The sequence below is a fragment of the Aureisphaera sp. genome, assembly GCF_059726885.1.
Genome location: NZ_AP041051.1, coordinates 3841493 through 3890200, shown reverse-complemented (window position 1 = coordinate 3890200; position 48708 = coordinate 3841493). Strand labels below are relative to the sequence as shown.

Genomic DNA, 48708 nt, shown 5'->3' with positions numbered 1-48708 from the left:
AAATGAAAAAAAAAATGGTTTCGGTATTGATTTTCTAGTTTTTTTTTCTCATACTAAGTTAAAGTCTTGGGAACAAAAAACTTCCCCCTTTTTAGCCAAAATTTTTGTGAAGAAAAATACTACTAAATTACGCGTTCGCTATGGCGAAACAGACCAAATGGGTGTGGTCTATTATGGAAATTATGCTCAGTTTTTGGAACAGGGAAGAACGGAATGGCTACGTGAATTGGGCTTTTCCTATAAATGGATGGAAGAGAACAATGTGCAACTTCCTGTAACTCATTTAAGTATCGATTTCAAATTTCCGGCCCGATATGACGACCTGATCTATGTTACCACAACGTTAAGGAAAATTCCTACTTTCAAAATTGAGTTTGATTATGAAATTCACAACGAAGAGGGCAGGTTATTGGTTAGTGCTTCGACTACCTTGTGTTTTATAAATTCAGACACAAAAAAACTAATGAAAGCCCCTCACTACCTTCTTGAAAAATTAAGTGGGTAGTGCATCAATTTCATAACCTTTTAATGGTCACTTTGTAGGTATTTTCAAAAAGCTCGAAAATTCGGAGTGCATCTTTCTTACGCACCGAAAGGGTGATTGCACAATCCATTGCCATTTCCTGACTCACAATAGTGAGGTTTTGCTCCTTTATGATTCGCATAACGAGATTCATTTCTGGATAATCGAATTTCAAAAGAAATTCCTCGTCAATTGTCCTTTCAATTATTTCTGAAGCATCCAAAGCCATTTGTGCACTCGCCCTATAGGCTTGTATTAATCCCCCAACACCTAGTTTGGTGCCACCAAAATAGCGCACTACCACTACCAAAGCATTCGTTAGGTCAAAGGCTTGAAGTTGACCGTAAATTGGCATACCGGCACTGTTAGAAGGCTCTCCGTCATCATTGGCCCTGTAACTGCTGTAATCCTTTCCCAATTGCCATGCGTAGCACCAATGACGGGCAGAATGATGTTCCTTTTTCAATTGATCAATACAGGAACGAATGTCCTCTTCGGATTGAACAGGAAAAGCATACCCAAAGAACTTGCTGCCCCTATCTTTAAATAGTACTTCGGCAGAAGGCTTTACAAGGGTTTTATAGGTGTCTTTTATAGCATCCATTACAACTGTCCCAAAGCTACCAAGAAAATACTTAGAATGGCTAAAACGATTCCCAACCAATTTTTTAATCGCAAGCGTTCCTTGAACAATAGGATACCCACAATTGTTGAAAGCATCACGATGCTAACGTTGTTCACGGTAAATATTCCAGAACTCTGAAAAAGACCACTTCGCAGAGCCTTGACCAAGAAGTATATGGAGAAATAGTTAGGAATGCCTAGTGCAATACCCCCAATTAGGTTTTTTAGTTGAAAGGTTATTTTACCCTTGATTTTTAAATAAATCAACGTCACAATGCCAATGGTGGCTGCGGCTCCAAATATGGTAGCGGAAAAGATGGGAACATCGGACTCGGCGACGAATGCATCCTCTAAATATTTTATACTCGTATCTATTACACCGCTTCCCATGAAAACCAAAAGGGGCAACAACCATTCCTTCGCTCCCGTGCCAATGGTCGTTTTGCCTTTGGCAGAGGTAAGGTAGACAGCAACCAAGGCGAGTAAAATGCCCAAAAGTTTGTACATGCCAAGACTTTCCCTATAGTACATAAGGCCAAAAAGAATGGGAATGACAACGCTCATTTTGGTGGCTACGGAAACTACGGACAATCCACTTCTTTGTGTAGTTATGGCCATTAAATTGAATATAATGATGAACAACGCACCAAGTCCGAGGGTATAAATAAACCAAGGAGCCGTTGTAATGGTCCCTACCGATAAATCTCCATCGAAAGCTATAAAACCCGTAATACAAGCCGCTACGTAATTCACAACAATGGCCTGTAAGGTGTGAACCTTAAAATGATCAAAAAGTTTAAAGACCACAAAGATGCATGTGGAAGCGAGAATGCTTAAAATCAATGGGATCACAAGCGGTTGTTTTTATAAATGGTTAATAAATCCCCCTTTATGTTTTGTTCTTCAACAATGCTGCCCTCCAATCCAATCGGAGCCGGGGTTCCCTGACCAAAGACGGTACTTCCTTTAAATATCCAAGCCTCATCCCATAGATTTACTTCAATGAACGTTTGAAGGGTCCGGGCCCCTCCTTCAATTATGACACTTTGTAAGGAATGTTTGTAAAGCACCTCACAAATTTGACTGGCAACATGCTTCCCAAACTCTATTTTTTCATAAAAAAGAAGACCGTCAGTCCCTTCTTTTGTTTCGTTAAGTACAATTGTGGGTACATTCTGGTCGAATACCTTCATGCCCTTTGGGATTCTTAGATTTCTATCCAGAACAACCCTTGTAGGGGAGCTGCCGGCCCATGTTCTTGTGGTTAAGCTGGGATTGTCATCTATTGTTGTTTGGGTGCCCACCAGAATTGCCTGTTCTTCCGAGCGCATTTTATGAACTAATTGCTTGGAATAGTCGTTCGAAATCCAAACGGGTTTTTGCCCATTCCTGTCTACAGGGGCAAGAAATCCGTCAGAAGATTGCGCCCATTTTAAGATAATGTATGGTCTTTTTTTGGCATGAAATGTAAAAAAACGCTTGTTAGTGTCAATACATGATCCTTCCAGGACACCTTGAACTACTTCACATCCTGCATCCCTAAGTTTCTGAATTCCACGCCCAGCGACCTTGGGATTTGGGTCTGTACAACCTATAACCACCTTTTTTAAGCGCTTTTCAACAATGAGGTCTGCACACGGAGGGGTTTTTCCAAAATGACTACACGGTTCTAGGGAAACATATAGGGTAGATTCTCGTAGCAGGGAAGGGTCTGTAACACTTTGTATTGCGTGCACTTCTGCATGGGGTGTCCCAGCTTCTTTGTGCCATCCTTCACCAATAATACGATCCTTGTAAACAATTACGCTTCCTACTAAGGGATTGGGATAGGTTGTACCCAATCCTTTCTTTGCCAATTGAAGGCACCGGGCCATAAAATGTTCCGCAGAAGTCATACGGCAAAAATACAAGTATCTTATAGAAAACTGGGTGGCTATATTCCTTTAATATCTTTAATTTTACTTTTTGAAATTTCACTTGGAACTTTTCTTGTGGGCAGACAAAAATTAAAGAAGAAATTTCTTTTCAACTTAATTAAGAGTAGATGAGCCAACCTTTAATACGACCGATTCAACAAAGTGACAATTCGCAAATTGCCCAAGCCATTCGATCTGTTCTTATCGAATTGGGCGTGCCAAAGGTGGGGACCGCCTACGAAGATGCCTCTTTGGACTGTATGTTTGAAACCTATAAAAAACATGGGTCGTCCTATTTCATTGTTGAAGAGAATGGAACCGTTATTGGCGGTGGCGGAGTAGCGCAATTGGACAATTTTGAAGGCCCCGTTTGCGAACTTCAAAAAATGTACTTCTTACCAGTAGCCAGGGGGCGGGGCTTGGGAACACAAATGATAGATACCTGCCTGAATTCTGCAAAGGAAATGGGCTATGAACAATGTTATCTCGAAACCATGTCCTATATGGAAGCGGCCCAGAAATTATATCATCGCTATGGGTTTCTAAAATTAGATGGCCCCATGGGAGATACAGGGCATTTTGCTTGTGGTGTGCATATGATTAAAAAACTGTAGCGGTGCAATTAGGGAAGCTTAAGGACTATTTTATTACCGAACTTTCGGGTGTATATCCTAAAGAGGAAATACAATCCTTTTTTACGATACTGCTGGATTATTTTTTGAACTATACCCGTTTAGACGCAGTGACCAAGGCAACGGAGAAACTACCCGAAAGGAGGGTCAAGGATTTTCAAGAAGCTATCGCTAGGTTAAAAATGGAAGAGCCCATACAGTACATTACAGGTGAAACAGAATTCTACGGTTTACCATTCGCAGTAAATGAACATACCCTTATTCCCAGACCTGAAACTGAGGAATTGGTAGATTGGGTCCTTGAAGAAATTTCAGAAAGGGGGAAGGTGCAATTACTGGATATTGGAACAGGAACTGGCTGCATAGCTATTAGTTTGGCCAAAAATTTAAAAGATGCTGAGGTGTCTGCCATAGATATTTCTTCGGGGGCGCTCTTGGTAGCTAAAGCCAATGCCCAAAGGAATACTGTAGCGGTTGAATTTATGGAATTGGATGTCCTGATGGACCCCATGCCAAAAGTTGGTTTCGATGCTGTTGTTTCCAATCCGCCATATGTTCGTGAATTGGAAAAGGCTCAAATGAAGCGGAATGTATTGCAATATGAACCTGGGAGTGCGTTGTTCGTTTCAGATAATGATCCACTTATTTTCTACAGGAAGATTGCACGTTTGGCCAAGGATTCCCTCAAGCCCAATGGATTTCTGTTCTTCGAAATTAATGAGTACCTTGGAGAGGAATTGACCAAAATGCTTTCGAATGAAGGTTTCACGAATATTGTTATTCGCAAGGATATGTTCGGAAAGGATAGACTGATAAAATGTACCCCTTATGGCCCAACTAAGTAAAATTTGCGTTTTCTGCGGGAGCAGTTCCGGCAATGATTCCTCAATTACAGATGCTGCATTGCAATTGGCGCACTTGTTTGTAAAAAAGGATATCACCTTGGTATATGGGGCAGCAAAGATTGGAATAATGGGTATAATTGCCGAAGCGATGTTGAAAGAGCATGGCAATGTAATTGGCATCATCCCGCAGTTTTTGAAGAAAAAGGAAGTAGTGCACCTAGGCCTTACAGAACTTATTACCACAGAGAATATGCATGAGCGCAAATTGATTATGCAAGATGTGAGCGATGGTTTTATGGTGCTCCCCGGTGGGTTTGGAACTTTGGAAGAGTGTTTTGAAATTATCACTTGGCTGCAATTGGGTCTACACTCCAAACCTATTGGATTACTGAATACAAATGGATTCTACGACCATTTGCTGAAATTGTTGGAAACCATGGTAAAAAGAGGGTTTCTAAAGATGGAAAATTACGAGCTGTTACTTGTGGACACTACTGCTGATGGGCTACTTCAAAAAATGGAATCCTTTAAGGCGCCTCAAATCCCAAAATGGTTGAAACCCGAAAGGACATAAGACCGATTTATTAACTTTTCCCATTCATTTGTTAACAATTTTACCATCCAATTTATTTAATGGGTAACTTATAAACATTAACCATTAAATTTCACGTAATGAATTCTACTAAAAAGTATGCAGCAGAGGCATTGGGGACCTTTGCACTGGTTTTATTTGGTTGCGGTTCTGCAGTTATTGCAGGAGTGACCGGAGCGGGACCGGAAGGTATTGGATTGTTGGGGATTTCCCTTGCTTTTGGATTAGCCGTGGTGGCCATGGCTTACACTATTGGCCCTATTTCTGGCTGTCACATTAACCCTGCAATTTCGATTGCAATGCTAGCAGCAGGCAAGTTGTCCGCTAAAGATACTGTGGGGTATGTAATTTCGCAATGTATTGGTGCGGTCGCGGGTGCAGGAATCCTTTATTTATTGGCCACTGGTTCGTCAGGGTTTTCTATGAGCGAATGGGCCCTTGGCAGCAATGGCTGGGGCGAGGGTTATGGAGGTGCTTATAGTATGCAATCTGCCCTCATTGCCGAAATCGTATTTACCTTTCTTTTCTTAATGGTCATTTTTGGAACCACAGCCAAAAATGCCTCACCGCAAATGGCTGGATTGGCTATCGGTATTAGTTTGGTGCTTATTCATTTGGTGGTGATTCCCATAACGGGGACCTCGGTAAACCCTGCCAGAAGTTTGGGTCCTGCATTGTTCGCTGGAGGCATGGCACTACAACAACTATGGCTGTTCATTGTGGCTCCCATTGTTGGAGGCCTATTGGCTGCTTTTTTACGAAAAATTTTCATTGAAGATTAATAAGGAACTTCTTAAAAGGCTTCATTTTGAAGCCTTTTTTTTACTGATTGATTATCATGGTTTTACGGCAAAACCATAGATTTTTCATTTTGTACTGTCATTCATCGAAAACGTTTTCGATTTTCTTCATTTTCTCGATTTAATTTGTAGCTTCAATAGCATTAATTTACAAATATAATCACCAATTATTATGAAAAAAATCGTACTTCTAATTGCACTTTTTATCGGATTTGGTGCATCCGTTCATGCACAGGACAATGTCCGTACAAAAGCAAATTATCAGGGAATTGTTTCATCGGTGGAGTATGTCTCGCCTATGACGTCCCGTCCAGATGATTTAGTCCCTTCAGACAATTCAGTAAAAGAGGCCAAGGACAAGCGTTCAAGGGTACCTCAAATTGTGGAAGGACAAGACCCCCAAATTGAAGACGACTACTTTGTGAGAAATCGACACGACAAGGAACAGAGCGTTCGCATGGCTCCTCCTAGCTTGGTGTTCGATGCTTATGCCTCGGGATCGCAACCAACCGATCCATCTTTGGCAGTGGGCCCTAACCATGTAATGGTTGTATTTAACACTGGATTTGCCATTTATGACAAATCGGGAAACCAATTACAAGGGCAAACGGCTCCCAATCCAGCTATCTTTCCTTCGGGTGGATGTTGCGACCTGACTGCATCTTATGATAATGCGGCAGATCGCTGGGTGCTATCCTTTCTAGGGAGTGGTGCTCAAATTGCGGTATCCGATGGCCCAAATCCATTAACTGCTGGATGGTATGTTTATACAATATCTTCCATAAGTGATTATCAGAAACTATCCGTTTGGAGCGATGGATATTATATTACGGACAATACCGGAAGCAATAACAAGGTATGGGCACTCGAAAGGGATGCCATGCTTACGGGAGATCCTGGAGCACAGATTTTGGGCTTCAATCTTCCCGGAATAGTGACCAGTGGCTTCTTTAGTCCACAGGTACTTAACGTTACCAATAATAACCTGCCGGCTGCCGGAGGTGCTACGGTAGTGTATATGCAAGATGATGCATGGGCCGGCGTTTCCAACGACCACATAAAATATTGGACTATTGATGTTGATTGGAACAATGCTTCCAATTCCAGTGTTTCGGCTGCCACCGAAATCCCTGTGACTCCTTTCATTGGTGTGTTCGATAATGGAAGTTTTTCCAATTTAACCCAACCGGGTGGTGGAATCGCGATTGACGCCCTTCAGGCAACCATCATGAACCAGGCGCAGTTCAGGAAGTTTGGCACTCATAATTCGGCCGTATTCAACTTTGTGGTAGATACGGATGCTTCTGGCGGAGAACTGGCCGGAGTACGCTGGGTGGAGTTTCGACAGACCGCCGATAACCAACCATGGACCTTATACCAGGAAGGAACTTATACGGCTCCAGATGGCCGTCACGCTTGGAATGCGAGTTTGGCAATGGATGGACAAGGAAATATTGGTATGGGTTATACATCCATGTCAGGTCCTTCAACACCATCGACCGTTCGTGTGAGCTCTTATTTTACGGGAAGGTCAAGTGGAGATCCGTTAGGGGTAATGACGGCTGCCGAAGAAGTGATTGCCAATGGTACTTCTAACTTTACAGGTCTTCGTTACGGAGATTACAGTAAGATAGATGTGGATCCTAACGATGATTCTACCTTCTGGTTCATTAACGAATATATCAATAGTAGCCGAAGGGGTGTAGTGGGTGTATTTCAAATTCAAGCGGGCCCACCAGATAACGAAGCGCCTACAGATCCAACAAATCTAACTGCTTCAAACATAACTTCTACCGCAGCTACGCTTAATTGGAATGCCTCGACAGATAATGTGGGTGTGACACAGTACAATATTTCTATAGATGGAACCCAAGTGGGTACTTCAAGCACTACTTCGTTTAATGTAACGGGCTTGTCTCCTAACACGACCTATTCCGCATCTGTTACGGCTCAGGATGCCGCTGGAAATGTTTCCGGCAGTGCCACGACCTCATTCACCACGCAAGCTGGTGGAGTAACCTATTGTGCCTCAGCGAGTACAAATGTGAATGATGAGTTTATTAGTCGCGTACAATTGAACACGATCGATAATTCTTCGGGAGCACAATTCTATTCGGATTTCTCGGGTATTTCGACAAATCTATCCGAAGGACAGGGATATACCATAACCATTACCCCAACATGGACGGGTACCATTTATTCCGAAGGATATGCGGTTTGGATTGATTACAACAATAATGGAGATTTTGACGACGCAGGAGAACAGGTGTTTTCAAAAGCACCTTCTACCGATACGCCTAATAGTGGTTCCTTTACTGTGCCCAATGGAACCTCTTTGGCGTCGGTTAGAATGCGCGTTTCCATGAAATATAATGGCATACCAACGTCTTGTGAGACCTTCACTTGGGGTGAGGTAGAAGACTATACCATTAATTTGGAAACTGGCGGCGGCGGCGATACGCAAGCACCCACGGCACCGACAAACCTAACTTCGTCCAATATTACGGACACCACGGTAGACCTATCTTGGAACGCCTCTACCGATAATGTTGGGGTTACGGGATATGAAGTTTTTGAAGGAGGAATTAGCCTAGGTACCGTTACAGGAACTGCGGCTACCGTTACAGGATTAACTGCTTCGACTTCTTACTCATTCACCGTTAGGGCTTTTGATGCTGCAGGTAATAACTCTGGGTTTAGTAATACAGAAAATGTGACTACTACCGGAGGTGGCGGAGGCCCCGGACAGATTGCAGGTTACTTCTTCGAAACCGGATTTGAAGGCTGGAGTGATCCAGGAAGTGACTGTTCACGTATTTTTAATTCTTCCCGTGCTTTTGAAGGAGATTATTCTATCCGTTTGCGCGATAATACAAACACGTCTAACACGGTTTCACCAGTGCTGGATTTAACAGGTAATACCCAAGTGACTTTCGAGTTCCATGTGTTCCCAAATAGTATGGAAAATGGAGAAGATTTCTTTGTAGAATTCTTCAACGGAACTTCTTATCAGGTTATTGGTAATTATGCCAGTGGTACAGACTTTACCAATAATGTATTCTTTACCGATACCATTACATTGGATTCTGGAACCTATAATTTTAATTCAAATAATAGATTCCGATTCCGTTGTGATGCCAGTGGAAATGGTGACCGAGTATATTTTGACCAGGTAATCGTTAGTGGAGATAATGTAGCACCGCTGCAGCAGTCAACACCTACCTTGATAGATCATGGTCAAGCTCTGAAAACGTTTACAAGCGTTACTGTAGAGAATATCAAGTTATATCCAAATCCGGCCCAGTCCCGATTGAATGTTGAGATTTTGGATGGAACGTTCGATGAGATTGTAATCTTCTCATCTACTGGACAGATTGTTCATGAAGCTGATTCGAGCCTCTCCCGATTTACGGTAGATGTGTCCCAGTATGCTTCGGGAATGTATTTTGTTCGATTTGTTTCCAACGGTAAAGCGGTCACCAAGCGTTTTATCAAGGAGTAACCCAAATGATTTTCAATTTAATTATCAAAGATCTGTCCCTTAAGGGGATAGGTCTTTGTTGATTTTATGTTAAAAGTATTTTGTAAATTTTCAATCTATTAATCACACTAAACTATTCAACTATGATTTCAAGAAAACTACTACTGGTTTTACTAGTGGCGGTGTTCTCTATTCCTGTAAGTGGACAGGAGAACAAAAAACAAAAAGCGGTTTATACAGGAACCGTAACCTCCATGGAATATGTAACCTCTCTAGCCTCCAGACCGGGGGATTGGGTTCCATCAGACAATTCGTTTAAAGAAGCGAAAGACAAGCGTTCTATAGCCAATGAGCTTTCAAGGACCAGTGATCCTCAAACCGAGGATGACTATTTCGTAAGAAATCGTCACGAAATGGAACAAAGTGTTCGTATGGCACCACCTAGTGTTGTGTTCGATGGTTATTCATCCAATTCACAGCCTACCGATCCGGCCTTGGCCGTAGGTCCTAATCATGTAATGGTGGTATTCAACACTGGGTTCGCTATTTACGATAAATCGGGTAACCAATTGGTAGGGCAAACAGCTCCAAACCCTGCAATTTTTCCCACTGGTGGATGTTGTGATCTTACGGCTTCTTATGACAATGCCGCAGATCGATGGGTATTGACTTTTCTAGGCAATGGGGCTCAAATCGCAGTTTCTGATGGTCCTAATCCGGTAACCGCTGGATGGTATGTTTATAATATTGCATCTATCAGCGACTACCAGAAGCTTTCCATATGGAGTGATGGATATTATATGACGGACAATACATCATCATCCAATCGTGTTTGGGCACTGGAGAGAGCTGCCATGTTAAATGGAGACCCATCTGCACAAATTGTTGGGTTCGACCTTCCCGGAATAAGAACCAGTGGTTTTTATAGTCCTCAAGCATTAAATGTTACCGATAATAACCTGCCAGCAGCTGGTGGAGCAACCATAGTATACATGCAAGACGATGCATGGAACGGAGTGTCTAATGACCATATTAAATTATGGACCATTGATGTTAACTGGAGTAACGCAGGTAGTTCTACCGTTTCGGCAGCCACAGAATTTCCTACGACCCCATTTATAGGTGTGTTTGATAATGGAAGTTTTTCCAATTTAACGCAACCAGGAAACGGAAGGCCAATAAGAATAGATGCGCTCCAGGCCACTATCATGAATCAGGCTCAGTTCAGAAAATTTGGAACCCATAACTCCGCATTATTTAACTTCGTTGTCGATACCGATGCAAGTTCAGGAGAAAGGGCAGGAGTTCGTTGGTACGAATTTCGTCAAAGTGGCGACAATCAACCATGGTCATTGTATCAGGAAGGAACCTATACTGCACCTGATGGAAGACATGCCTGGAATGCAAGTTTAGCCATGGACGGTCAAGGAAATATAGGGATGGGGTATACTTCCATGTCAGGACCTACTACGTCTTCTACGGTTTATGTAGGTTCTTATTTCACTGGAAGGGGGAGTGGAGATCCACTTGGAACTATGACGGCCATGGAAGAGGTTATTGCGGCCGGTGATGCCAAGATCCCCGGAACGCGCTATGGGGATTATAGTAAAATTGATGTAGATCCTTCCGACGATGCTACTTTTTGGTTTATTAATGAGTATATGAACAATGGACGTAAAGGTGTTGTAGGAGCGTTCCAAATTCAAGTAGGGCCCCCAGATACTGAAGCTCCGACCGATCCAACGAATTTAACAGCAAGTGCCATTACATCGTCAGGAGCTACCCTAAATTGGACGGCTTCGACAGATAATGTAGGAGTGACTCAGTACAATGTATTTATTGATGGAAATCAGGTAGGGACATCAACCACCACTTCATTTAATGTAACGGGATTGTCTCCGTTAACGAATTATTCGGCCTCCGTTAATGCACAGGATGCAGCTGGAAACACCTCCGGAAATGCAAGTACCTCTTTTACTACCTTAGAAGGTGGCGGAAGCAGTGGTGAAATTGCCGCGTACTATTTTGAAACCGGTCTAGATGGTTGGATAGATGGAGGAAATGATTGTGCAAGACAGGCCTCTGCCAATTCTTTCGAAGGCACCTATTCCATTCGTCTACGCGACGATTCTTCCACGTCGAATGCCGTTTCTCCTACTTTGGATCTCTCAGGAAATACGCAAGTATCCATTGAGTTCCATACGTATGCCAATAGTATGGAGAACGGGGAGGATTTCTTTGTAGAATTCTTTAATGGTTCCTCTTACGAAGTAATTGGGAATTATGCGAGTGGTCCGGATTTTAGCAATGGAACATTTTTTACAGATACTATTGTTCTAGATTCTGGAACGTACAACTTTAATGCAAACAACCGTTTTAGAATTCGATGCGATGCGAGTGCAAACAACGATCAGATTTGGTTCGATCAAGTGATCATATCGGGAGACAATGCGCTAACATCGACGGCCTCACAAGATGCCTCTAGAGCCCCTGAAGCGGAGGAAGCACAAAGATTGGCTACAAAAAATAGTATTAAGCTATATCCAAATCCTGCGCAAACTTCCTTAAATATTGAAATATTGGATGGGCAATTTGATGAGGTAATGATCTTCTCTCCAACCGGAAGACTGATCCAAACTTTAGATGGAGGAATGGACAGCATGGTTATAGACGTGTCCCAGTTTGCGACTGGAACGTATTTTGTTCGTTTTGTTACGGGCAAGTTAGCTGTAACCAAGCGCTTTGTGAAACAATAAAATCCTGAAATCAGGAATATTTTAGAGCCACCTTCGGGTGGCTTCTTTTTGTTTATAAGAGGTTGATTATTCAAATTACATAGCTTCTCATTAAGATGTTTATTTTTTAGCTTTGTTTCAATGTTTGAAAAGTGCCTGATACTATTTGTTATTGGTCTTTGTTTTTCATGTAAGAACGAAAGGCAAATCGATACTGTTTTCGAGAAATCTGATGCTAAAATGACTGATAGTATTGTTTATGATAAGGCTTTAAGTTCTGAATCTATCGTCGCTACAAGTGTTCTTTCTACTCAAATAAATGATACCTTGGAATGGGAAGATCTTAAAATCAGAATGAGAAAAATCTACCCTAATGTAAACTACTTGCCTTCAAAGCAAATTTCTCCGAACTATGTTTTTTCGGATTTCACAGGTGATGGATTGAAAGATTATGCCGTATTTACGAGAAACGTAATGGACAAAAAGGGATATCTGTTGGTTTTAAATTATGATGGGAGTCATTATAAATTTGGAGGAGGCGATACCATGGATATAGATAATTTCGATTTGAGTTGGCTTAATGGAATTTCTGTTTTTCAGAAAGGAGAAACCCGAGAAACATTGATAGACAAAGAAACAGGTGATATTTTGGGCGATAGGAAGGTCCTTTTGCATAATACGGCAATATCATTAGAGAACAATGATTATGGAACCGTGGGCCTAATTTATTGGAACGGCAAGAAGTATGTTTATATTCATCAAGTAGATTAGCAAAAATGAACCCAGAGCAAAAACTAAATAGCCTCCGCGATGAACTCCGTGAGCACAATTACAATTACTATGTGCTTGATAATCCTACCATATCCGACTACGAGTTCGATATGAAGTTGAAGGAACTTCAGGAGCTGGAAGCAAAGCATCCAGAATTCTATGATCCAAATTCCCCTACACTTCGAGTAGGAGGCGAAGTAACCAAAAACTTTGAAACCGTTCCGCACACCTATCGTATGTATTCCTTGGACAACAGTTATTCAAAAGAAGATCTTGAAGATTGGGAAAAACGAATCAAAAAATTGGTAGATGGCGATATTCAATACACTTGTGAATTGAAATATGACGGAGCCTCTATGAGCCTAACCTATGAAAATGGGAAATTGGTCAGGGCCGTTACAAGGGGCGATGGGTTTCAGGGCGATAATGTGACCACCAATGTAAAAACCATCAAATCGGTTCCCTTGCAGCTGAAGGGCGACTATCCACCTTTATTTGAAATAAGGGGGGAAATCGTATTGCCATTTAAGGGTTTCAATAAAATGAACGAGGAACGTGTAGCTGCTGGAGAAGAACCCTATCGCAATCCGCGTAACACGGCCTCAGGGAGTTTGAAACTTCAGGATAGTGGCGAAGTGGCCAAGCGTCCGCTGGAATGTCTGTTATATAGTATTAAAGGAGAACGCTTGGGAATCAGCACCCAGTTCGAGAACCTTGAAAAGGCCCGTGCCTGGGGGTTCAAGGTGCCAAATGAAGCACGACTGGCACAAAGTATTGAAGACGTATTGGAATACATCAATTACTGGGATGTACATCGTCATGATTTGCCATACGAGACAGATGGTGTAGTAATTAAAGTGAATAACCTTCAGCAGCAGGAGGAGCTTGGGCATACCTCCAAGGCACCCAGATGGGCTATGGCCTATAAATTTAAGGCCGAACAAGCCAGTACGGTGCTCAATGGAATTACCTATCAGGTGGGAAGAACCGGTGCTATCACTCCGGTGGCCAATCTTGAGCCTGTGGAGTTGGCAGGTACCATTGTAAAAAGGGCTTCCCTTCACAATGCCGATCAAATTGCCAAATTGGATGTAAGGGAAGGAGATACTGTTTTTGTGGAAAAGGGAGGGGAAATCATTCCAAAAATCATGGGGGTGGACCTTTCAAAAAGGAAGGAGAATACTACTGAGACCCAATATATTTCTTCATGTCCCGAATGCCACACCCAACTTGTCCGTAATGAAGGGGAAGCACAACATTACTGTCCTAATGCATCGGGATGTCCTCCCCAAATCGCTGGTAGAATTCAGCATTACATTTCACGAAAGGCTATGGATATAGAAGGTCTAGGAGGTGAAACCGTAGTGCTTTTGGTAGAGAACCAATTAATTGAGAATTATGCCGATCTGTATGAATTAACTGTAGCGCAGGTAATTCCTTTGGAGCGCATGGCCGAAAAAAGTGCCGAAAACTTGGTGCAGGGAATTGAAGCCTCGAAACAAATTCCATTCGAAAGGGTACTCTTCGCTTTGGGAATTCGTTATGTTGGGGAAACGGTAGCCAAGAAGTTGGCACGTCATTATAAAAGTATTGATGCTTTAATGGAGGCTACCGAAGAAGACCTTGTTGCGGTCGATGAAATTGGCGACCGTATTGCTGAAAGTGTAGTTTCTTTTTTCAATGATGAAGAAAATGTTACCATCGTAGATCGTTTAAAAGGTTATGGGGTACAGTTACAGATCTCAGAGGAGGAAATGGCCAATCAAACAGATACGTTGCAGGGGAAAACCTTTGTGGTTTCGGGTGTGTTTGCGAAAGTGTCACGTAATGAACTCAAAAAGCTGATCGAGGATAATGGGGGGAAAGTATCCGGTTCCATCTCTGGGAAAACGAGTTTTGTGGTGGCTGGTGACAATATGGGACCGAGCAAACGTACTAAGGCAGAAAGTCTTGGCGTTCCTATTATATCCGAGGATGATTTTTTAGGAATGATTGCTTAAAATGCTAACGGATTTAACTGGAGATAACGTATTTTTGTGGAGCTAGCTTACTACAATAATGTTTGAAAAATTGAAACGACGGTCGTTGCGTAAATTGATCGAAAGACAATTGGTATTGCGGGATGTTTCCCATGTGAATGCCCCTGCAAAGACCCTTGGTTTTTTGGTAGACGAAATGCTCCTTCCGGATTTTGATAAGCTCTATGATTTTTCGAAGGATTTGGGAATGGTGCCAAAAGATGTAAAAGTCTTTTCATTCATTGAAGTAAGGAAGAAACTGCCATCATCCCTTCGCCAAAATCAGGTGCAATGCAAGGATTTTAATTGGAAAGGGGAGATGCACAATCAAAACGCACAGGAATTCCTGGATACGAGCTTCGATGTGTTGGTGGGCTATTATAAAGGGAAGAACGAGTTTCTGGATATGATGATCTCCCAGAGCAATGCAAAGTTTAAAGTAGGGTTTGCGAATTCGGATGACCGATTGTTCGATTTGATCATTTCGGTAAAACCAGAGGAAACCGACCTATTTAAGAAAGAATTGATAAAGTATTTAACCATATTGAATAAAATAGCATGAGAGAATTAATCGGGACAGGTGTGGCCCTGGTAACTCCTTTTACGGAGCAAGGGTCCGTAGATGTGCCAGCTTTGGAACGTGTGGTAGCCCATCAGATAGCCAATGGAATCGATTACTTGGTGATCCTTGGTACTACTGGTGAAAGTGTGACCTTGACCAAAAGTGAGAAGGATTTGGTTATTGCTACCGTAAAGAAAGCCAATGGAGGTCAATTGCCTATGGTATTGGGTATAGGGGGAAACAATACACAAGCCATTTTAGATGAAATTTCTGAAAGGGACCTTTCAGATTTTACCGCGATTCTCTCAGTGTCGCCCGCCTATAACAAACCTACTCAAGAAGGTATTTACCAACATTTTAAGGCCATAGCTCAAGCTTGTCCTATGCCTATTGTACTTTACAATGTGCCAGGAAGAACGGCAAGTAATATGTTGCCCGAAACGGTTTTGAGATTGGCGATGGATTTCAGCAATATTGTGGCCATTAAGGAGGCTGCCAATGATATTGTACAGGCCATGCAAATGATTGACAGTACACCAGATGATTTCTTGGTCATAAGCGGCGATGATATATTGGCTTTGCCCATGACTTTAGCGGGAGGTGCTGGTGTTATTTCAGTAATTGGACAGGGGTTTCCAGAGGACTTTTCGGGGATGATCCGTTTTGGGTTGAATCGTGAAGTGGATAAGGCCTACCAGCTGCATTATAAGATAGCTCCATGCATAGACTATATTTTTTCAGAAGGAAACCCTGCTGGAATTAAGGCAGTTTTCAAGAAATTGGGAATTTGCGAAGACTATGTAAGACTTCCGTTAGTGGGAATTAGTGAGGCATTGCGATCTAAGATTGACTCTTTTGTGGATGATTTGTAATTGAAAAGCCTAATTCTACGTTAAATTTAAAAATAACCCATAGGATTCACTTACTGTTCCACTATTTTAGTGTCAGAAATAAGTTTTTGTAATCCCTTATAATTCACTACTTTTGCACGATGTTTTTTAAAACCATGAAATCAAGTCTGTTACTGCTCATGATGGCTTTGGCGCTTAGCTCTTGCAGCGAATACCAGAAGCTCTTAAAGTCGGATGATGCTGCCAAGAAATATGCAGCGGCAGATTCATTATACAAACAACAGAAATACAAGAAGTCCCTTCGTTTGATGGAGCAGATTGTACCGGTCTACAGGGGGAAGCCTCAGGCAGAGCCTTTAATGTATCGATATGCGAATACGTTTTATCAATTGGAAGACTATTATCTTTCTGGATATCAGTTTGAGCGATTTGTAACCTCTTATCCTAAAAGTGACAGTTTAGAAGTGGCAGCTTATCGATCCGCTAGGAGTTATTATGAGTTGTCGCCTAAGTTTTCTTTGGATCAGACAGATACGCAAAAGGCCATGGAGAAACTGCAAGGGTTTATCGATCAATTTCCTAATTCGGAATATAAAGAAGAGGCGAATTCATTGGTATTCGAATTGCGAAGGAAGTTAGAGAAGAAGGATTATGAAGTGGCTAGGCAATACCTCCGTATTTCAGACTTTAAAGCTTCGATAGAAGCCTACAACAATTTCATAAGCGACCATCCTGGTTCCATATATAGGCCGAATGCTTTTTATGAGCGAATGGAAGCCGCTTACATGCTTGCCATTAATAGTGTTCCTTCTAAAGTGGAACAACGACTTTTGGCAGCTAAGAAACATCACGAAAGTTTTATAAAATACTATGGTGAATCCGATTTCCGAAGTAAGGCAGACGAATTACTTGAGGATATTGATAAAAGATTACAACCGGACACCGGAGAAACAGCAATTAATTAAGGACTATGAGCGATATTAAAAACAGCGATGCACCTATCAATACAACAACTATTGATAAGAATTTGGTAGATGAGCCTACCAATAACATTTACGAGGCTATCTCTATTATTTCAAAAAGAGCAGGCCAAATCAATAGTGACATTAAAAAGGAGCTATTGGAGAAGCTAGATGAATTTGCTACCTATAACGATAGCTTGGAAGAGATTTTCGAAAATAAGGAACAAATCGAGGTTTCCAAGTTTTACGAAAAATTGCCAAAACCCCACGCACTTGCTGTACAGGAATGGCTAGAGAACAAAATTTACTATCGTAATACGCAGGACGAAGAACTAGAAGGATAGTATATGTCTGTTTTAAGCGGAAAGAAAGTATTACTGGGCGTAACTGCCGGTATAGCCGCTTATAAGAGTGCTTTTTTGGTTCGACTTCTCATTAAGAAGGGAGCAGAGGTAAAAGTGGTGATGACACCTTCGGCAAAAGAGTTCGTCACACCTTTAACGCTTTCCACACTTTCAAAAAACGAAGTTTTTTCTTCATTTACGAATGAAGATGATGATAATGCCCAATGGAATAACCATGTAGAGTTAGGACTTTGGGCAGATTTTTTTGTCATCGCTCCGGCAACGGCCAATACATTATCCAAAATGGCACAAGGGCAAAGCGATAATCTTTTGGTGGCAACCTATCTATCTGCAAAATGTCCCGTCTATGTGGCCCCTGCAATGGATTTAGATATGTACAAACACCCAAGCACATTAGATACCCTGAGTACATTGGAATCCTTCGGAAACGTAATTATACCAGCAGAACATGGCGAATTGGCCAGTGGTTTGGTGGGTAAGGGCCGAATGGCGGAACCCGAACATATTGTATCCTTTTTAGAAAAGGACATAATGGCTCAACTTCCGTTGCACGGAAAAAAGATAGTGATCACAGCTGGGCCAACGTATGAAGCTATAGACCCAGTTCGTTTTATTGGGAACCATTCCAGTGGCAAAATGGGATATGCCATTGCCGAAAAGGCATCTGGTTTGGGAGCTGAGGTTGTGCTGGTTTCCGGTCCGACGAATTTAAAAATGGATGTTGCTAACATTTTGCTTGTACCCGTTACCTCGGCACAAGAAATGTACAATGCGGTTCATGAGCATTACCCAAAGTGCGATGTGGCTATACTCAGTGCGGCGGTGGCCGACTATAGGCCTAAAGAAGTTGCTTCGGAGAAGATAAAGAAGAAGGAAGGTGAGATGACTATTGCCCTAGAGAAGACACAGGATATTTTAGCTTCACTTGGCAAGATAAAGGATAAACAGTACTTGGTCGGATTTGCTTTGGAGACACAAAATGAGTTGGACAATGCAAAAACGAAACTGGAAAAAAAGAATTTAGACTTAATTGTATTAAATTCGCTAAAAGACAAAGGTGCCGGTTTTGGAACCGATACCAATAAAGTTACTTTTATTACCCGTGACAATAAAGTGATCCCTTTTCAAGTTAAGGATAAGAAAGAAGTAGCTTTAGATATATTACAACACATTATAGATCATATAGATGCGTAGAATTTTATTTTTACTAATAGTATTGGTGGCTTGCGGCACTGCAAATGCACAAGAATTAAATGCCACAGTAACCATAGATGCACAGCAGACCGGACAGCCGAATTTTCAGGTATTCCGAACGTTGGAACAACAATTAACGGAATTTTTGAACAATACGAGTTGGACCAATGATGAGTATAAGAACCAAGAACGTATTGATTGTAACTTCACACTGATCATTACAAGTTTCGAATCTACCGCCTTCGAGGGTCAGTTGCAGATACAGGCTTCGAGACCTGTATATGGATCTATTTATGATACCCCTATTTACAATTACAACGATAGACAGTTTAGTTTCGACTATAACGAATTCCAACCATTGGTGTTCAATATAAATACCTTCGACTCTAATTTGGTTTCAGTGCTGGCGTACCATGTGTATACGGTAATAGGATTGGATGCAGATACATTCGAATTGAATGGAGGTGCACAGTATTTTGATATTGCCAAGCAGATAGTGAATACAGCCGCGTCTAGTAATTTCGTGGGTTGGAAAGCTACAGATGGAACGCAATCAAGATTTAGGTATAATGACGCGATCATTTCAAACGTGTATCAAGAATTCCACGATGCTATGTATAACTACCATCGATTGGGATTGGATTTGATGGAGTCGAATCAGCGTGAGGCCAAACTTAAAATCATTGAAGCGGTTGCGAATCTTAAAAACGTGAATGATCGTAGGCCAAACTCCTATCTTCTAAGAACTTTTTTCGATGCAAAAGCAGATGAGATAGAGGCTGTTTTTAGTGGTGGGCCAAGTGTAGATGTGAATGCTTTCATGGAAAACCTAAAGCGAATCGCACCCACCAGAAGAAGTAATTGGAGCCAGATAAAAATATAGAATTCCTTTGTTGCAGGAATCCCAAAACTCCCTTACTTTAGAGGGAGTTTTTTTATAAACTTTTGTTACGATTTGATCAGGTCACTTTCCATAAAAAACTATGCATTAATTGAAGACATTAAGGTGGACTTCAATAAAGGGCTTACCATCATTACAGGTGAGACAGGTGCTGGTAAATCTATTTTATTGGGTGCATTGGGACTGGTGTTGGGTAATAGGGCCGATTTGAAAGTAATGCGCGACATGGGCAGTAAGTGCATTATTGAAGCGCAGTTTTCTATTGGTAATTATGATTTGAAATCCTTATTCATGGATCATGACCTCGATTATGAAGACGAGACCATTGTTAGACGTGAAATTCTACCCAGTGGAAAATCCCGTGCCTTCGTAAACGATACGCCGGTTACACTGCAACAAATGCAAGTATTGGGGGAACGGCTTATAGATATACACAGCCAACACGAAACGCGAACATTGGCAACAGAGGCCTACCAAATGGAAGTGGTAGATGCACTGTCTGGCAATTTGGAGTTACTCAAATCGTATCGAAGTAATCTTCAGGAGTATCGCCATTCTTTACGGCAGCTTTCCCAACTTCAAGAAGAGCGGGAGCAAGCCCTTAAAGACTTAGACTATCATAATTTTCTGTACAATGAATTGGTAGAAGCCAATCTAGCTTCTATTCAACAAGAGGACTTGGAGGAAACCTATGAAAAGTTATATAATGCTGAAGGAATTCAAGAGGCCTTAGCACAAGTTTCACAGGCCCTGTCCAATGAAATGACAGGAGGTATTACCGCATTGCGCACTGCCCTTGGTGAATTAGCAAGGATTAAAGACTTTTCGACGGATTACAATAATTTATGGGATCGGGTAAACAGTACCATCATTGAATTGGAAGATGTGGAAGACGAAGTACACCGGTCTGCCGAATCTTTGGAAGTGAACCCGCAACTGTTGTTGGAAGTTCAGGACAAAATGCAAACACTTTTCCGTTTGCAACAAAAGCACGGGGTTTCGGAGGTTGGCGAATTGTTGGAAATTCAAGAACAACTAGCAATAAAGGTAGAGGTGTCATCGCAAATAGATGATAAGATTGAAGCCCTTGAAACCAAGGTAGATGAATCGAAGAATACCAGCTTGGTCGTTGCCCAGGAGCTTAATAAGCGCAGGAGGGATGCGATTCCTGTATTGAAGAATAAATTGGAGGCGTTTTTGGCAGGATTAGGCTTGCCCAATGCGCAGTTTCAATTTGTATTAGAGGAACAGAATGACTTTAGGGTAGATGGTAATGCACGACTGGAGTTGCTTTTTACCGCAAATAAGGGAAGTGCTTTAGGGCCATTGAACAAAGTAGCTTCCGGGGGTGAAATGAGCAGGATTATGTTGGCTATAAAAGCTGTCTTAACCGAATATAAGGATCTTCCCACATTAATTTTTGATGAAATAGATACAGGGGTTTCGGGTGAAATCGCAAATCGAATGGCCGAAATTATGGGGGTTATGAGTAAGACAATGCAGGTGTTGAGTATCACTCACCTTCCGCAAATTGCTGCTAAAGGTGACTACCACAAGCGCGTTTTCAAAACGGATGATGGTGGGATTACCACCACGCATATCAAGGATCTTTCAACCGATGATCGTATCATAGAAATAGCTCAAATGATAGGGGGTAGTACCCTTAGTGATTCGGCAATAGCGCACGCCAAGCAATTGTTGAATTAATGTATCTTTGCACTTCGACCAATAAATTTTTTAGATAGAAGAAATTAACCATACAGGAACTATGTCATACAACTTACTAAAAGGAAAACGAGGAATTATTTTTGGGGCATTGGATGAAAACTCCATTGCTTGGAAAACGGCTGAACGTGTGCATGAAGAAGGAGGTGCCATTGTGCTTACCAACGCACCTATTGCTATGCGGATGGGTCAAATAAACCAATTGGCAGAAAAGACTAACTCCCAGATTATCCCGGCAGATGCAACCAATGTGCAGGATCTTGAAAATTTGGTGGAACAGGCGATGGAAATTTTAGGAGGGAAGCTTGATTTTGTATTGCATTCTATAGGAATGTCTGTAAATGTTCGTAAGGGAAAACACTATACCGATCAGAAATATGATTGGACCCACAAAGGTTGGGATGTATCTGCGCTTTCTTTTCATAAAACCATGCAGGTGTTGTATAAAAAGGATGCAATGAATGAATGGGGTAGTATTGTGGCCCTAACCTATATGGCGGCACAGCGCGTGTTTCCGGACTATAATGACATGGCAGACAACAAAGCGTATTTAGAATCTATTGCGAGGAGTTTTGGCTACTTTTTTGGTAAGGACAAAAAAGTTAGGGTGAATACTATTTCGCAATCACCAACGCCAACCACTGCAGGACAAGGTGTAAAAGGATTTGACGGGTTCATAGCATATGCCGATAAGATGTCCCCATTGGGTAATGCTACCGCAATGGATTGTGCCAACTATACCGTGTCACTTTTTAGTGATCTAACCAAGCGGGTTACCTTGCAAAATCTGTACAATGATGGAGGCTTCTCGAATGTTGGAGTGAGTAATGAGGTCATGGAAGCTTTTATGAAAGAATAAATAGCAAAACGTTTTAAGAATTGAGCTCGCCAATTGGCGAGCTTTTTTTGTTTTTGGTCGTTAAAAACGGTTTTTGGTCGGTGTTGAGGTTTAAGTTTATTTTTTCTTTTGTAGTTACCTTTTTTTTGGATATTTTTAACGTTATTAACTAATCTATTAATTTAATATCAAATTATGAAAAAATTTACTTTACTAATTGCGATGTTAATTTGCGCAGTTGGCTTTAGTCAAAATGCTGCAGTGCCCGTTGCGGAGGCACCGACAGCTGTTGTAAAGAAAGCCACAAAAAAAGTCGTTAAGTTAACAACTACGCATACCAACCGTTCTACGGCAGATGTTTCTTTAGGAAAGGCTCCAGCGGCTCTGCAGTTTACCCAAACTACAGTAAACCAGGTGGCCAATGCTACTACAGCGGAACTAAGTGACGGTACTATTCCAACTTCTGGACAAGTAACTGTAACTACAGGACGCTATAATGGAGCATCTTATCAAGGTTCAGATAATAGTCTGATGCCTGTATTGGCTTACGAAAGTGGCCCATACTTTTCACAAGCTGGTCCACCAGACTTAAGTATTCTTGAAACTATTACCTTGGGAATGAATACTCTTGGTGGAGGTATGCAAATCGGTGCTGGTAACAGAATGTCTGAGGACATTATTTTGGCGGATGATTATGATGTTACTTCGATAGATTTCTTCGGATACCAAACAGGTGAACCAACTTCTCCAGCTTCCATTAACGAAATCAATGTTCAGATTTGGGATGGAGATCCAAGTGATCCTGCAAGTACGGTTATTTATGGTGACGATGCTACCAATGTTATCACCAATGCTGTTTGGAGTGATGCTTACCGTGTAGCAGAAGATGATTTAGGAGGTACGGCCAGAGCGATTCAGAGAATTACTGTGGAGACTCCTGGACTTTCACTAGCTGCAGGTACTTACTGGGTAGATTGGAGTATGGCAGGTACAGGAGCTTCTGGACCATGGCAACCACCAGTAGTAATCTTAGGACAGAACACAACTGGAAATGCTCAGCAATCTATCGGTGGAACATGGGGACCATGGAATGATACAGGATCAGGAACTCAATTAGGTGCTCCTATCCAAGTATATGGAGACTGTACAAGTTGTGGTGGTTCTGGTGATCCAGAAACTGTATATGCGAATGACCAAAGTAACGCTACTTTCGTAACATTCGATAGAGCAGATCCAGGTGTATTCACTAACGTAGGAGCTAACTCTGGAACTGGTTTCGAAGGTTTAGGAGCAATCGATCCTAATGACCTTGGTACTGCTTACGTAATGGGAGATGATACTTTATTTAGTTTAGACCTAGCTACTGGTACTTATACTAATTTAGGTTTGATTCCTAACCCGAATGGTGAAATCTGGACAGGATTTGCATTCGATGCAGCAGGTACATTATATGCATGTGCAACTGATATTACTGTTTCGTCCTTATGGACAATAGATATAGGTGGTCTTTCTGCTACTTTAGTAGGACCAATGAATAACCCTGCTTCCATTGATATCGCTATCGATAATAGTGGTCAAGGTTGGACTTATGACATCGTAGATGATAACTTCTACTCTTTTGATGTTGCTACAGGTGCTTCTACTTTGGTAGGACCTCTTGGATTCGATGCCAACTTTGGTCAAGGTATGGCTTACAACGCAGCCGATGATATCCTTTACTTAAACTGTTTCAACAATACTGCTGGACAAGGAGAGTGGAGAGAAATGGATGTAACTACTGGTAGTAGTACGCTTATTGGAGCATTCCAAGGTGGTAGTCAAGTGCCATGGGCTTCTTTTGCTGTAACTGCTGGCGGTGGTGGAGATACTTGTGGTGGAACAATTCCAGATTATGAGAACGTTTCTCCTACAGGTAACGGTGTTCCTGCACAGATCTTCCCAGATTTCCCAGATTTCGATGCTGAGGCTGTGGATGATTTCATGATTTCTGGAACTGAGACTGCTGCAATTTGTGAAATTTCTGTAATAGGTACTACAACTGCTAATGGTATTCCATTAGATCCAAGTAACACGGTTGAATTAACTGTTTATACAAACAATGCAGGTCTTCCTGGATCTGTTGTATTCACAGAATCGTTCCTAGGAACAGATGTGGATCCAGATGGTGATGGAGCCTTTACATTATCTCCAACTAACCTTACAGCGCTTAACCCTGGAATTAAATATTGGGTTAGTGTAAGACCAGTTATGGAATTTGGAGTTTCAGGACAGTGGTTCTGGAGTAGTGCTGATGACACTAACGACGATGCTGCCCTTTGGCAAAACCCAGGTGGTGGATTCGCATTGTGTACTACATGGGATACATTCGCTAACTGTACAGTAGGTGGTGGATTAGGTCCTGACCTATTAATGGACATTAGCTTTATCGAAGTAACTGCTCCAACTCCAGATGAGTGTGCTGGTGCAATCCCAGTAGCTTGTGATGACGTTATCTCTGGTGATACTAGTGACAATACTGACCAAGGTGGAAACAACGCATCCGAAGATGAGTGGTATTCTTTCACTGGTACTGGATCGGCTCAATTGGTAACTGTTTCACTTTGTGACCCAGGAACTACATACGATTCAAGATTAACTGTTTATGACGCTTGTGGTGGAACTGAGATTGCAACTAACGACGATTCTTGTGGATTACAGTCTGAGGTTGAATTCCTATCCGATGGTACTACAACGTACTACATCGCTGTTGAAGGATTTGATGTAGGTGATGTTGGACCATTTGTAATGACTATTACTTGTGTAGATCCTCCAGCGAATGATCAGTGTGATGGTGCATTCCCAATTGCTTGTGGTGATTCATTATTAGGTACTACAATCAATGCAACAGACGATTCTGCTGCAGCTCCTGATTGTGATACTGCTACTACTACACCTGGTGTATGGTATGTATATGATGACACAAGTGGATTGGTAACTGATATCCTTGTATCTACTTGTAGTACAAATACAGACTACGATACTAAGATTTCTGTGTACACAGGAGACTGTAGCTCATTGCCACTTACTTGTGTAGCTGGTAACGATGACTCTGGAAACTGTACAGATTTCCAATCTGAGGTAGAATTCCAAAGTGATGGAAATACTACATACTACATCTTTGTTCATGGATTTGGTGGTCAGACAGGTAACTTCGAGTTATCAATGACTTGTACTATTGTACCTCCACCAAACGATGACATCGCTGATGCAATCGACTTGAACCAATTCGACTGTCCTTGGACTGATGAAGATGTTGTTATGCCAGGTGCTACAACAGAGGGTGGAACTCCAACCAACTGTGATATTACAGGTGCTGCTGGTGTATGGTATAGCTTTACTCCTGTAAATGATGGATTCATTAGAGGAACTGTTGCTACTCCTGCTGGAGCAACTTCAGTAACTTTCTACACTGCTCCGGATGAGACTTCTAACGAAGATGAGTTGGTGCTTGTAGACTGGTTCGAAAACCAGTGTTTCCCGAACACTACAGCTAGAATTCCAATTACTGCTGGACAGGCTTACTACTGTTTCGTAGTAAACACTGGAGGTGTTACAGATATCGTATTCGAAGAGTGTGAAGATACTCTTGGAACTAGCGAGTTTGTAATCGAAGGATTCTCTTACTATCCTAACCCAGCTGTTGATGTTGTAAATCTTGCTGCTGCTCAATCTATTGAGAGAGTAGAAGTATACAACATGCTTGGACAGAGAGTAATTGACCAAACTGTAAATGCAAATAGAGGTCAATTGAACGTAGCTCAATTAACTCAAGGTACATACTTAATGAAAGTATATGCTGACGGTGAAATTGGTGCATACCACATTATTAAGCAATAAATTATAGCTTATTATATACTAAGCCGCCTCGGGATAACCGAGGCGGCTTTTTTATTATGTATTTTTGCTAAGCATGGAATTGAGCTATTCGTTTATTATACCCGTTTATAATCGACCACAGGAAATAAGGGAACTACTGGAAAGTTTTCTTACACTGAATTTCAATGAGCCTTTTGAAATTGTGATTGTGGAAGATGGTTCCTCCCTTTCTTCAGAAGATATTGTAAAAGAATTTTCTAGCCGTCTTACCATCTCCTATTATTTTAAACCAAATTCTGGACCGGGGGATTCGAGAAATTTTGGCATGAAGAAAGCGAAAGGAAATTACTTTATTATTCTTGACTCCGATTGCCTGCTTCCACCTCACTATTTGGCAACCGTCAATTCTTTTTTAGAGAATACATATGTAGATTGTTATGGAGGTGCCGACGCGGCCCATGACAGTTTTACCCCTTTACAAAAGGCAATTAACTATGTAATGACTTCATTTCTTACTACTGGAGGCATACGAGGTAGCAAAAAAAGTGTGTCAAAGTTCGAACCAAGAAGCTTTAATATGGGAATATCCCAGAGGGCGTTTCAAGAAACAAATGGTTTTGCAAAAATTCATCCAGGGGAAGACCCAGATCTCTCTCAGAGAATCCTGAAGGCAGGATTTACGACCTCCTATGTTCCCAATGCTTATGTATTTCACAAAAGAAGGATTTCATGGAGTAAATTCCATACCCAAGTAAAGAAGTTCGGAATGGTTCGCCCCATTCTAAATGTATGGCATCCCAATGCAGCTAAAATTACATTTTGGCTACCTACGCTATTTGTGTTTTTTACGGTACTCTCTATCATTGGAGCCCTATTTATTTCCTGGCTACTACTGTTGCCTTTATTGGTTTACGTATTACTCATATTTGTGGACGCCACGATACAAAATAAGAATATGGGCATCGGTTTTCTTGCTGTGATTGCTTTGTTCGTTCAGTTCTTTGGATATGGTCTGGCGTTTTTGAAATCATCATTTCTAATAGGCTTGCTTAAGAAAGACCCAGAAAAACAATTCCCTCATTTATTTTTTAAGTAATTTTAATCTATGGCCGATAACAAAGGAACATATAGAGCTTCAAAAGTGAAGTCGTTTTTATTTTTCCTATTACTGGCCCTTATCTTTTGGATATTGGCAAAATTTTCGACCGAAACAACTGCATTGGTCTATGCCAATATCTCTTATGAGAATATACCGGAAAATGTTTCAGTCGCATCGGAAAGTACGGACAAGCTGTCTTTTGATGTACTCACCAATGGCTTTCAAGCCCTTTCTTATAAATTCCAAGAACCTTCAATCGCAGTTGATATTTCCCGTTATTTTCAAGAGGGAGACTCAATTATAGTCCTAGAAAACGCTGATTTGGTTAAGCTCATAGCCAACCAATTGGATAATGGAACGGGAATAAACAACCTCTCATCCAACTCCCTTAGGGTCGTCTTAGATCGTTTGGAAAGTAGCAAGGTTCCAATAAAGCTGGCAGGAGAAATTAATTATAAAGAAGGATATCGAAATGTAGGGGCTATTCAGATTGTACCGGATTCGGTGTTACTAATGGGCCCAATATTGAAGCTACAACAAATATCCTATATTCAAACTGAAACCTTTGACTTGAATAATATTGCAGATCGTATTGAACAGAAAATTAAATTGAAGCTTCCCGAAGACAATGAATTATCATTAGGAACACATGAAGTGGATCTCCAAGTAGAAGTGGAAGAGTTTACACAAAAGCAATTTGCTATACCAGTGGAATTGATCAATGCACCTGCAGACATAGAAATAAGACTGTTGCCTTCGGAGATTGTAGTATCGTTCAATGTAGCCATGAGTCAATTTAATTCAGTTTCAGCCAATGATTTTAGGATTCTCTGCGATTATAAAAATAGAAATGAGGAAGAAAGTGTCTTGGTGCCCAAATTGGAATCATTCCCTATGGATCTAAATGATATAGATCTTGCTACAAAAAAGGTAGAATACTTAATCTTCAAATAAATTGATAGTTGTAGGACTTACAGGAGGAATAGGAAGCGGTAAGACCACTGTCGCTCAAATGTTTGCCGATTTAGGGGTTCCAGTCTATATAGCCGATGTCGAAGCTAAACTATTGACCAATAGATCTAAGGTTATCAGGAGAAAATTAATAGCATTGCTCGGGGAAAAGTCATATAACAAAGAAGGTCTTAATCGCCCTTTTGTAGCCCAAAAAATATTCAATGACAAAGAACTCTTAGATCAGGTTAATGCCATAATTCACCCCAAAGTTGGGCAACATTTCAATCGTTGGCTTAAAAAGCAAAATACTCCTTATTGCATTAAGGAGGCGGCCATTCTTTTTGAAAATGGTGGATACAAGGATTGCGATTATATCGTATTGGTTACCGCTCCCAAAGACATGCGAATTAAAAGAGTGATGAAAAGAGACGCAACAAGTCAAGAGGCGATCGAAAGCCGAATGGCCCATCAGTGGGAGGATGAAAGAAAGATTCCCTTGGCAAATTTCCATATAGAAAACACGGATCTAGCTTCTACTCGCACAAAGGTGCAAGATATTCATAACACCTTGCTAAACAGCTAAAAAGAGATCCCTGCTACCTTGTGTTAACATTAGGTTAAACAACCCAAGGTCTAAATGTTAAAATCTTACTTTTGGATCATGAACAAAAAGTTGTTTGCCCTGCTTATTGGTTCTATGTCGTTGTCCTTATTGGGAATCATTTTTGTTCAAGGATACTGGATTAACAATGCCTACAAGACAAAAGAAGATCAGTTCACATTTAATGTGAGACAGGTCCTGACAGATGTTTCCAAAAGTATTCAATTGCGTGAAATCGACGATTATTACCGTTTGTACAACGGTCTGATCGAAGATATGGATAAGCCAAGCAATGTGAGCGTCAATGAACTTATTTATAGGATCGTTAATGAGGATAAAAATGAAACCATCATCTTTTCGGATGGGATAATAGAAGAAGATTACAAGCTTTCTACGGGATTCTTCGATACGGAGTTGGACAGTATTGAGTTTAAGAAAATAACCAACAAACAGAAAACGACGAAGATTGTTGGAGGTTTGGATGGCGGGAGCTATACCACTCAGACCCAGGTTAATTTTAAGCGATTACCGGATTATGAGCGTAAGCAGTTCGAAACCTTTATCAGTAATATTTCATCCAGGACCCCTATACACAAAAGGGTAGATAAGGATGAAATAGAAAAGTTAATAGACAAAGAATGCAGAAGAAGAGGGGTAGAGCCCAAATTTGAATACGCAGTGTACAGTAACGAGTTAGCGACAAAAATACATTCCAGAAATTTCGACCTCGACCCGGCGAGTACCTATGGTGTACCGTTGTTCGTAAACGACAACTTCAATACCAGTTATAAGCTGTACGTTAATTTTTCGAATAAAGGCAAAGTGGTTCTTAATACAATACTGGGAATGGCACTATTGTCTTTGGCATTTACCACGGTTATAATTTTGGCCTATTCAAATGCATTGCGCCAAATTTTTAAACAACGTCAGATATCACAAATTAAGACAGACTTCATTAATAATATGACCCATGAGTTTAAGACGCCAATTGCCACGATTAATTTGGCTTTGGATGCCCTTAAAAACCCCAAGGTGTCAGAGAATAAGGAATTTATTTCCCGATACATGAAAATGATTCGGGACGAAAATAGAAGAATGCATGCTCAAGTAGAGAATGTGTTGCGCATATCCAAGCTGGAGAAAAACGAATTGGATATTCCCAAAGCACGCGTAAAGCTGCATGAAATTGTAGAAGACGCGATATCCCATGTTAGTTTAATAGTGGAAGATAGGGGAGGATACGTGAAAACACACTTTAATGCAATGAAATCATCTGTATTGGCAAATGAGTTGCATCTAACCAATGTGGTTGTGAATATGCTGGATAACGCCATAAAGTATTCCGAGGATGTACCCAAGGTAGATATCTATACAGAAAATGCAAAAGATAGCATCTTGCTTAAGATTCAGGACCAAGGGACTGGAATGAGCAAAAGCGTTCAAAAAAGAATATTTGAAAAATTCTATCGCGAACATACAGGCGATATCCACAATGTAAAAGGGCACGGGCTAGGATTGTCTTATGTAAAGAGGATTCTTAATGACCACAATGCCGAAATTTATGTAGAAAGCGAAAAGGGTAAGGGGAGTACCTTCATAATTAAAATGCACTTAATATCTTAGAAATATGGAAACAGAAAACAAAAAAATCTTGTTAGTAGAGGACGACCCTAACTTTGGAACAGTTCTCAAGGATTACCTTTCAATGAACGATTATGATGTGACTCATGCCAAGAATGGGATGGAAGGTTTTGAAAAATTTAAAAAGGACGATTTCGATCTTTGTATACTTGATGTCATGATGCCCTACAAAGATGGGTTTACCTTGGCCAAAGAAATTCGCGAAAAGAATGAAGATGTCCCCATTATATTTTTAACGGCCAAAGCAATGAAAGAAGATGTCCTAAAAGGATATAAGGTAGGTGCCGATGACTACCTAAACAAACCTTTCGATAGCGAAGTGTTGTTAATGAAGATAAAAGCAATAATTCAACGCAAGGCTACCGATTCGATAGCCGATAGTAAGCAGTTTGAGTTTGTTGTGGGTAATTTTCATCTAAACTCCAAGCTTCGATTCCTTACCTATAAAAAGGAGGACCCTATAAAATTATCTCCAAAGGAGAATGACCTTCTTCGTCTATTGGCATTGCACAAAAATGATCTAATGCCCCGAGAGTTGGCATTAACGAAAATATGGAGGGATGATAACTACTTCACTTCCAGAAGCATGGATGTGTATATTGCAAAGTTGAGAAAATACCTAAGCAAAGATGATGGTGTAGAAATCATCAATATACATGGCGAAGGTTTCCGCTTGGTCGTAAAGGACGAAGTAGATCAATAGTCTATAAAGTTAAGTGTAAAAAGGCACCTAATCCTATGATGGGAATTAGGTGTTTTTTGTTTTTATAAAGTCCACGACTTTGGAGGAAGGTGTTTTATAATCGAACCAATGAATGTCATCATTCTTCCTAAACCAAGTGCCCTGTCTTTTGGAAAAGCGGCGTGTGTTTTTCTTTATTTCGGAGATAGCTTCCTCTATGCTCCATTCCCCATCGAAATGTCTGAACAATTCACGATAGCCCACAGTTTGAAGGGCATTGAGCTTTCTTTCAGGATATAGGTTATGGGCTTCTTCGATTAGTCCATCTTCTACCATAAAATCCACTCGTTTATTAATACGGTCGTACACAATTTCACGATCGGCTTGTAACCCTATATAGATCGTCCTGAAAAATCGGTTCTTATTTGGTGAATTGAGAAAAGAGGAATAGGATGTACCGGAAGCGCGATATATTTCAAGGGCCCTAATAACCCGATGCGGATTCTGTGTGTCCATTCGTGCAAAATGATCTGGATCTACTTCTAGCAACTCTTTTTGCAGGTAGGTGAGTCCTTTCTTTTCTAAGTCTGCGTTTAGTCCTTCCCGAATATGTTGTGGAACATCAGGAAAGGTATCCAGGCCTTTTACTACTGCATCCACATACAAACCAGAGCCACCAACCATAATGACTACCTCGTGTTTTTTGAATAATTTCTGAAGTAGTTCAAGAGCATCCTTTTCAAAATCACCCACACTGTATGCATCATGAATACTCAAGTTTTGAATGAAATGATGCGGAGCCTCAGCTAGTTCTTCATTTGAAGGGACTGCAGTTCCAATTTTCATTTCCTTAAAAAACTGTCGTGAATCTGCCGATATAATTTCTGTGGCAAATGCTTTAGCCAGTTGGATAGAAAGTGCAGTTTTACCAATGGCGGTAGGACCTACTACACAAACAAGAAGCGGCTTTCTGTCCATTAGGCATCCAATTCTGGATTAAGGGCGTCTCCGCATTTATGGCAATACCTGGACTGGTCCTTATGATGACTTTCGCCGCAATTGGTGCAGTTCTGTGTATTCGTGTCCACATGATCGGACGCCCGGGAATACTCTGCTGTAACAATTCCTGTCGGGACGGCAATAATACCGTAACCCATAATCATAATGATACTGGCTATAAACTGCCCCAAGGGAGTGGCTGGCGAAATATCCCCATATCCCACGGTAGTCAGGGTAACGATACACCAATAGACACTATGGGGAATACTATTAAATCCATGTTCTTCCCCTTCAATTAAATACATAAGTGTACCCGAAATAATTGAAATAATAAGTACCGCAAATAAGAACACAAATATTTTTGGCCGACTATGCATTAATGCTCTTCTCAACTTATTAGAAGCGCCAATATATCTTGTTACCTTGAGTATTCGGAACACTCTTAATAATCGTAAAGCCCGGACCGTAAGTAAGTAGCTCGATCCAGCCAATAGGAATGACAAATACAGGGGAATGGTGGAAATTAAGTCGATGATTCCGTAAAAGCTGAAAATATATCGGAAGGGTTTTTTAACAGAAATAATCCGTGCAATGTATTCCAATGAGAAAAATATGGTGATGACCCATTCTCCAACCAAAAGTAATTCATGGTATTGCTCGTCAATACTTTTAACGCTCTCGAGCATTACAAAAACGACACTTAATAGAATGAGTGCTAGTAAAATAACATCGAAAACCTTTCCAGCAGGGGTGTCGGCCTCGTAAATAATATCATGCAGTTTCTTTCGCCAAATATTCATTGAATGCTTGTTTGGACAGCTTAAAGGTAAAGAAGATTATTTATATGGTCGCTTCTTTGGGGAGTTGAACAATCTTTAACACCTTATTCTTTCGTAAATAACCTTGAATAATGTGCTGGGCATCCCTATTGTCCTGCATAGGTGTTATGATGGATTTTAATACTTCTGCATTGGTGATCTGAAAATTAAGACTGAAGAATCCAAAGCCTTTGTACTGACCATTCTCTATTAAGATGACGGAACGTTCATCTACATCCCTTCCCCTATCTATTACGAGCATATGTTTGCTCTCATAACTATTTTGTTTCAAAAACTCATATACACGCTCATTGTAATCCATTGCTGGCTCTTCGTGAACACACGCACCTAAACATTCCTTAATGGAATACGAAAAACAACTTCCTTTTACATTGTGCAGTCCGGTGAGCTTTTGACACAACTGATAATTTTCGGTCACTTTAAAAAGGACTGATTTTGCCTGCGGATAATTCGTAAAAGTAGTCACCGCTTTTTTCTTCTGATTTGCTTTTTCAATTTTTAAATTGATATACCCATGATCATCAGTATAAGTGACTAGTTGATACTGGTACAGTGTTTTCCTGAGAGCCCGATTGTACACGGGCTTATTTTGCTTAATCTCTTCGCTTTCCTTAAGAAGTGCTACCAACTCACTTCCCGTAAGTTCGTAACTAACAGAAACTACTTCAAGTTGAATTTTCTTCGATTTGCGATTATCACTGGTGAAATGTTGGGTAAGTCTTTTTTTTATGTTCTTACTTTTCCCAATGTAGATTACCTCGCCTTCTTTATTGTGCATATAATACACTCCAGTTTCTGTTGGAGCCTGGGCAATCATATCCAACAATTTGGGCTCCAAATGACGCTTTGGGTCCTTTCGTATACTCTGTGTAATGATTTCTTTCTGGGTGTCCTTGGCCAATAGAAGTTTAAAAAGCTCAAGGGTTGCCTTGGCATCTCCTTGCGCCCGATGACGATCGCTAATAGGTATTCCTAATGCTCTAACCAATTTTCCCAAGCTATACGAAGCCATCCCGGGAATTAATTTCTGTCCTAATTCTACCGTACATAAAGTATCCTTGTCAAAAGTGTATCCCAAGCGATCAAACTCTGTAGTAAGGATTCTATTATCAAATTGGGCATTGTGAGCCACAAGGATAGCATCATCGGTTATTTCTATAATGCGCTTGGCCACTTCGTAAAATTTGGGTGCATTACGAAGCATATCGCTATTTATACCCGTTAGGTTTACGACAAAAGGTTGAATTCTCCTTTCTGGATTTACAAGACTGGAAAATTGATCCACAATTTTGTGGCCATCAAAACGATAGATCGCAATTTCGGTGATACCCTCTTCATTGTACTTTCCTCCTGTAGTTTCAATATCTAAAATTGCGTACACCAATAAGTTTTGTTTGAGATGTTCTACTAAATTGTAAGTTATGAATAATTACGGGCTCCAAAAATGGCACTTCCTACCCTAACCATGGTGCTACCATGTGAAATGGCCAAAGGATAATCGCCACTCATTCCCATGCTTAACACGGAAAGATTTGAATGTTTTTCCCTCAATTGATCGAAAGTGGATTTTAAAAACCCAAATTCCTGGGCCAGCTGCTCTTGATTATCAGTAAATGACGCCATTCCCATAAGACCCACGATAGAAACATGTTTTAAGTCAACCAAATCTTCAGAGGAAAGGATGGTTTCTGTGTCCTGAATGGACATTCCAAACTTACTGTCTTCTTCTGCAATTTTTACTTGAAGCAAGCATTGTATAGTTCTTTCGTGCTTGGCGGCTTGTTTATTGATTTCGCGTAGTAGTTTGAAGCTATCGACTGCATGTACCATACTCACAAATGGAGCCATATACTTTACTTTGTTGGTCTGGACGTGGCCTATCATATGCCATTCCACATCTTTTGGCATTTCTTCCCACTTACCTACCATTTCCTGAATCTTGTTCTCTCCAAAAATACGTTGCCCAGCTTCGTACGCCTCCATAAGCGTAGCCACAGGCTTAGTTTTGGAGACAGCAACCAATGTCACCGTTTCAGGCAATGCAGTCTTTATTTCATTCAAGTTACTGGCAATATTCAACATGTATCCTTCTTGGTTTTAGTATTGACATCAGAATTCGTAAATAGTTACCCCACTGCGTAACTTGGGTTCAATATAGGTGCTTTTGGGAGGCATGACCAATCCCTCATCGGCAATGTTTTTCATTTCTTCTACGGTAATTGGAACCATTCCAAATCCTACTGTATAATCTTGGGTATCAATCAGAGACTTTACATGAGCTAGGTCCTTTTTGCCATGTGAATAGCTTAATCGTTGATCGTTGCGTACATCATCAATTCCCAATATGGGTTTTAATATGGTTTTGTACAGTATTTGAGTATCCAGGGCATCGAGTGAGTTTTCGAAATGGTATTCCTGTTTTCTCAAATAAAGGGAATAGAACTCACCATCTAAGTACATACTGAAATGATGCTTTTTGGAAGGTTTGTAATATTCTGTACCTCGATTTTCAATGCGGTAGAGGGTATCCAGTTTTATTAAAAACTCCTCCTTACTCAACCCATTAAGACCTTTCACCAACCTATTAAATTCATATATTTTCAATTCACTTTCCGGAATGAGATAGGTCATGAAAAAATTATAGGGTTCCTTGCCGGAGTGGTTTTTATTCTCAGAACCTAAATCTTTGGCCAAAAGGGAGGAAGACGATGAGCGATGATGTCCGTCTGCAATGTAAAGGGCATCCATTTTTGAAAACATCTTTTTTATTTCAGCAATAAATACGGGATCATCTACCTTCCATACATAATGGGTGTCCCGATAGGTAGTCGTGAACTCGTATTCGGCTCGATCTTCCATTACTTTTTCAAGACGTTTTGTAAGACGATCATTGTCCGGATAGGTGAGCAATACCGCTTCTGCATTAAATCCAACTGCTTTCAGGTAATCCTTAAACAAGGTTTCCCGATATTCTAATGTGGATTCATGCTTTTTTATAATATCCTTGTCGTAATCTTCCACACTTGCGGCAGCCGTGATTCCATTGAAAACGTTACCATCACGGTTTACAATCTTATATACATAAAAGCACGGAGAGTCATCCTGTACAAAAACTTCATCCTCTTTGAATTCCTGATAACGGTTGTAAACTAGCTTATATCGCTCCATCCCCGAAGTTTTCTTATGGTACTTAAAACCTGGGTTAATTACATGTAAAAATGAAAAAGGATTATCGCGCAATCGGGCATCACGTTGTTCTTCTGTATAGCTCTCATACGAACGAGAAGCTACCAAACTCACTTTATCCCGTGTGGGGCGAACCGCTCTAAAAGGATAGATTTTAGGCAAATTATATTTGTTTAAGCAAACTGTCTTGCTACTTTTTCGGCCTTACGGCTTTCAGCATAATCGTAGAAACCTTCTCCGCTTTTTACTCCCATTTTTCCGGCCATCACCATATTCACCAACAATGGACAAGGAGCATATTTCGGGTTTTTAAAACCATCGTACATCACGTTGAGAATGGATAGGCAAACATCCAACCCAATAAAATCGGCCAACTGAAGTGGTCCCATGGGGTGTGCCATACCCAGCTTCATCACGGTATCAATTTCCTGAACACCCGCTACGCCATTATACAAAGTCTCGACTGCCTCATTAATCATGGGCATTAGGATTCTATTGGCTACAAAACCCGGGTAATCATTTACTTCCACCGGAACCTTATTCAGTTTCTTGGAAATTTCTTCCACGGTCTTGTACGTCTCATCGCTCGTATTATACCCTTTAATGATTTCTACCAATTTCATGATCGGAACCGGATTCATAAAGTGCATACCGATGACCATTTCTGGACGGGAAGTAACCGCGGCAATCTGTGTTATCGATATAGAGGATGTGTTGGTTGCCAAAATAGTGTCATCGGGACAATACTGGTCTAAGTCCCTGAATATTTTGAGCTTTAAATCAATGTTTTCGGTAGCAGCTTCTACGACAAGACTTGCATATTCCACCCCTTCTTCCATATTGGTATAGGTTGTAATATTGCCCAATGTGCGCTCTTTGTCTTCAGAAGTTATTTTTTCCTTAGCAACCATTCTATCTAGATTCTTAGCAATGGTAGCCATTCCTTTGGCAAGGGAATCTTCTGAGATGTCGATAAGTTGAACTTTGTAATCACATTGTGCGAAGGTATGGGCAATTCCATTTCCCATGGTTCCTGCTCCTATGACTGCTACGTTTTTCATATGTTGATATTGGATTTTATAATGTTCTAAAATTCTCTATTACTTGCATGGCGACCCTTAATGCATTGGTTCCTTGTTCCAAAGTCACAATCGGGGTCGTGTCATTGGTTATGGCGTCGGCAAAAGTCTCCAATTCATCCAAAATGGCATTATTGGAGTCTATTTCTGGGTTGTCAAAGTAAATCTGCTTTTTTACCCCTTCGGCATTCGTAAGGATCATGGCGAAATCATCTGGCGTTTCAGGAGCGTCTTTCATCTTCACCACCTCACATTTCTTTTCTAAAAAGTCTACCGAAATGTATGCATCCCTTTGAAAGAAACGTGCCTTTCTCATTTTCTTCATGGAAATACGGCTTGCGGTAAGATTGGCAACGCATCCATTTTGAAATTCAATACGGGCATTGGCTATATCTGGTGTTTCGGAAATTACCGAAACCCCACTCGCAGAAACCGATTTTACATCACTTTTAACCACACTTAAAATGGCATCTATATCATGAATCATAAGGTCTAAAACCACAGGGACATCCGTTCCCCTTGGGTTAAATTCGGCCAAGCGATGTGCTTCGATGAACATAGGGTTCTCGAACTTATCCCTCACCGCCATAAATGCAGGGTTAAATCGTTCTACATGCCCTACTTGCCCCTTCACATTGAATTCCTTTGCCAAGGCAAGAAGTTTTTCGGCCTCTTCAACAGTTTGTGTAATGGGTTTTTCAATGAATAGATGTTTTCCGGCCCGGATCACTTTTTCAGCTACCTCGAAATGGAAAATAGTAGGTGTAACTACATCTACAACATCGCATGCATCAATTAATGCTTCTAAAGAAGAAAAACTTTTGTAACCGAATTCTTCCGAAATTTTTTGGGAAGCTTCCGTATCTGCATCGAAAAAGCCAATAAGTTCATATTTATTGGATTGATTAAGAAGCTTTAAATGAATTTTTCCCAGGTGGCCCGCACCCAGAACTCCTGCTTTTAGCATGGGCATTTATTTTGAACAAAGATACCTTTTTTGAGTGAAATTTACGTCGCCTTTTACAGGATTTAGGCTAGAGATTTTAGTAGATTTGTGTGATCTCAAAATTTCAGTAATGGAACAACCAAGACTAGAAACAGAACGCCTAATCATACGGGAAATGTTACCTTCGGATGTAGATGGCATGTTCGAATTGGATTCGAACCCCAATGTACACCGCTATCTAGGCAATAAACCCATAAAAAACATAGAAGAATCACGAAAAGTCATCGAAATGGTGCGACAACAGTATATTGACCGTGGAATTGGGAGGTGGTCTATGGAAGAGAAAGAGACGGGTAAATTTATTGGATGGACTGGTTTTAAGGTAAATACGGAACCCATGAATGGGTATACTAATTTCTTGGACATAGGATATCGCTTGTTAGAATCTGAATGGGGTAAAGGATATGCGACCGAATCCTCCATTGCTTGTATGGATTATCTCTGTGAACGAGGGGATTACGATATTATTTATGGCATAGCTGTCATAGGAAATGAGGCCTCCAATAAAATTTTACATGAAAAAATTGGGATGCGCTTAACAGGAGAATTTCATTTTGAGGGAGACGATTGTTATTTCTACGAGATTACAAAAGAAGAATGGCTTGCTAGTCGAAAATAATTCATGAAGGATACTTTTTTACATAAAGGAATGCGCAGGAAATTGGTGGAAACCCTTAAGAAGAAGGGAATCGCCGATGAAAGGGTTTTAGAGGCCATTAACAAGATTCCAAGGCATTTATTCATGGATAGTGGATTTATAGATCATGCCTACGTGGATAAGGCCTTCCCCATTGCTGCAGACCAGACCATATCCCAACCCTATACGGTAGCCCGGCAAACGGAACTTCTACAAGTGAAAACAGACAGTAAAATACTGGAAATTGGCACTGGAAGCGGTTACCAATGCGCCGTATTATTGGAAATGGGAGCAACCGTGTATACTATAGAAAGGCAAAATGAGCTTTTTAAGAAAACCAGTTTATTTCTTCCGAAGTTAGGATATCGGCCCAAAAAGATGATTTTTGGAGATGGCTATATTGGTTTGGAAGAGTTTGCTCCTTACGATGGAATCATTGTTACCGCTGGTGCACCTTATGTTCCCAATCCCTTACTGGCTCAGCTAAAGGTAGGGGGGCGCTTGGTAATACCCGTGGGTGATAACGTACAGATCATGACAGTGTATACGCGAAAAAGTACCACCGAATTCGAAAAAAAGGAATATGGCGAATTTCGCTTCGTTCCATTACTCGAGGATAAAAACTAGAATGTTCTAGATTCTTTCGAGACGAATAAAAAGCTCGTCATCCGCAATTTGAGGATCATCCTTGAAATTTAGGAGCAACTCATTGTCTACTATTTCATACTCGTACACATTACCCCAAGGTAGGCCTTCTATTACCACCTCATTGTTTGCCAATACAGTTACGCTGTAGACTCCGCTTTCTGGTAAATAAGGATAGAGATCTTCAACAGTATTCACGATGGTTAGTGTATTGCTTACACTACTGAAATTCCAAGTAACGTCTCCCGCTTCTAAGTCAGGTACAGAGGGGCCGAAGAACACATAGGCTTTCATATCCCAATTATCTAATAGGGAAGCATCGGTTTTAATCGAATCGTCATCGTTGCTGCACGAAAATAGTATCGAACAAAAAAGAATGAAAATGATCTTTTTCATAATTAGCGTTTTCTAAAAAGATGGTTAGTTTCTAAAAGGTTGCGCAACCTAAGGCGTACTTGTAAGATAAATATTGGTAATTAAATCTTCTACAGTTGGGTGCTCGCTACCTCCTGAAGGTTCAATAGTAATGTTCAATGATTCTGCGTGTTCTATATAGTTCATGGCGATTAATGGTTTTCCCTGGGTAATAACGCCCATATCTATCATTTCGCCTTCTACGTCTGCCCAAAGTTGATAATCCTTGTTTTCTGGTAATTTGGGTAATCCTTCGGCATTCAGGTATACGGTTTTATCCTTGTGGTTTATATAGCTAATGGCAATGGCTTGAGGGGATTTGTCATTTCCGACCATGATCAATTTTTGAGTATTTGGGTTACTGGTAACCTCATATTCATCCAGCATCAAGTCATAGTTTTCTACTAAATTTTCTAGATCTTCGGATAACACTTCATTTTGTGATCGTACCAATTGCAATTGGCTTTCAAGGCTATTCAATTTTGAATACATCCAGAAAGAGGCTATTCCAAAGAGCAGGGCAATGGCTGCTGCAATTCCTGTATATGTATTGAAAGAGGAAAGATTGTTTTTTTCTTTTTCAACTTTTGGAGCAGGTTCAATTCGTTTCAGTAAAGCTTCTTTTACTTGAGGGGGAGGAATTATGGCATTTTCTAAGGCCATTTTCTCGAAATCCTCTTCCAAATGTTGAAAATGCAGGCGTATCTCAGGATCTTTCAGGTATTGTTCTACCTGCAAGTGCTCAGTTTCGGAAACTTCACCCAAAAGATACCGCTCCAATAATCCAGATTCCAATATTTCCTTTTTATCCATCATAGCATCCATTCAATTAATACCCCAATTACAAGGATCAATTCCACCTGATAAAACTCCCTGAGCTTTTTCAGGGCTTGTTGAATATACGACTTAAAAGTTCCAAGGGGAACCCCCATCTCCTCATGTGCCTCCCTATGGGTAAGACCATTAAAATAGACCAATTCCAATGCTTTTTGATGATGCTCATCCAGCTTTTTGATAGATCCACTTAATGTACGGATGTCTACAGGGTTTTCTTCAGAAACTTCGGTCTCCTTATATACACTTAAATCTTCTGTTTGGATGAGCTTAGAGGGAGAACGCATGGTATTTAATGTCGTGTTTCGCGCTATGCGATACGCCCAGGTATAGAATTGACCTTTATCCGGATCATAAGAAGATGCCTTATTCCAAATCTTCAAAAATGTCTCCTGTAGGATGTCCTGAGCCCTATCCTCATCCTTGCATATTCTGCAAATAACACCATACAACGCCCCGGAATACTTATCGTAGAGACCGGAGAGAGCCTTTGAATTTCCCTCCTTAAGTTGTTGTATGAGTATTTTATCGGATTGCATGCTGGGGTAACAGATGTGTTAAAGTTAAGCAAAAATTACCACCCTAGCTCATCCATGGAAATTAATGCGGGTATATACCATTGAAAGCGCGCAAAACTTTTATAAATCAAACTTTAAAAAATTAAAATCATGAAAAAACTCATTTTTATTTTATCGACCATTGCATTGTTTTCTTTTACACAGAATGCGATTGCACAGAAGAAAAGCATTGTTGAAATAGCTGTAGGGAATAGCGACTTTTCCACCTTAGTGACCGCGCTAAAGGCTGCGGACTTAGTAGGTGCTTTACAAGGGGATGGACCTTTTACTGTTTTTGCACCAACCAATGATGCTTTTGCGAAAATAGATTCTAAAACATTGGGAAATCTATTGAAGCCAGAAAACAAAAAGGCACTAGCCAACATTCTTACCTATCATGTAGTAAGTGGTAACATTCCAGCCACTAGTGTTGTTTCGGCCCTTAAAAAAGGAAAGGGAAAGACAGAGCTTACCATGTTAAATGGAGCTGGCTTAAAAGTAGTTCAGAAAGACGGTAAAATTTGGTTAAAGGACAAAAGTGGTAACTACAGCCAAATTGTAACAACAGATATCATGGCGAGTAATGGAGTGATTCATGTGATTGATACGGTAGTAATACCGAACTAGGTTGTTCGTTTTCAAATACCGCTATGAAAAGAGGCCTCCCTTCGGGGAGGTTTTTTTGTAAATAAAAGACCGGTCCGATATTATGAATAGGTACCCCAATACAAACCTTTCAATAACCGAACCGGCAAACAACTAGTATTATATTCTTATTTATCCATGATCATGCTCTAGCAAACATGTATGGCATCCGTCGTACCCGTGTCGCAATCCTGTTTGTAGATTACGGTAAGGTCGTTTGTTTCTATTTAACATCTTAGGAATCCAAGGGCAATTCGCCGTGTGTAATTCCATGGATTGTATGTTGCCAATGAATGGGAAATCCCCAATATTAATGCGTCGGGTGACACGCCCAAATTCAGTCTCTTCTTTTAACTGGCGCACATCTATATCATATACACCATCTACTATATCTTCTGGGAATTCTAGATGCAAGCGCACCGTAGTGTTCTCCCTCGACTTTAACGTGACATTGCGTAAAGTTGCCTTTCTATTAAGCCTACTTACATTATAATAGGCATAGAGCTGTGTTTCGCGATCTAACTCCAGATTGTCCAGATTCGCTGAACTGGCCAAACGTTTTAAAATTCTTATCTGTGCAAAAACCTGTTGTGGAAGAGCCGTTAAGTCGAATTCCAAGGCATTGTCATCGCTTGTGTTTCTAAAGGAATTTACGGCAAAGTCCATATCGCTTTCCCCACCAGGAACATTATCCTCTACGTCAAAGTTTTTCCACGCAACATTGCTTTTATTCCTTACCAAATTGACAAAGTCCAGCGAAGTGGTACTCGCAGAAAGCTCTGGTCGTGGATTTTTTCTACTATGAACTATAGCTACAAAGCAATAGTGCCCTGTGGTGGGTACATCCGTAAAAAGGAAAGGACCAACTACTTGTACGTCCCCAGGGGCAACGGTAGCCGTTTTGGTGTCATCTATTTTATTGGCTAACCAAACGGAAGGAGTAGGTAGAGTAGAGGGGTCTGCCCAGTATAAGTCCACTTCGGCATCATCGGTTAACGTACCATTTTTCTGTAACCTTACGTAAACGAAATTGGTTTGTCCTTCCTCTACGATTTCAGAAAGATTGTCTGACGCCATGGAGGCTGGTGTACTTAAGGTAGCCTGTGGATCTGTAATCTCATCGACCACATGAATAATATCCGGACTACGGGACAAGCCACCTCCTGCAAGTGGTTCTTGGCCATTATCTGTTAAATTATCCCGTACATATATAGCATCGGTATTGTACATGTCATTCAGTGTAGTAATATCACCATCACTCAATGCCGTTCTCTGACCAATAACTGCTGTTGCAGGGTTGGTTGGGCTAAGGGTATCTCCTGTTTCGCCGGGTTTGCGGAAGAAGGTCCTTCCGTAGTGCATGATAGAACCATAATCATAAGCTCCCACGTCTTCGGTTATTAGGGTGTGCACAGCAGGGTCGTATCCTTCAGAACACATTTCCAATCGGTCACCTTCTATCTTACGTTGAAACTGGTCGCAGTCGCCTTCAGTAATCTTATCCCATTGTACGGTTACAAAACTGCCGCGATCTTCCCTTAATTGCTCGTGGTGAATACCCAATTCATGAAGAATCTCATGTACAATGTTGCCCATAGAGAATCCACCGTCTAAGTCGCACCTAATATTATTTTCACCATCAACCCGACCGGTACTACCGCCACATCGTCCATCTGTAGGGTGATCTGTAAAACTAACCCAAGAAATATCGGAGGCTACTTTGGGAGTAAGGTGCACATTGGTATTTTCATTAACGTGTGCAATAGCATTATCTATGGTAGTGCGATTGGCCGTTCCCGCTGGGAAATCTGTTTCATTGATTTCGTAAGGTACTAGACCATCTACCCAGTGTTGATTTGTATCAATTAGTTTTAGCCCCATGATGTAAGATGTTTCTTAATGTTGATGTAAAATTCAGATAATCAACAATCTAAATCAAGAGTGGAACGCCCCTAATTCATACAGGAAAAACCCTTATTCTTTTTCCTAATCCAATAAGTTCAGGAATTTCAATCCAAAAATGAAGGCACCTCTATCCATACCATCGAATTGGGAATGCACATAATCTACGCGTAAAAAGCGGAATTTGCCCCAGCCTAAATTATCTATACCAATGGATAGCTCACTGTACGGTTTTCGATCCTCCGTTACTAATATGTGGCCTCCTACAACCAAATTGAAGTTGAGTTGATTGATGCCAGGAATTTTACCGAGTACCCATCCTTTAAAGTCATGCTCTACATGTCCTTCAAAATAACTTTTGTTCGTGCTTAGTTCATAATAGGGAAGGAGATTGAAAACATCGGTGTAATTGAAAGAGGTCCCTACACGGGTTTGATTGCCATTAAAATGTTGGAAATCTACAAAGGAGATAGCGTCGCCATTTAGAAAGGTTCCTCCCTTTAGATTGTATTGAAGGATCCCCACACTTTCTAGATTAACATATTGAAAGAGCCTTGCTCGAAGTTGGGTATAATTATAATCGTTGTTCGAAGCGCCCAAACCATTTTCAATGGCAATGGCCAGAGTGGGGTACTTAGCGAGACCAACGTTGTACTTACCATCGGGATAAGTCATGTATTTTTGACCAAAATTGATGTTGGCATTGAAAGTGGATTTTATAATATCGTGCTCATCAATTGCAGGTTCTGAACTATTTACAATGGGATTATTGGAGGTGAAATCCACATAATCATTAGGAAGGATTACATAGTCGGTGGTGTTAAACAGTGGCTTCCTTTTTTCGTAGCCAACGTTGGCAAGAACACGGAAACCGTTGAACCATTCTTGACTATATCCCAAGCGGGCATAGGCAAGGTCATAAACCTTCATATAATTTCTTTCAAAAAATAGCGTAGCTATACTATTTACGAGTGGACTAATTGGTTCGGTCGAATTATACTGGGCTACCTGATTGCCAGCAGCAAGAGAGAGACGGAGTCGATTGGTACGATTGAAATTTTTGGTAATGCTTCCTCGAAATCGGACACGATCTTCTGATACTCCGTAGTTAGCATTAAGGTTAGCCGAAATCCAACGTGTACGGTTGTCATTGTACCATTTAAAGAAGGAAAGACCTGCACCGCCATTCCAACCCTGCACCGTATTGTAATGTATTCCTGGTAAGGGGCCTTCGTAATCTAGTGACCATTTTTCGAAACTATTTCTGTAGGTATAACCGAAAACTGGGTCAAGTGGTTTAAACCTGTTATTCTCTCGGTCAATAGAGTCCAAATAGGTTTTCGATTTTCGCAATTCCTGAATGCTATCCTTGCGTGTGTAATCGCTTACTTCTTCCAATGTAAGTGGCACGGGACGAATTTGTTCCCAGTATAAGCTGTCTTTTTTATTGGCAAGGGGTTCAAAAAAGAGGACTTCATTGCTAAAATCTTTTTTCTGGAAACCGGGCATAAAATTATAATCACTGTAATTGGCAATAAAGCGACCATCTCCATTAAAACCAAAGAACCCGAAACCGAAATCGATGGTTTGTGATATTTTGATCCAGGCATTCTCTTTAGTGTCAAAGGTGAAGTTCTGCTTAAAAACCAAATCCTTAATAAAGGGAACCTGAATAGCCTCTCCATTGGTGGTAAGCTCAATTCCATAGAACTGCCAATCGTCCTCAACGATATATATAATACCTCTCCAAATCCTATCCTTCTCCCTTTTTGGTGTAACAATTATCTTGTTTATTAACTTGTTGCCCTCGTAAAATACCCCATCCAATTTGTAGCGATAGTAGCCCAGTGCATTGTTTGCGATGGGTGAGACAATTGCCGTATTAAGGGATATGCTATTTTCATAGAAGTTGAAATTGGCATCTTGTGCACTGTTAAAACTGAAACCGTTGTCATTCCCGCTCACCTTACTGGCAATAATTCTTTCTTTGAAATCATCAGGCTCTTGGTAGGCAATTTCACTAATGGTCTCAGACAAATAGATGATACCCGTTCTGGTAGAATCTAAAGCTCCATTAAAGTCTCCCACATCCTGTCCCAGTATTTTTTCCGGGGCATCCTTTACCCTCCAAAGTCCTCTTGAATAAAACTTGGCGGTATACGAGGAAATACGCTCCAAGTTCTCTTTTCTCTTTTTTATGGTCTCACGTATAATTCGATAGGCAGGGTCTTCATTGGTAGAGATAACAACTTCATCCAGACTGACTGTGGTTTCTGAAAGTTGCGCATTTAACGGAAATGGAAACTCTGAAATTTGTACTTCCTTTTTCACCGTAGTATAGCCTAGAAACTGGAAAACGACCGTATAGTTTCCAGCCTCGGATAGATCTAGGGTATAGGTGCCTTCTTCATTACTGGTCGTACCTGTATAACTGTTTTCCAAGTAAATATTGACATAGGGCAGTGGGTTTCCCTTTGTGTCAGAAACGGTTCCTACTACCTGAGCTACGGTTGATACGGTTACAAAAAGTAGGAGTGAGCATATAATAAGCTTCATACAGATGGTTTCACTAAAGTCGCAAGATAATGATTAGGGTTGTTAAGAAAATCAACGTGAAAGTAGCCAAACTTTGTATGATAAACTATAAAGAAATGTTAGTTGGGATAATTTTTGGAAATAGACTAGTTATTGAACGCCTTTTTAATCCTACTCATGTCGCGCTTATTGTCCCTATCCTTCATAGTTTCCCGTTTGTCGTATTGTTTCTTACCACGACATAGGGCAATTTCCAACTTGGCAAATCCCTTGTCATTGGTAAAGAGGAGAAGTGGAACAATCGTGAGCCCAGTATTTTTCACATCCTTTTCCAATTTTCGCAGTTCCTTACGGTTGAGCAGTAGTTTGCGTTCACTTTTGGGCGCATGTTGAAAATGGGTAGCGTGAGAGTATTCCTGTATGGTCATATTTATTACAAACAATTCACCATTGGCGAACTCACAGAAGCTCTCTGCAATAGATGCTTTTCCTTCACGAATGGCTTTGATCTCTGTTCCTCGCAATACAATGCCTGCTGTATATTTATCAAGGATTTCGTATTCGAAACGCGCCTTTCGGTTCTTTATTTGTACGTTCTTCTGTAATGACATGATGAGGCAAATGTAGTACAATTTTACTCTTTGGGCCTAGTAATTCTATCCCCTTTTACAGGAGAATAGTCACCTTCTAAAGTTCCATTTACCCAAAGCGAATCAAAGTAGCATTTAACACCTACATCGCCTAATACATTGGGCCCATCTTGGATATGCAAATGTAAGTGAGGCTCAGTAGAATTTCCTGAGTTGCCACAATTACCCAGATACTGACCCCGTTTCACCGCTTGCCCTTCTTTTACCTTAATGGTTTCCTTTTCGAAGTGTGCATACACAATATACTCCTCGTTGTCGGTTTTTAGGATGACACTATTCCCCAACATTTGTGCTGGATTCATAATACCGGGTCTATTATCTTCAACACCAGTAATTACCTTATACACAAGTGCATCGCACACGGCATATAGTGGTTTTCCAAAGGCATAATAATCCTCATTTCTTGTACCACTACGTTCATAGCTATTGCCGCTTTCGTCCAGCACCAAAAAATCGAATGCATGCTTCTGGGTTTTGGAAATAACATGGTAGTTCTGCGCTTTGGTATCACCTCCCCAAAAGGTGAACCACTCTCCTTTAAAAGGTAATGCCAAGGCAGTGCTATTGCGATTCATTTTTCCGATTACATGTTCTTCGGCTGCTGGCAAAAAGCGAAGCCCGCTCATGGTGCCATCGGGATGAAGGCTAAGGGAAATGTTCTGTCGACCATGTTCGAAGGTCGCTTCATATACTTCGGTAAAACCTTGTATTGATACAAATTTGTATTCTTTGATACTTCCGAGGTTATCCCTAAACGTATTCACAATGCTTTCTACGTTTTTAAACCCCAATTGTTCTTGCATATGATCATCCATCATATCAAAAATAGCCTGTGCATCACGCTTGTTATAATGCTCCTGAAAAACAGTAAGGGTGTTTAAGTGGGATTCGGTTTGCCCCGAGAGTGAAATCGTACAAAGCAATAAAAGCAAACTAAGTTTTTTCATTTTATTGGGATAGAATTGGTAAGGGATTCCTTTAATTTGTGACAAAACAATCCTAATTGTTACAATTTAGAACGCATGAAACCTCTTCCTATTTTAATACTTCTATTCATGTTTGGGGCCTGTAAGGATAAAACACCCAATGTAACGGCGCAGGACATCGTAGATAAAACCATTTTCAATGCCTGCCAAGGAAACTGTGAACACGCCACCATCGATTTTGTCTTTAGGGACCGAAAGTATATCAGCAAAAGAAATAATGGGTCATATAGCTTAGAAAGACTTACCCAAGATTCAACGGGTCTAATTCATGATATTGTCACCAATGAAGGTTTTGTAAGGTATAAGGACGATAGCTTGGTAAAAGTGCCAGACTCCATGGTTACCCGTTATTCCAATAGTGTGAACTCGGTGCATTATTTTGCCCAATTACCGTTTGGTCTTAATGCCCCTGCCGTAAATAAGGAGTTATTGGGTGATGCCATTATAAAAGGAGAGCCGTACTACGAAATTGGTGTTTCGTTCAATGAAAATGGTGGAGGTACCGATTTTGAGGATGAATTTGTCTATTGGATTCACAAAGATCGGTTTACGGTAGATTATCTTGCATATAGTTATGCTACAGATGGAGGGGGAATCCGCTTTCGTGAAGCGTATAACGAACGTCTG

44 protein-coding genes (1 of these 44 running past the window's edge) are annotated in these 48708 nt (G+C 40.8%); 27 read left to right on the top strand and 17 right to left on the bottom strand.

Going from position 1 to position 48708, the window contains the following annotated elements; genetic code table 11:
• The first annotated feature begins 106 nt into the window (after positions 1-106).
• Positions 107-505, top strand: coding sequence for an acyl-CoA thioesterase (locus AC6JAD_RS17420; protein WP_461305164.1), 399 nt, complete (start codon positions 107-109; stop codon positions 503-505).
• Positions 506-515: 10 nt separating this feature from the next.
• On the opposite strand, the gene AC6JAD_RS17415 is transcribed toward AC6JAD_RS17420, so the two are convergent.
• From AC6JAD_RS17415 to ribD, 3 genes are read right to left on the bottom strand one after another with little or no spacing between them, the layout of a single operon-like run.
• A complete protein-coding gene (locus AC6JAD_RS17415) occupies positions 516-1127 on the bottom strand; it encodes an IMPACT family protein (RefSeq protein ID WP_461305163.1) in 612 nt (203 codons plus the stop codon).
• Positions 1127-1999 carry an EamA family transporter gene (locus AC6JAD_RS17410; RefSeq protein ID WP_461305162.1) on the bottom strand — a complete coding sequence of 291 codons (873 nt, stop codon included), beginning with the start codon at positions 1997-1999 and terminating at the stop codon, positions 1127-1129. The genes AC6JAD_RS17415 and AC6JAD_RS17410 overlap by 1 nt, the downstream gene beginning before the upstream one ends.
• Complete coding sequence (ribD, locus tag AC6JAD_RS17405) at positions 1996-3042, bottom strand: bifunctional diaminohydroxyphosphoribosylaminopyrimidine deaminase/5-amino-6-(5-phosphoribosylamino)uracil reductase RibD (RefSeq protein ID WP_461305161.1); 1047 nt, start codon at positions 3040-3042, stop codon at positions 1996-1998. The genes AC6JAD_RS17410 and ribD overlap by 4 nt, the downstream gene beginning before the upstream one ends.
• A gap of 149 nt (positions 3043-3191) precedes the next feature.
• Between ribD and AC6JAD_RS17400 the strand changes: the two genes are divergently transcribed.
• The 22 genes from AC6JAD_RS17400 (at position 3192) to AC6JAD_RS17295 (ending at position 31188) form a co-directional block, all read left to right on the top strand.
• Positions 3192-3677, top strand: coding sequence for a GNAT family N-acetyltransferase (locus AC6JAD_RS17400; protein WP_461305160.1), 486 nt, complete (start codon positions 3192-3194; stop codon positions 3675-3677).
• 2 nt (positions 3678-3679) lie between these two features.
• Positions 3680-4540: a peptide chain release factor N(5)-glutamine methyltransferase gene (gene prmC / locus AC6JAD_RS17395; RefSeq protein ID WP_461305159.1), complete on the top strand. Its 861-nt coding sequence runs from the start codon at positions 3680-3682 to the stop codon at positions 4538-4540.
• Positions 4524-5114, top strand: coding sequence for an LOG family protein (locus AC6JAD_RS17390; RefSeq protein ID WP_461305158.1), 591 nt, complete (start codon positions 4524-4526; stop codon positions 5112-5114). Before prmC ends, AC6JAD_RS17390 begins: the two co-directional genes overlap by 17 nt.
• A gap of 98 nt (positions 5115-5212) precedes the next feature.
• A complete protein-coding gene (aqpZ, locus tag AC6JAD_RS17385) occupies positions 5213-5914 on the top strand; it encodes an aquaporin Z (RefSeq protein WP_461305157.1) in 702 nt (233 codons plus the stop codon).
• Between the two features lie 190 nt (positions 5915-6104).
• Complete coding sequence (locus AC6JAD_RS17380; RefSeq protein WP_461305156.1) at positions 6105-9434, top strand: T9SS type A sorting domain-containing protein; 3330 nt, start codon at positions 6105-6107, stop codon at positions 9432-9434.
• A gap of 122 nt (positions 9435-9556) precedes the next feature.
• Positions 9557-12169 carry a T9SS type A sorting domain-containing protein gene (locus AC6JAD_RS17375; protein WP_461305155.1) on the top strand — a complete coding sequence of 871 codons (2613 nt, stop codon included), beginning with the start codon at positions 9557-9559 and terminating at the stop codon, positions 12167-12169.
• A 219-nt stretch (positions 12170-12388) separates the two neighbouring features.
• On the top strand, positions 12389-12919 hold the full coding sequence (locus AC6JAD_RS17370) for a hypothetical protein (RefSeq protein ID WP_461305154.1): 531 nt from the start codon (positions 12389-12391) through the stop codon (positions 12917-12919).
• Between the two features lie 5 nt (positions 12920-12924).
• Positions 12925-14919, top strand: a complete 1995-nt coding sequence (gene ligA, locus AC6JAD_RS17365; RefSeq protein WP_461305153.1) for an NAD-dependent DNA ligase LigA — start codon at positions 12925-12927, stop codon at positions 14917-14919.
• Between the two features lie 85 nt (positions 14920-15004).
• Positions 15005-15499, top strand: a complete 495-nt coding sequence (locus AC6JAD_RS17360; RefSeq protein ID WP_461305152.1) for a DUF6913 domain-containing protein — start codon at positions 15005-15007, stop codon at positions 15497-15499.
• Positions 15496-16371 (top strand): 4-hydroxy-tetrahydrodipicolinate synthase, encoded by an 876-nt coding sequence (dapA, locus tag AC6JAD_RS17355; RefSeq protein ID WP_461305151.1) that lies wholly within the window; start codon positions 15496-15498, stop codon positions 16369-16371. The genes AC6JAD_RS17360 and dapA overlap by 4 nt, the downstream gene beginning before the upstream one ends.
• Positions 16372-16505: 134 nt before the next feature.
• Positions 16506-17315 carry an outer membrane protein assembly factor BamD gene (locus AC6JAD_RS17350; RefSeq protein ID WP_461305150.1) on the top strand — a complete coding sequence of 270 codons (810 nt, stop codon included), beginning with the start codon at positions 16506-16508 and terminating at the stop codon, positions 17313-17315.
• Between the two features lie 5 nt (positions 17316-17320).
• Positions 17321-17656 carry a DNA-directed RNA polymerase subunit omega gene (locus AC6JAD_RS17345; protein ID WP_461305149.1) on the top strand — a complete coding sequence of 112 codons (336 nt, stop codon included), beginning with the start codon at positions 17321-17323 and terminating at the stop codon, positions 17654-17656.
• Between the two features lie 3 nt (positions 17657-17659).
• The gene (gene coaBC, locus AC6JAD_RS17340; RefSeq protein WP_461305148.1) at positions 17660-18871 is read left to right on the top strand and encodes a bifunctional phosphopantothenoylcysteine decarboxylase/phosphopantothenate--cysteine ligase CoaBC; all 1212 of its coding nucleotides are present in this window, start codon (positions 17660-17662) and stop codon (positions 18869-18871) included.
• The gene (gene porD / locus AC6JAD_RS17335) at positions 18864-19754 is read left to right on the top strand and encodes a type IX secretion system protein PorD (protein ID WP_461305147.1); all 891 of its coding nucleotides are present in this window, start codon (positions 18864-18866) and stop codon (positions 19752-19754) included. The genes coaBC and porD overlap by 8 nt, the downstream gene beginning before the upstream one ends.
• A 72-nt stretch (positions 19755-19826) precedes the next feature.
• The gene (gene recN, locus AC6JAD_RS17330) at positions 19827-21479 is read left to right on the top strand and encodes a DNA repair protein RecN (RefSeq protein WP_461305146.1); all 1653 of its coding nucleotides are present in this window, start codon (positions 19827-19829) and stop codon (positions 21477-21479) included.
• Between the two features lie 61 nt (positions 21480-21540).
• Positions 21541-22356, top strand: coding sequence for an enoyl-ACP reductase FabI (locus tag AC6JAD_RS17325; RefSeq protein WP_461305145.1), 816 nt, complete (start codon positions 21541-21543; stop codon positions 22354-22356).
• 174 nt (positions 22357-22530) lie between these two features.
• A complete protein-coding gene (locus AC6JAD_RS17320) occupies positions 22531-26211 on the top strand; it encodes a T9SS type A sorting domain-containing protein (RefSeq protein ID WP_461305144.1) in 3681 nt (1226 codons plus the stop codon).
• A gap of 73 nt (positions 26212-26284) precedes the next feature.
• Positions 26285-27286 (top strand): glycosyltransferase family 2 protein, encoded by a 1002-nt coding sequence (locus tag AC6JAD_RS17315; protein ID WP_461305143.1) that lies wholly within the window; start codon positions 26285-26287, stop codon positions 27284-27286.
• 9 nt (positions 27287-27295) lie between these two features.
• Positions 27296-28243 carry a CdaR family protein gene (locus AC6JAD_RS17310; protein ID WP_461305142.1) on the top strand — a complete coding sequence of 316 codons (948 nt, stop codon included), beginning with the start codon at positions 27296-27298 and terminating at the stop codon, positions 28241-28243.
• A 1-nt stretch (position 28244) separates the two neighbouring features.
• Positions 28245-28826, top strand: a complete 582-nt coding sequence (gene coaE / locus AC6JAD_RS17305; RefSeq protein ID WP_461305141.1) for a dephospho-CoA kinase — start codon at positions 28245-28247, stop codon at positions 28824-28826.
• 78 nt (positions 28827-28904) lie between these two features.
• Complete coding sequence (locus AC6JAD_RS17300; RefSeq protein ID WP_461305140.1) at positions 28905-30467, top strand: sensor histidine kinase; 1563 nt, start codon at positions 28905-28907, stop codon at positions 30465-30467.
• A 4-nt stretch (positions 30468-30471) separates the two neighbouring features.
• Entirely contained in the window at positions 30472-31188 is a 717-nt protein-coding gene (locus tag AC6JAD_RS17295) for a response regulator transcription factor (RefSeq protein WP_461305139.1), read from the top strand.
• Positions 31189-31233: 45 nt separating this feature from the next.
• Here AC6JAD_RS17295 and miaA read toward each other — a convergent pair whose 3' ends face one another.
• Genes miaA through AC6JAD_RS17260 form a run of 7 tightly spaced genes read right to left on the bottom strand, consistent with a single transcriptional unit; the run spans position 31234 to position 38237 of the window.
• Positions 31234-32145 (bottom strand): tRNA (adenosine(37)-N6)-dimethylallyltransferase MiaA, encoded by a 912-nt coding sequence (miaA, locus tag AC6JAD_RS17290; RefSeq protein ID WP_461305138.1) that lies wholly within the window; start codon positions 32143-32145, stop codon positions 31234-31236.
• Positions 32145-32966 carry an ion transporter gene (locus tag AC6JAD_RS17285; protein WP_461305137.1) on the bottom strand — a complete coding sequence of 274 codons (822 nt, stop codon included), beginning with the start codon at positions 32964-32966 and terminating at the stop codon, positions 32145-32147. Before AC6JAD_RS17285 ends, miaA begins: the two co-directional genes overlap by 1 nt.
• 40 nt (positions 32967-33006) lie before the next feature.
• Positions 33007-34386 (bottom strand): exonuclease domain-containing protein, encoded by a 1380-nt coding sequence (locus AC6JAD_RS17280; RefSeq protein WP_461305136.1) that lies wholly within the window; start codon positions 34384-34386, stop codon positions 33007-33009.
• A gap of 38 nt (positions 34387-34424) precedes the next feature.
• The gene (locus AC6JAD_RS17275; RefSeq protein WP_461305200.1) at positions 34425-35084 is read right to left on the bottom strand and encodes a YggS family pyridoxal phosphate-dependent enzyme; all 660 of its coding nucleotides are present in this window, start codon (positions 35082-35084) and stop codon (positions 34425-34427) included.
• A 30-nt stretch (positions 35085-35114) separates the two neighbouring features.
• On the bottom strand, positions 35115-36353 hold the full coding sequence (locus AC6JAD_RS17270; protein WP_461305135.1) for a DUF1015 domain-containing protein: 1239 nt from the start codon (positions 36351-36353) through the stop codon (positions 35115-35117).
• Positions 36354-36364: 11 nt separating this feature from the next.
• The gene (locus AC6JAD_RS17265) at positions 36365-37252 is read right to left on the bottom strand and encodes a 3-hydroxyacyl-CoA dehydrogenase family protein (RefSeq protein WP_461305134.1); all 888 of its coding nucleotides are present in this window, start codon (positions 37250-37252) and stop codon (positions 36365-36367) included.
• A gap of 16 nt (positions 37253-37268) precedes the next feature.
• Positions 37269-38237: a Gfo/Idh/MocA family protein gene (locus tag AC6JAD_RS17260; protein WP_461305133.1), complete on the bottom strand. Its 969-nt coding sequence runs from the start codon at positions 38235-38237 to the stop codon at positions 37269-37271.
• 109 nt (positions 38238-38346) lie between these two features.
• Between AC6JAD_RS17260 and AC6JAD_RS17255 the strand changes: the two genes are divergently transcribed.
• Together AC6JAD_RS17255 and AC6JAD_RS17250 are read left to right on the top strand one after the other, a co-directional pair.
• Positions 38347-38895 carry a GNAT family N-acetyltransferase gene (locus AC6JAD_RS17255; protein WP_461305132.1) on the top strand — a complete coding sequence of 183 codons (549 nt, stop codon included), beginning with the start codon at positions 38347-38349 and terminating at the stop codon, positions 38893-38895.
• 3 nt (positions 38896-38898) lie between these two features.
• Positions 38899-39540 carry a protein-L-isoaspartate(D-aspartate) O-methyltransferase gene (locus AC6JAD_RS17250; RefSeq protein WP_461305131.1) on the top strand — a complete coding sequence of 214 codons (642 nt, stop codon included), beginning with the start codon at positions 38899-38901 and terminating at the stop codon, positions 39538-39540.
• Between the two features lie 6 nt (positions 39541-39546).
• Here the strand turns inward: AC6JAD_RS17250 and AC6JAD_RS17245 are convergent, their stop codons facing one another.
• The 3 genes from AC6JAD_RS17245 to AC6JAD_RS17235 are packed head-to-tail and all read right to left on the bottom strand — an operon-like array spanning position 39547 to position 41345.
• Complete coding sequence (locus AC6JAD_RS17245; protein ID WP_461305130.1) at positions 39547-39954, bottom strand: hypothetical protein; 408 nt, start codon at positions 39952-39954, stop codon at positions 39547-39549.
• Positions 39955-40002: 48 nt separating this feature from the next.
• Complete coding sequence (locus AC6JAD_RS17240; protein WP_461305129.1) at positions 40003-40788, bottom strand: anti-sigma factor; 786 nt, start codon at positions 40786-40788, stop codon at positions 40003-40005.
• Entirely contained in the window at positions 40785-41345 is a 561-nt protein-coding gene (locus AC6JAD_RS17235; RefSeq protein WP_461305128.1) for an RNA polymerase sigma factor, read from the bottom strand. The genes AC6JAD_RS17240 and AC6JAD_RS17235 overlap by 4 nt, the downstream gene beginning before the upstream one ends.
• A 129-nt stretch (positions 41346-41474) precedes the next feature.
• Here AC6JAD_RS17235 and AC6JAD_RS17230 point away from each other — a divergent pair, with 129 nt between their 5' ends.
• On the top strand, positions 41475-41990 hold the full coding sequence (locus tag AC6JAD_RS17230) for a fasciclin domain-containing protein (protein WP_461305127.1): 516 nt from the start codon (positions 41475-41477) through the stop codon (positions 41988-41990).
• A 150-nt stretch (positions 41991-42140) separates the two neighbouring features.
• Here AC6JAD_RS17230 and AC6JAD_RS17225 read toward each other — a convergent pair whose 3' ends face one another.
• The 4 genes from AC6JAD_RS17225 to AC6JAD_RS17210 form a co-directional block, all read right to left on the bottom strand.
• The gene (locus tag AC6JAD_RS17225) at positions 42141-43889 is read right to left on the bottom strand and encodes a M12 family metallopeptidase (protein WP_461305126.1); all 1749 of its coding nucleotides are present in this window, start codon (positions 43887-43889) and stop codon (positions 42141-42143) included.
• Between the two features lie 105 nt (positions 43890-43994).
• Positions 43995-46466, bottom strand: coding sequence for a DUF5686 and carboxypeptidase regulatory-like domain-containing protein (locus AC6JAD_RS17220; protein ID WP_461305125.1), 2472 nt, complete (start codon positions 46464-46466; stop codon positions 43995-43997).
• A 125-nt stretch (positions 46467-46591) separates the two neighbouring features.
• Positions 46592-47056, bottom strand: a complete 465-nt coding sequence (smpB, locus tag AC6JAD_RS17215; RefSeq protein ID WP_461305124.1) for an SsrA-binding protein SmpB — start codon at positions 47054-47056, stop codon at positions 46592-46594.
• 23 nt (positions 47057-47079) lie between these two features.
• The gene (locus tag AC6JAD_RS17210; RefSeq protein ID WP_497865802.1) at positions 47080-48042 is read right to left on the bottom strand and encodes a peptidoglycan DD-metalloendopeptidase family protein; all 963 of its coding nucleotides are present in this window, start codon (positions 48040-48042) and stop codon (positions 47080-47082) included.
• A gap of 75 nt (positions 48043-48117) precedes the next feature.
• Here AC6JAD_RS17210 and AC6JAD_RS17205 point away from each other — a divergent pair, with 75 nt between their 5' ends.
• Positions 48118-48708 carry the 5' portion of a DUF6503 family protein gene (locus AC6JAD_RS17205; protein WP_461305122.1) on the top strand. The gene runs 156 nt beyond the window's last position, so only the first 591 of its 747 coding nucleotides appear in the window; its start codon is at positions 48118-48120; its stop codon lies beyond the right edge, outside the window.

Coding starts and splice junctions, on each gene's coding strand:
- AC6JAD_RS17415 (WP_461305163.1), bottom strand. CDS start 1,127: ATGGATGCTATAAAAGACACCTATAAAACCCTTGTAAAGCCTTCTGCC.
- ribD (WP_461305161.1), bottom strand. CDS start 3,042: ATGACTTCTGCGGAACATTTTATGGCCCGGTGCCTTCAATTGGCAAAG.
- AC6JAD_RS17400 (WP_461305160.1), top strand. CDS start 3,192: ATGAGCCAACCTTTAATACGACCGATTCAACAAAGTGACAATTCGCAA.
- AC6JAD_RS17390 (WP_461305158.1), top strand. CDS start 4,524: ATGGCCCAACTAAGTAAAATTTGCGTTTTCTGCGGGAGCAGTTCCGGC.
- aqpZ (WP_461305157.1), top strand. CDS start 5,213: ATGAATTCTACTAAAAAGTATGCAGCAGAGGCATTGGGGACCTTTGCA.
- AC6JAD_RS17380 (WP_461305156.1), top strand. CDS start 6,105: ATGAAAAAAATCGTACTTCTAATTGCACTTTTTATCGGATTTGGTGCA.
- AC6JAD_RS17375 (WP_461305155.1), top strand. CDS start 9,557: ATGATTTCAAGAAAACTACTACTGGTTTTACTAGTGGCGGTGTTCTCT.
- AC6JAD_RS17370 (WP_461305154.1), top strand. CDS start 12,389: ATGACTGATAGTATTGTTTATGATAAGGCTTTAAGTTCTGAATCTATC.
- ligA (WP_461305153.1), top strand. CDS start 12,925: ATGAACCCAGAGCAAAAACTAAATAGCCTCCGCGATGAACTCCGTGAG.
- dapA (WP_461305151.1), top strand. CDS start 15,496: ATGAGAGAATTAATCGGGACAGGTGTGGCCCTGGTAACTCCTTTTACG.
- AC6JAD_RS17350 (WP_461305150.1), top strand. CDS start 16,506: ATGAAATCAAGTCTGTTACTGCTCATGATGGCTTTGGCGCTTAGCTCT.
- AC6JAD_RS17345 (WP_461305149.1), top strand. CDS start 17,321: ATGAGCGATATTAAAAACAGCGATGCACCTATCAATACAACAACTATT.
- coaBC (WP_461305148.1), top strand. CDS start 17,660: ATGTCTGTTTTAAGCGGAAAGAAAGTATTACTGGGCGTAACTGCCGGT.
- porD (WP_461305147.1), top strand. CDS start 18,864: ATGCGTAGAATTTTATTTTTACTAATAGTATTGGTGGCTTGCGGCACT.
- AC6JAD_RS17325 (WP_461305145.1), top strand. CDS start 21,541: ATGTCATACAACTTACTAAAAGGAAAACGAGGAATTATTTTTGGGGCA.
- AC6JAD_RS17320 (WP_461305144.1), top strand. CDS start 22,531: ATGAAAAAATTTACTTTACTAATTGCGATGTTAATTTGCGCAGTTGGC.
- AC6JAD_RS17315 (WP_461305143.1), top strand. CDS start 26,285: ATGGAATTGAGCTATTCGTTTATTATACCCGTTTATAATCGACCACAG.
- AC6JAD_RS17310 (WP_461305142.1), top strand. CDS start 27,296: ATGGCCGATAACAAAGGAACATATAGAGCTTCAAAAGTGAAGTCGTTT.
- AC6JAD_RS17300 (WP_461305140.1), top strand. CDS start 28,905: ATGAACAAAAAGTTGTTTGCCCTGCTTATTGGTTCTATGTCGTTGTCC.
- AC6JAD_RS17295 (WP_461305139.1), top strand. CDS start 30,472: ATGGAAACAGAAAACAAAAAAATCTTGTTAGTAGAGGACGACCCTAAC.
- miaA (WP_461305138.1), bottom strand. CDS start 32,145: ATGGACAGAAAGCCGCTTCTTGTTTGTGTAGTAGGTCCTACCGCCATT.
- AC6JAD_RS17285 (WP_461305137.1), bottom strand. CDS start 32,966: ATGAATATTTGGCGAAAGAAACTGCATGATATTATTTACGAGGCCGAC.
- AC6JAD_RS17265 (WP_461305134.1), bottom strand. CDS start 37,252: ATGAAAAACGTAGCAGTCATAGGAGCAGGAACCATGGGAAATGGAATT.
- AC6JAD_RS17260 (WP_461305133.1), bottom strand. CDS start 38,237: ATGCTAAAAGCAGGAGTTCTGGGTGCGGGCCACCTGGGAAAAATTCAT.
- AC6JAD_RS17255 (WP_461305132.1), top strand. CDS start 38,347: ATGGAACAACCAAGACTAGAAACAGAACGCCTAATCATACGGGAAATG.
- AC6JAD_RS17250 (WP_461305131.1), top strand. CDS start 38,899: ATGAAGGATACTTTTTTACATAAAGGAATGCGCAGGAAATTGGTGGAA.
- AC6JAD_RS17245 (WP_461305130.1), bottom strand. CDS start 39,954: ATGAAAAAGATCATTTTCATTCTTTTTTGTTCGATACTATTTTCGTGC.
- AC6JAD_RS17240 (WP_461305129.1), bottom strand. CDS start 40,788: ATGATGGATAAAAAGGAAATATTGGAATCTGGATTATTGGAGCGGTAT.
- AC6JAD_RS17235 (WP_461305128.1), bottom strand. CDS start 41,345: ATGCAATCCGATAAAATACTCATACAACAACTTAAGGAGGGAAATTCA.
- AC6JAD_RS17230 (WP_461305127.1), top strand. CDS start 41,475: ATGAAAAAACTCATTTTTATTTTATCGACCATTGCATTGTTTTCTTTT.
- AC6JAD_RS17225 (WP_461305126.1), bottom strand. CDS start 43,889: ATGGGGCTAAAACTAATTGATACAAATCAACACTGGGTAGATGGTCTA.
- AC6JAD_RS17220 (WP_461305125.1), bottom strand. CDS start 46,466: ATGAAGCTTATTATATGCTCACTCCTACTTTTTGTAACCGTATCAACC.
- smpB (WP_461305124.1), bottom strand. CDS start 47,056: ATGTCATTACAGAAGAACGTACAAATAAAGAACCGAAAGGCGCGTTTC.
- AC6JAD_RS17210 (WP_497865802.1), bottom strand. CDS start 48,042: ATGAAAAAACTTAGTTTGCTTTTATTGCTTTGTACGATTTCACTCTCG.